The sequence below is a fragment of the Cytobacillus sp. T106 genome, assembly GCF_040492155.1.
Lineage (GTDB): Bacteria > Bacillota > Bacilli > Bacillales > Cytobacillaceae > Bacillus_AB > Bacillus_AB infantis.
Map to the genome: position 1 here is coordinate 1 of NZ_JBEUMK010000025.1, position 45,966 is coordinate 45,966.

The following is a 45,966-nucleotide window of genomic DNA, read 5'->3' on the forward strand; positions in this document are numbered from 1 at the left end:
GACAGACCCCATGGCTCTTTTTTTGGAACAGGGCCGGGGGGACAGACCCCATGGCTCATTTTTTTGGAGCAGGGCCGGGGGGACAGACCCCATGGCTCATTTTTTGGAGCAGAGCCGGAGGGACAGACCCCATGGCTCTTTTTTGGAGCAGGGCCGGAGGGACCCCATGGCTCATTTTTTGGAGCAGGGCCAGGGGGACAGACCCCATGGCTCATTTTTTGGAGCAGGGCCGGGGGGACAGACCCCATGGCTCATTTTTTGGAGCAGGCCCAGGGGGACAGACCGCTTGGCTCATTTTTTAGCCTGGGCCGAGGGCCTGTTCCTGTGGTCTTTTAAATTTGACGCAGTTTGCAAGTGGAAAGTCGCCATTGGCTAGTCACAGGGCAGGTTAGGGATGATAATATAATATCTGTTCTGTTAAACAAGCTGAAACGGTAATTAAATTTGCAAGTGTGCAGATGGCCAAAGGAGGGACGATCATGACTTCTCTTACCCGGATTAAGATGCCAGCAGGATTTTGGACTGGGTTACAGCAATTAGGGATCTCGGCACAAGACGTGGTTCGAAAAGCACGAGTGCCCCTCACTATCTTGAATGAACCAGTTGTTACTGCTGCTCAGTATTTTGCAATCTGGCAGGCATATTCAGACCTGGTTGACGACATTGCGGAAGGAATCATTAAACTTACAACAGTTTTTGAAACGGCGCATTATCCACCGGCGGTTTTAGCGGCTTACCATGCGCGTGATTATCGCGATGCACTAAACCGGATGGTCAGATATAAAGAGCTCTGTCCTCCCGAAAGCTTACTTGTCACTACGGAAGGCGAGTATTGCCATATTGATCTGGAATGGCAGCATACCGGTGAATCTGGTCCTCCATTGCTGGCAGGCATTACATTATCATTTCTTATAGAGTTAGGGAGAAGAGGCACAGGTAAACCTTTGATTGCGAGATTCGTTGAATTTTCGCACCCAATGGGCAATGTAAACGCGCTTGAAGCTTATTTCGGCTGCAGTATCCGAATTGGAGCAGATAGAAACCGCTTAACTCTGCACCAAAAAGACCTGGGCCTCCCTTTTATCTCGTATAACTTAGAATTGCTGGAAGCTTTGACCCCTGTATTGGATCAATCATTGAACGAACAGCAGCGCAGCCGCTCAAACACCGAAGTGGTTAAGTGGATCATTGAACGCAGCTTAGCAGATGGGCGCCCCAACATTCATACAGTCGCGGGCGAACTGGGAATGAGTGATCGCACCTTACAGCGCCGGCTAACGGAAGAAGGTACAGGGTTCAATCATCTGCTCGCAGAAGTTCGGCATAGCCAGGCGCGAAAATATTTATCAAACCCTTCTATAGATATTAAAGAAGTGGCATTCCTGGTTGGCTACGAAGATCAAAATGCATTTTTCCGAGCCTTTCGCCTCTGGGAAGGAGATACTCCTTCAAATTGGCGTAATGAACATATGGAGGCAAACTCAATACATTAACCTTGTCTTTTTATTGCGATATTACGAGCAGGGGGAAAATTTATGGACATGGGTCTAAAAAATAAAACAGCTCTAGTTACAGGTTCCACCCGAGGCATTGGGAGAGCAATTGCTATTGAACTTGCCAAAGAAGGTGTGAATGTACTGATCAATGGACGAAACGGCGAAGAGGTAGAGCGAATTGTGAATGAAATGAAGTTGGATTTCCCGAATACGGCTCCCGGGAATGCAACGGCAGACATAGTGGATCGCAATCAAAGAGAAGCCTTGTTTAGAAAGCACCCCAATATTGATATTTTAGTTAACAATATGGGTATTTACGAAGTCATGGAATATGAGGACGTTGACGACGAGGTTTGGGAGAAGTACTTCCGGACAAATGTTCTTGCCTCAAATGGATTATCTAAATTTTATTTACCGCAAATGCTGAATAATGGCTTTGGCCGTGTTATCTTTATTGCAAGCGAGGAAGCAGTTATGCCTTCAGGACAGATGCCGCAATATTGTATGACAAAATCAATGGTCTTATCATTATCTAAGAGTTTATCTAAATTAACAGCAGGTACGGAAGTCACAGTCAATACGATTATGCCAGGACCGACACTCTCTGAAAATGTGCATCATATAATTGAGGGGATTTACCCGGATGAGGATATGAGCTTTCCGGAAAAAGAGAAAAAATTTATGAATTTAAACTTACCTCAATCCGAGTTACAGCGATTTATCAGACCAATAGAAATAGGACGACTGGCTGCATTTGTTTGCAGTCCCTATGCAAATGCGTTTAAAGGGTCCCCTATCCGTATGGACGGAGGAATGGTGCCAACTATTTATTAGAAGAACCAAGGGGACAGACCCCGTGGCTCTTTTTTGAAATTGGGCCGGGGGGTCTGTCCCCATGGCCTCTAGGAGGCAGATGAATGATAAAATTCGAGATCAATGAAATGACTCAAGCCTTTATCAAGAAATATAAACTCTTTGAAGAAGATACTGTACAGCAGATTCAGCTGCAGCACCGGCTGGACCTGGCTGCGGCCTTTGAGACCAAGGAAGGCATGCGTGTGCTTGAGGTAGGATGCGGGCAAGGAGATACAACGGCGGCTCTTGCAGATGCAGTAGGGAATGACGGATTTGTGGTGGCGATGGATGTAGCCAGTCCGGAATATGGGGCGCCGTTCACTTTGGGGGAAGCTGCAGAAAGAATTAAGAAATCCTCCTTAGGGAGCCGGGTATCTTTTCACTTTGAAGCCGATCTTCAAGACTTTACAGGGGAAGCTCCTTTTGATGTGGCAGTTCTGTCTCATTGCTCCTGGTACTTTAAGCATCCGGAGGACTTGCTCCGCACTTTTACAAGGCTGCGACAGCTGGCAAAAAGGATCTGTTTTGCAGAGTGGGACCTGGATTTTACAAGAATGGACCAGCGTGCCCATTTTTGTGCTGCTTCCATTCTCGCTTTATATTCTAATTTTGTAGACAACGAGGGGAACATCCAGAACTTGTTTCATAAATCTCGTATCCAGGAGCTGCTGAAGGAGGCAGGATTTACAGTTGAGGGACAATTGACTGTAGATGCGTCTTATCTGCAGGATGCCAAATGGGAAAAAGATTATGCGAACAGTATCCGGCCTGAATTCTCAAAAGCACCTGAAATGATCCAGACTTTAGTGAACAGCTATTATGAACTGATGAATCACAGCAATGTTAATGAAAAGTCACTTGATAGTTTTATACTTTGTGCAAGATGAGCCAGGGGGACAGGTCCCTTGGCTCTTTTTGAGGCGGGGACGGGGGAGCTGTCCCTGCGGCCTCTGTAAGCAATCGCTAATTCTGATTGGGTGAAAAAATGTTTATTAAAGAAGCGCAGGAATGTTTCCCGGGTTTCTTTTTTGTATAGGGAAATTAGGTGAACTGCCTCTCTTTGTCCAGTCCACCTCTAAAATTCTGCATATGATAACAACAAGTATTTAGAAGCGGAAATCAGGAATAGGACGATACAGCAGAAGGGGTGGTTTGTACAGTGCGGATATTATCAACTGGCCCTATAGAAAATAATCTTGTGAACGGTATCCGGGCCACGCAGAAACTGACAATCCGATTTGTGAACAGGAATACTGTTAATCCAGCAACAGTAGAAGTCCAGGGATACAGATTAGATGGGGCCAGAAGTATATACGTTCTGGAATTGTTTTCTTTATCGCCAAACCAGGTGATTACTAAGGATTACTATGCCAACCTTAACGCATTTGAATTTATATTCACTGCAAACGGCCCAGGGGAAGAGGACACGGAAATCTCAGTTTGGGGGAAAAATAATGCCGGGGAATTAATTGACATTCACCGCCTTGTTTCTTCAGAGCTTCTGGGATCTGAAACAGGCCAGCAAGGTCCCCAAGGAGCATCGGGGCCGCAAGGAGCTCAAGGCACACAAGGAATTCAAGGACCGCAAGGAGCCCAAGGCACACAAGGAAATCAAGGACCGCAAGGAGATCAGGGACTACAAGGGGTTCAAGGACCACAAGGAGACCAAGGCACACAAGGGGTTCAAGGACCGCAGGGAGAGCAGGGCCAGCAAGGAATTCAAGGACCGCAAGGAGATCAGGGCACACAAGGAGTTCAGGGACCGCAGGGAGATCAAGGTCCACAAGGGGTTCAAGGACCGCAGGGAGAGCAAGGCACACAAGGAGTTCAAGGACTACAAGGAAACCAAGGGCCACAGGGACCTGTAACTTTAATGGATATAAGAAGCCAAATTTTCCGTAATGCAAATATAACTTTACCTGGAGGAGAGCGGGAAATTATTACAATTCCCCTTTTGCCTGCTATAACTCTTACAACAAATACAACTTTAGAACTTACAGGATCTTTTAGAATGGAGTTTATTTCTAACGCTACAGCAAATTATTATACGTATGAAGCTATTCTTGACTTAGGCGGGACTGGTATAGGAGGCATGGGAACAGAAGCCGTTTTTTCTAATGAGGTTTTTAAAAGGGATCTTACCTCAAAAAGTACAATAATAAGCCCTTCAGCCAGTTACTTGCTTCCAAACCTGTCTCCCGGAACATACACTTTTGTTATGGATATTAATACGGCTGGTGAACAGCTCCTCCAGCGAAAGCTTTATGAATTTGTTTTTTATGTCAAAGTATATTCTTGAACCAAGGGGTCTGTCCCCCTGGCCTTTTTCATATCTGCCATCTCCAATAGCGCGAAGCAGGAACACAGTTCCACCAGCTATACAAAGCCATTTTGAAAGAGTGGAGGATTTGATGATGGTGAGCAGATCTGCTTGAACTAATAAAAGTACAGATGCAAAAAAGCAAAGCAGCCCGATAAAAAGTGTGCCTGCCATTCTTGGCTGTAAAACTGGCAATTGACCATCATCCTTAGTTGGAAGCACCAAATTTACTCCCCACTTACCCCCAAATGCCCAAAAAACGTGTAATATACCAATACTGATTAATATAAGAGACGTTATACTTATTATTGCGTTTACCAAAAGACCACCTCTTCTGCATGTTATGATCCTCCGTTACTACCTTGCTGCATCATAATTATACTTATTTATTTCTCAATTCAGCACAAATTTTGCCAAGGAAGAACCAAGGGGACAGGTCCCTTGGCTCTTTTGGGCCGTGGGACCTGTCCCCTTGGCCTTTCTCCCCTTGGCCTTTCAGGCCATAAATAGTTATGATTATGTATGAATAGTTTTGTTTAGTTGGAAAGGAAGAAATATATGAAAAAGCAATTTGTTATTTTGTTTTATGTCCTGCTGCTTTTTGCAGTGATGGCAGGGTGTTCGGGTAATGAAGCTGAGGATGGACAAGAGGGCGGGAGGGAGAAGAAAGAGGAATTGACAGTTTCTGCGGCGGCAAGCCTTCAAGATGCTCTAGATGATATTAAAGCCTCTTTTGAAAAAGAACATCCTAATGTGACAGTCAACTTTAACTTTGGGGGTTCAGGGGCACTCCAGCAGCAAATATCCCAAGGAGCACCGGTTGATCTTTTTTTCTCAGCGGCAGAAGATAAATTCGATAAACTGGTAGAGGATGGGGTAATTGATAGTGCCGACGGATTAAATCTGGTCGGAAATGACCTTGTGCTGATCGTGCCAAAGAATTCTAATAAAAACATTCAATCATTTGAAGACCTCGCCAATGCTGATAAAATCTCAATTGGCACCCCGGAGGCTGTGCCAGCAGGACAATATGCCAAAGATACACTGGAATATTTAAATGTATGGAAATCTATCGAAGGCCAAGTTGTTTATGCGAAGGATGTCAGGCAGGTCCTTACATATGTAGAAACAAACAATGTTGACGCAGGCATCGTCTATAAAACAGATGCCATGGTTTCGCAAAAGGTAAAGATTGCAGCAACTGCGGAAGAGGATGCCCATGCTCCTATCATTTATCCTGTTGGTGTGATTAAGGATAGTGCCCATCGTGAAGAAGCCCATTTATTTTACGATTATCTACAAAATGAAACGTCAATCAAGATTTTTGAAAAGCATGGGTTTAAGGGTTTGAGATGAATTGTGAATAGGTATTTTGTATTCAGCTGCCAGTTCAGGCGGCTTTTTTTATATGACAAACAGGACAATGCAGTTCAAAAATAATTCATAATTCTTATATTTATTTTATACCGTATGGGGGTATAATATATAACAACTGATATTGAGGAGTGAATTGGAATGAAGAAAAAACTAATTAGTGTTCTTAGCCTTGCTGCAGTTATTGGCCTAAGCGGCTGCGGAAATGATTCAAGCACAGAGAATCACAATAATGAAGCTGAAGAGGGGCAGACGGATCATTCAGAGCATTCGGAAATGAACCATTCTAGTTCCGGGGAAGTGCCTGAAGGGCTAAAAGAAGCAGATAATCCCACATATCCAGTCGGAAGCACAGTTATTTTAGAAACCGGCCATATGGATGGAATGGAAGGTGCTGAAGCAGAAGTTTCCGGTGCCTATGACACAACAGTATATGCCGTTTCTTATACGCCAACAACTGGTGGGGAGAAGGTGGAAAATCATAAGTGGATCATCCAAGAGGATATAAAAGATGCTGGAGATTCTCCATATAAAGCGGGAGATGAAGTCACTTTGGACGTGGAGCATATGGAAGGAATGAAGGGTGCTAAAGCTGTAATTGATTCAGCAGAAAGTACGACTGTTTATATGGTTGATTTCACGCCGACAACAGGTGGAGAAAAAGTGGAAAATCACCAGTGGGTTACAGGAGACGAGATTTCAGCGAAATAGAAGCCAAGGGGACAGACCCCTTGGCTTTTTTTGAGATTGGGCCAGGGGGCCAGACCCCTTGGCTCTTTTTTGAGACTGGGCCAGGGGACCAGACCCCTTGGCTCTTTTTTGAGACTGGGCCAGGGGGCCAGACCCCTTGGCTTTCTAAAAGTATTTAATACTTAAATTAAAATTAAATTAAATTAAGTATAAGTTTACTTTACTTTTATATATGAATGATTTATATTTTATTCAAGAGGTGATGGTCATGAAGAAAGATTTTGGTGACTCAATATCAAATAAGGTTTATGAATACCGGGTACTTGCCAGGATGTCTCAGCAAGAATTGGCTGAGCAAGTCGGGGTCTCTAAACAAACCATCTTCGTAATGGAAAAAGGCAATTATGTTCCCACGCTGCTGCTGGCTTTTCGTATTGCTGAATTTTTTAAGGTTGATGTAAACGATATTTTCACTTATGAGAAAGGGAATGATTCTAATGGAAATTAAGTCTATATCAGATATCCCTAACGCTCTTTTTTACCCTTTGAAGACATGGGCAGAACAATCCTCCGGGAATTGGAATATCCTTGTGGGAATCGGTTTTTTACTGCTTATAGGCAGTGCCATGTTTGCTTACATTTTTTACAAGAAGATTGGGCAGGATGATGAACGGACAAATAAGATCTTTTTGAAAAGCAGTTACTTTATGCTGCTGGCCATTATTATATGTGACACCATTTTTCCGAGGGACTATATGTGGAATATATTTTTCTTATTTAAATATGCTTTGGCAATTCTGGCTTGCGGCATTTATTTGGCAGCTCAATATAAAAAGGATTTCACGTAAGGAATTCCAGCTTAGGATGGAGGGTTAAACGATGTTGATAAGTAATCTGACTAAGCAATACGGAAGTTCAACAGTCTTACACGATCTCTCTTTAGAGTTACATCCAGGAGAAATCGTTGGTCTGGTTGGCAGAAATGGCGCTGGAAAAAGTACGCTGATGAGGATTATTGCGCAAACTGTTCAAACCTATAAGGGGTCAGTTGCTGACAATCTTCAGGTAGGATACTTAATAGAAGAACCAAAGCTATTCAGCAATAAAACGGGACTGTTTCACTTAACCTATTTTTCGGGGATTTACGGAAATACTTTTAAGCTATCTGATTATGAGGAGCTTTTGAGAAACCTGCACTTATTCGAGGTGCTGAATAAAAAGGTAAAAGAATACTCGCTTGGAATGCGGCAGAAGCTGGGAATCGTCATAAGCCTGCTTAATAATCCGAGCTATATTGTTTTAGATGAACCTACTAACGGCATGGATGTGGAAACTTCTTTTGAGGTTTTGCAGGAACTGAGAAAAATGGCTGATGAGCGGAATGTCGGTATTTTGATTTCCAGCCACAAGCTTGAGGATATTGAAGCGGTCTGTGACCGGGTTTTATTCATAGAGGATGGCGCAATTGCTGCTGAGCAGAACTTTTTACAGGAAGAGCAGCGTATGATCAGGCTAGTCTTTCATAATCCAGATGATTTAGCCAAATTCACTTCGGAACAGCATTTCGGCAGGGTAATCTATTCGGGCGACAAAGATATTCAGTTTGAAACAGCTGCGGAAAACGCTGAGATTTTTCACATGCTAAATCGCCTGGGCATCCGGCTGACTGATTTTACTGCGGAGAAGAAAACCCTGCGCAGTGTGTATATGAACAAATTCAGAGGTGAAAATCATGACCATCAGTATTAAAAGATATGTGGCTTATAACCTGAAAGAGCTGCTTAAAAATGGCTATCTGGCTGCTGGTTTGCTGGGGGCGTGTGTACCTGCATTGATTATGGGTTTCGTGATTCTTAAGGGGGGCACTCCGTTCAACATCAAACATGTTTCAAATTTTTACTGTATGCTGGGCATGCTCGCGGCAGTCTTAATGCCGCTTTACTTTATCAATAGAGACTACTCGGCCAGAACAATTTCTCTGATTAATAACTCAGTGAAGAATAGAAGAAACTATGTTTTCGCTAATGGTATTATCGCCATTTCGGTAAGTTTCCTTTATGCAGTGATAGGAATAGTGCTGTTTCAAGCGGCAAAAATGATGGGTGTGTCCGGTGACTTAGAACTCTCTTTCCTGGCTGGCTTCTCAGTGAATGTCTTTCTCCTCGTTGTGACCTATTTTTTAATTGGCTATCTGCTATTCTTATATAACTTTCGCAGTGGTGCGGTATATGGAATTTTAACAGCCATACTGTTGTTTTTCCCCAATGCCCTGGCCAGTATCCAAGGAATGACCCATAACGGGTTTCTTTCAAAAATCATTGAGAACTTTCCCGGGTACTTCTATCCTATCATGGTCGGATCAAATCCGCTCTCCCCTCTGCAATATTCAATTGGGTGCCTTACACTGGCCGTTTTGTTTATGGCTGTACTTAAAAAAAGTGAAAGAATCGAAATTTAGAGCCAAGGGGACAGGCCCCTTGGCTCTTTTTTATGAAATTGGGCCAGGGGACCTGTCCCCCTGGCTCCATAGAGTGTAGCCTCTAATTATTAATAATGTAGGTCACATGTATGACGTCTTCCTTGTCTTTACATCCTTCTAACTGATAAATCGTTTGTTTATTTTTGTCTAATTTCTTTATGCTTTCACACACATCTTCTTTTACTAATTGATCCCCAAATTCATCTTCTCTTGTATCCTTTATCGATGTTAATTGACCATTGGAATAGTTTAAGTCATGAATAATCGGATCGCCTTCGTCTGTGTAATTTACTACCCGGACTTCACTGTCCTTATTCAAAGAAACATCTGCTATGAATTTTTCAAGTAAACTAATATTCACAATGCTTCCATGTATATTAACTACATCATGCTTAGAAGGAGAATATTCGCCACAGCCTGAAAGAAAAAATAGCAATAAAAAGCTCATAAATAATTTCCTCATTTAATCACTCCCTAACAGTACGATTCCATCAATTATTGCGTATCAGAGGATTTGTCGTTGAGCGATCCGGCTTTTCTATATAGTTTCTTGAAGGGGCAGCTGACAGAGCCATGCAGCTGTCTTCTTTCATAAGTGGGACAGATTCATAAAAAAGGGAAAATTTGAAACTATTCACCAGATGAACCGTATATTATATAAGGATATTATAAACGCATATTGAATATTCAGATAGGCGGTTTTGTTATGTACGGATATGGTGTTGAACCTGCTGTTGGGGCGAAATTAGCCTTATTTTTAGCTATAGTCCTGTTATTGTTGTTTAGCTTCAATATATTAGTAAGAAAATGGTTTAAAGTAGAGAAGAAGAAATCCTTTTCTTATAACCATGTGAATGATAAACATATGAAGATTGATTGGACAATCAGGCTTACATCAATGGCCAGCATCTTGGTGGGATATGCGATAAACATCACAAGAGACCCATCAGACTGGTATTGGTTTTTACAGCCGTGGTTTTTCCTGCCAGTTTTTATCGTCATTTCTCAAGCAGTCACAGCAGTCATGGAAAAGAAGTATGCCCAGAATCCCAATGCCTATAAAGTAACACTCAGTGAGTTAATATTTATACTTATATTGTTTTTTACACTATACCAGACTGATTTTTGGGGATTAGGGTGAGCCAGGGGGACAGGTACCTTGGCTCTTTTTGGAACTGGGCCAGGGGACCTGTCCCCCTGGCTCCAAGAGGAGGGCGATTTTTATTAGGAAATCAGTTCAGTTCTTTATGCTTGTTTTTATTTTAGGTCTGTTTGGCTGCTCGAAAAATCACATAAATGACAATGATGTCTTAGAAATGCTGAAAATGTATAAAAAGGAACAGTATACAATTGAGGAGCCATCTGATCCACCCGCAAATGATGAAATAGTTCAACGCGTTAAGCCGTATTTAAGTACAGATACAATGGAGAAATTGAGTGCAAATCGTGTCTTTAGCATTGCACCGGAAATTGCGTCCAGCACAAACAAACCCATTAAGGTGAACAATGTTCAGATTAAAGAGTCGGAGAAGAATGAAGATGGTACGGTTGATTATGCTTATACTATAGAAATCCAGCTCGGCGAAGGTTCTAATGCAGAAGTCATTAAAAACAATGGACAATTAACCGTTTCATCTGAAGATGGCTTGAAAATTATTAGGGACTGGGAAGAAAAAGATCATTTTAAAAAATTTTATTAAAGTTTAGCTGCCAAACCAGGCGGCTTTTCTTATTCCGTAAAAAGGGCATTTTTATGAGAAGAAGATGTTAAGAGTGTCGTATTTCACACTAGATGTCTCTGACAGCATTTTTTATGAACATTTATGAACCGCAACCCCATAGTGCCTCGTCATTTATGTTGAAAGCCAAAGAAAGGGGGCTGAGCTGTGGAACCATTTAAAGATGGGGGAAGCGTTGAGTTCGATGAGATCGTTAAAGAATATGTAAATGATATTCGGAAAGTTGTTTACACATATGTTAGAAACCATCACACAATGGAAGATATTACTCAGGAAGTGTTTTGGTCTGCCTATCGGAATTTTGAGCAGTTTCGAGGAGAAAGCTCAGTAAAAACGTGGCTGATTAAAATAGCTGTTAATAAAGCAAAGGATTATTTAAAAAGCTGGCATTTCAGGACAATGCAATTTACCAATCTAATAAAGGAGGATACCGCCAAACGAGATACAGAACAAATGGTGCTTGATCATGATAGGGACATGGAGCTCGCCAGGACCATTATGGATCTTCCAATCAAATATCGTGAAGTCATCCTCCTATACTATTATGAAGATTACGATACAGCCGAAATAAGTATCATCCTTGGCCTAAAGCAGAATACAGTAAAAACCAGATTAATCCGCGGAAGGGACTTGCTTAAAAGGAGGTTTGACTTTTAATGGATCAATACCAAAAGCAGATCAAACAGGCACTGGATAAACATTTCTTTGACCAGCTTACCTTATCAGAAACAGAAGCTGCCCATTTTGCCAGTATTAAAAAGAAACCAGAGGAAAAGCCATCCAAGCGAATAGCATTTATTTTCCCTGCTCTAGCCGTAGGTTTTGTACTGTTGTTCTCCTTTCTCCTGGTTAAGCCTTTTGTAGAAGATATAAATAATGTATCAGCAAATATTCAAGAGCAGGCAACAGAAGAATTTGGTCATTCGGTGTTCATCCCGGAAATAGAAGGCTATTCCATTAACTTTGCAGCAATATCATATCCGCTTAATAAAGAGGCCGTGGATTTGACGATTGATTATGGTACAAACACAGGAAAATGGGATCAACCTTTCGCTAATGAAACGAACCGGGAAAGATGGGAAAAGGAGCAAAGTGCAGACCTTTTGTACGGACCCTATCAAGGAAAAAGGGCATTTAGCCTTCAATACCGCCCTAACCATTTATTCTTTGAAGGGGATAACGTAAAGGAAAGAGAACTCAATGGAATCTCCATGCAGTATGAACATATCCAAAGAGACAATGAACTTGTGATGGTAAGCTTTAAGTTGAATGAAGGAACCTATTTCATAGATTTTCTTATCAACGAGAACTTTACACTGGCCGATTCTGAAAAGGTTTTAGATGATATAACAAAACAAGTCAATAAAATTTCCAGGTGAAAATATTTGGGGATTGCCTGAAAAGCTGCCACCTCCTTTTTCTCGATACCATTTGCAGACCAATACGCTTTAGAACCAAGGGGTCTGTCCCCTTGGCAGAGGAGAGGATGAACAATTTTGCCAACGAATTTATACTTCGTACGTCATGCACATTCCACATATACACCTGACGAATTAGCAAGGCCTTTATCTAGCAGAGGCTTTGCTGATGCAGAAAGGATCAATGGCATTCTTGAGAAAGAAAACATCGATATTGTCATTTCCAGTCCATACAGGAGGGCTGTTCAAACGGTTGAGGGAGTCGCTAAAGTGATAGGTCAAGAGGTAATAATTGAAGATGGTTTTAAAGAACGGAACTTATCTGCAAAACCTGTTGAGGACTTTAATCTAGCTATTACAAAGGTATGGGAGGAACCTTCTTTTTCTTGGGAAGGCGGAGAATCTAATATCGATGCCCAGAAACGGGGGATTGAGGCAACACTAAAGGTATTAGAAACATATGAGGGTAAAAATATTGCAGTAGGAACACATGGCAATATAATGGTACTGATTATGAATTACTTTGATGAAAAATATGGTTTTAGTTTTTGGAAAGATCTTAATATGCCAGATGTCTACAAGTTAACTTTTGATAAAAGGGATCTGAAAGAGGTTAATAGAATTTGGAATCGGTAGAATGTTGCTCAACTACAGCTGCCAGTTTAGGTGGCTAATAAAAGGGTCAGATTTTAGACTAGGAAAAGCTTTTAAGAAGAGAGAAATATACATAAAATCTTTAGTGGGAGTTGGAAAGTTTGGAAAGCCATCAGTTACCCAGAGTAATACTTAGGGAATTATCTCTTGATGATGTTGAGGACCGTTATAAATGGTGTCTGGATAGAGAGGTGACAAAATATCTGAATATGCCAAATAAATATCCGCCGTTTAGCAGGGAAGAGACAAAGACGTGGGTTGAAATGTGTATGAACCGAACGAATGGCTATGAACAAAGAGCGATTATGACGGAAGAAGGAAGGCATATTGGCTGGGTAGATTTGAAGAATATAGATCAATTGAATAAACATGCTGAACTGGGAATAGCCATCGGTGATAAAGATTACTGGCATAAGGGGTTTGGTTTAGCAGCTATGCAAGAAATGCTGAAGGTTGGCTTTAATGAATTAGGCTTAAATAAGATTTGGCTTAGGGTAGAAGTGGATAATGAAAAAGCAATTAAGTCATATAGTCGAGCAGGATATAAAGAAGAAGGTATCCTGAGGCAGGATAGATTGAGAAATGGAGAATTTGTTGACCGTCTGAGGATGAGCATTCTTAAAGATGAATTCTTCGGGTGACAGGTCATTGAGTAAAAAAACCAAGGGGACAGGTCCCTTGGCTCTTTTTAAGCTGGGCCAAGGGACCTGTCCCCTTGGCTTATTATGGGAGGATACCAAATGAACGTAACCTTATTACTTTGTCCTTATGAAGATAAAACGGTACTATCTAATTTGATTCAGTTATATCGTTATGACAGCAGTGAGGTTGATGGCCACGTTTTAAGTCAGCATGGTTTATATTCATATAAATACCTGGATCATCAATGGACAGAAGAGTACCGCCGTCCGTTTATAGTTAAAGTTGATGGGGAAATAGCAGGGTTCGAATTAGTCATTCTTGATGTACCAAGAGAATTTACAAAACTGAGCAACGAGAAAAAAACAAACGTAATAAGCGATTTTTTCATCATGCGAAAGTTTAGAGGCAGAGGCATTGGCAGGCATGTTGCTTTTTCTATATTCGAACAGTTTAAAGGTGTTTGGGAAGTGAGGCAAACCTCTGAAAATAAACCGGCATATGCTTTTTGGAAAAAGGTGATTGCTGAGTTTACTATAGACTCTTCATATCAAGAGGAAATATTGGAGAGTAATCTTTGGAAAGGTCCGGTTATGGTATTTCAGTCTAATTAAAGTGATGGATGTAATAAATCAGTTTGTTTCGATACACGGAGCATCTCAGGATTAAATTCCTGAGATTTTTTTATTTTTTCGAGAGTGAACGTTTCGACGATCGTAATCGTATTAAAAGTAAAAAAACAATTGGGGTGGAGAAGAAAATGAATGAACTGTTAAATGCAATCCCATGGGAAGCGGTTGCGCCCATTCTTGTCTTACAGCTAATACTGATGACTGCCGCATTAGTTTCCTGCGTTAGAGAAGAAAAAACGAACGGACCCAAATGGCTTTGGATTCTTATTATTCTCATGATCAACATTATAGGACCAGTGCTTTATTTTGTGGTTGGAAGGAGAAATGATTAATGGCGTTATTAAAGGCAGATGATCTAGTAAAAAGATTTGGAAATATGAATGCTGTTAAAGGAATCAATTTTTATATTGAAGAAGGCAGATGCGTTTCTTTACTTGGACCAAATGGAGCAGGAAAAACAACGACATTAAAAATGCTATCCGGATTGCTGGAGCCAACTTCAGGAAGCATTGATTTTAAAGGGAAAAAAGCAAAGGATTTAAGGCAGTTCATTGGGTATTTACCTCAATATCCTGCTTTCTTTAATTGGATGAGCGGAAAGGAGTTTCTTGTTTTCGCCGGCCAATTAGCAAAGCTGAGTCGGAAAGAAGCGGAGATAAGAAGTGAAGAATTACTTGAACGGGTGGGTCTGGCGGATGCGAAGAAAAGAAGAATAAGGGGGTATTCAGGCGGAATGAAGCAGCGGCTTGGATTGGCACAGGCACTCATTCACCGTCCAAGCCTGCTTATTTTAGATGAGCCTGTTTCAGCACTCGACCCGCTTGGGAGACGGGAAGTATTGGACATGATGAGGGAGATTAAAGAGGAAACCACCATTCTCTTCTCAACGCATGTCCTTCACGATGCAGAAGAAATAAGTGACGACATTCTTATCATGCATGCAGGGGAAATTGCGGTATCAGGCAGCCTGGGAAGTGTAATGGCAGAGTATCAGCAGCCTATTATTCAAGTTGAATTCGAATCGCCGGCAGCCGATTGGCTTAAGAGCATAGCAGATTACGGCTTTGTATCTGAAGTAAACACCCAGGGCAATAAGGCGAGCATTGTATTAAAAGATATGGTAGAAGCAAAGCAAAAATTGTTAAAAGATATCGTGGACCTCGAACTCCCGATCCGTAAGTTCGAGGTTTCCCAGACGACATTAGAGGATTTATTTATGAAAGTGGTGAAATCATGACACAATGGACTGTTCTTTATCAAAAAGAAATGCTGGAAATGGCACGGAATTATAAAATCTTATGGATTCCCATTGTCTTTATTTTGCTGGGTGTGATGCAGCCGGTCAGTTCATACTATATGCCGGAAATTTTAGATACTTTTGGCGGTCTTCCAGAAGGTACAATCCTGGAAATGCCTGTTCCAACTGGCGGGGAAGTATTAATGGCGGTTCTATCCAATTATGGAATGCTGGGTGTACTTATTCTTGTATTGAGTGCAATGGGTGTCGTATCTGCAGAAAGACAGAGTGGGGCAGCGGGTATGGTGATGATTAAACCAGTTCCTTATTCCTCGTATATATTATCGAAATGGGCCGGGTTACTGACCATCACACTTCTTTCATTGTTTATCGGATATGCAGCTTCCTGGTATTATACGACGATACTCATTGAAACAGTCGCTGTTGGGCAGGTATTTCAAAGTGCAGCGATCTACAGCATATGGTTAATTTTTATTGTTACACTAACGCTGTTTTTTAGCACGGTCATGAAAGGAAATGCCAGTGCCGCTTTTCTTACAATCCTTGTGGCCTTTGGGCTTTCGACGGTTACAAGCTTTCTGGAAAAGTATATGAAATGGAGTCCGGCTGCAATGACTGAGCACACAGGACAGGTCTTGCTGTCAGGGGAACTGGATTCCAGTTTCTTGCCAGCCTTAATAACAACTATTGCTATTATCATCGTCATTCTTATCTCATCCATACAAATCTTTAAGCAAAAAGAGCTTTTGGAATGAGCCAAGGGGACAGGTCCCTTGGCTCGTTTTTAGGCTGTAGGCCATGGGGTCTGTCCCGGGGGCCTGTGGAACGTGTCACTCAAACTATAAATAGCTTGTTTAAATCAGCTGCCAAACAGAAGTATTAATGTTGGTGTTAACTATACAAATTCCTTTTTATTATTTCAATTTTAAAAAAGCAATAAGCAGGAGGTGACTTCTAACTCCTTGCATTCAAGTAAACGAATGCCACAGATGAAGTTTTGAATATAGATATTTTCTACATTTAATTAAAATAAAGAGATCGGGAATTTGGTGGAGGAAATGGAGGCGGGGTAAGAAATGATTAGATTTATAATTAGATGGATTGGTGTGCTTATGACTACAAGTACAGTTCTTTTAATTGGATACGAAATAGTTAACGGATTTTTGGCTTTCAAATATTTCACAATAGGTGGCATTCTCATGTTTTTATTTAGAAATAAAAGTAAAAAAAGCATTTGGGAATAACTTTATTCTTGGGGCGGCATAAAGGCTGAGCTTTATTAAGGTGAATATATCTAAATAAAGTAAAGTTCTTGCAGGTCAAACAGGTGTTCTTGTCGAAGCTAGACATATGAAATTCATTTAATTAGGGGTGGAAACGATGGCAGAGGTTTTGTTGTTACACCATGTTCTGGGCCGAACGAAAGGGATTGAAGCAATTGCCGATCAACTGAGAGATGCGGGGCATACTGTTCACGTGCCAGATTTATTTAAAGGCCGTGTATTTACCTCGCTGGAGGAAGGCTTGGCATTTGTGAAGGAAATTGGATTTGAAGAAGTGACGGCGCGCGGCGTTCGGGCAGCCACCGAGCTTTCACGCGATGTCGTCTATGCCGGTTTTTCACTCGGTGTCCCGGCAGCACAGCAGCTCGCTCAAACTCGTGAGGGTGCGAGAGGGGCACTGTTTTTTCATGCATGCCTCCCGCCCTCAGTGTTCAAATCTGAGTGGCCGGCCGACTTGCCTGTGCAAATTCACGCCATGGACACAGATCCTTTCTTCGTTGAAGACGGTGACATCGACGCGGCCCGTGAGCTTGTGGCTTCGGCTGATCATGCTGAACTTTTTCTGTACGAAGGCAGGGAACATCTATTCACCGACAGCAGCTTACCGTCTTACGATGCTGTCGCGACGAAACTTGTGATCAAGAGGGTTCTCGACTTTCTCGCATAGTTGCTAACAAAAAAAATCACCAGAGCTTGGCTGGGTGCCAAACCAGGCAGCTTTTCTTATTTGACTATAGAGCTGGTTAGTTAAATAACAAATGGATTTTAAACTGAACTATTTAGTTAGTCTAAAAATCAAGGGACTATGAGGAGGGAATAGCTGATGGATTTGAGATATCCAATTGGCAATTTTCAATACGATGGTGAGATTACTAACAGCGTTACAAGGGATTGGATATATGAGATTGAAATTTTACCAAGATTGCTGCGGGATGCTGTAAAGGACTTAGATGATGAACAGCTTGACACACCTTATCGTTCAGGTGGGTGGACAGTTCGACAAGTAATACATCACCTTGCAGATAGTCATATGAATGCCTACGTTCGATTTAAATTGGCTCTTACAGAAAAAACACCTGTCATTAAACCATACGATGAAACGAATTGGGCGGAACTCTCTGATTATAAACTGCCAATTGATATCTCACTATCTTTGCTTGAAGCATTACACAAACGTTGGACTGGCCTTTTACGGAGTCTAATCCCAGCTGATATGGAAAAGACATTTATCCACCCGGATTCTGGTGAAGTTACAGTAGGCAAAAATATAGGAATCTACGCTTGGCACGGACGGCACCATCTTGCACATATTACGTCTTTGTGTAATCGTGAGGGCTGGTAATGGAAAAATAAGCATGGCAGGTACTGATACAGGGGTGTAAGCAGTCTTAATCGAATTGAGGAATCCTAAATAAAGGTAAATAATCGCCAAAGGATTTGTTGAAGAATGATAGTTTTTACGTTGGCTATCAAAAGGAGGATGAATGATGGTTTTATACCAAAGGCCAAGGAAAATAATATTAGATTTGGCAGTTACTTTAGATGGATTTATTGAAGGACCGAAAGGGGAAGTAGACTGGTGCATAATGGATCCTGATATGAACTTCAATAACTTCTTAAATGAAATCGATACTATCTTATATGGAAGAAAAAGTTATGATTTATGGGGTCAGTATATACCCGGTACTGAAGTGTCTGATACTGAAAAAGAAGCTTGGGAATTGATCCACAGTAAAAAGAAATACGTGTTTTCAAGAGCACAAAATAAGTCCGAAAATAACGTTTTATTTATAAATGAAGACATTAAGGAAGAAATAATCAAATTAAAGAACGAGCCTGGAAAAGATATTTGGCTCTATGGCGGGGCAAGTCTAATTACAACCTTTATAAACTTAAAGCTTGTAGATGAATTTAGATTGTCTGTTCATCCTGTTGTTCTAGGAGAAGGAAAACCCCTTTTTACTGACATTAAGCAACGGGTAAATCTAAAACTTGCTGAAACAAAAAAGTTTTCATCTGGAGTAGTTCAACTATGTTATCAGCTTGATGAGTAAGCCAAGGGGACAGGTCCCTTGGCTCTTTTTGAGGAAGTGGGTGTAAATAAGCGAAGAATTTCCTGTCAAGCAGAGCGAAGTTGTCCATTTCCCTTTGTTTTGAGTCAATAGTCAGAAATTCTCCGCTATTTTTCAATCTGTCACTGATTCTTTCATTCAGGTCAGGGAAGGTCCGCTCTTTTATGGCTGGTAGGGGAAGGGGGCTTTTTTTCAAAACCAGCTTCCCATTCCAGGAAGCTTTTCTTATGATTTAGAAAAGTTATTTTATTTTTTTCAAAAGACCGTCACAAACCTGTCTGTTTTTGTCGAAAGGTATACCGAAAAACAGATCAGGAGGAAACAGACTTGAAAAATAAGAAATCATTATTAAGCGGTGTCGCAGCATCAGCACTTCTTCTTTCTTCATTGGGGACAAGCGCTGTGTATGCGGATGAGAGTGCGGTTGAACAAAATGCAGATACGGAAGAAGCAGCGGAAGTTGATGTAAACGATGAAACGTCAGCCGCAGAAGAAAACTCAGCTGATACTGAAGCTGCAGCCGAGGAAGAAGTAACTGAAGAAGAAGCAGATGACAATGGGACAGCAGACAAGGATCAAGAGCTAGAAGAGGCACCGGCTTTAGTTCCTGGGGATTTCTTCTACTTTGTAAAGTTAATGATGGAAAAAGTAAGACTTGCTGTCACAATGGATGATTACAAGGAAGCGCGTCTTTTAGCTGACTTTGCAGCTGAGCGTATTGCCGAAGCAAATACACTGATTGCAGAGGGAAAAACGGATGAGGCTACAGCACTTTTAGAAGAGGCAATCGCTACTCAACAGGAAGCAGCTGAGAGTTTAACAGATTCAGAAGATAGTGCCGGTGATGATACAGAAGCGACAGAAGAGACTGCTGAGGAAACTGAAGCAGCTGAGGGTCAGCCGGCTGAAGACACTGAAGGAACAACAGAAATAACGGAAGGCGAAGAACCTGGAGCAGAAGATGAAGGGACAGAAGATGAAGTTGAAGTAAAGCTTGCTCAAAACATCGATGCATTAGCTGCCGCATTGTCACATGTTAAAAACCCTACAGCTCAGAAGGCATTAATGAAGAATATTCAAAAGTCTTTCTCAAAATTAGACAAAAAACTTGCAATGCTTGAAGCAAAAGCAGAAAAATTTAAGGTTGAGACAACTGATGATGATAAAGCCGCTGAGGAAGAAGCCGCAGCAGATACTGAAACTGCAACAGAAGCAGCCTCAGAAGCAACAAAGGAAAAGACTGTTGAGGAAGCCGTAACAGAAGAAACAGTAATTGATGAACAAGCTGAGACTGAAGCTGCGGAAGAACCTAAAAAAACAGCTGCTGTTGCCCCTGAATTAACTAAGAAAGAGGAAGCAAAGGCTAAAGCAGCTGAAAAGCGTGCTGAAGGCCAGGCAACTGCTGCTGTTAAAAAGCAAGAAGCTCAAGAAAAGAAAACTGATAAGCAACAGCAAGTTCAAGAAAAGAAAGCAGATAAACAACTGCAGGTTCAAGAAAAGAAAGCAGATAAACAGCAGCAGGTTCAAGAAAAGAAAGTTGAAAGGCAGCAAGCAAACGAAAAGAAACAAAATGGCCAAAACACAGGCGCAGAAAATAATAAAGACCGCGGTAAAGGAAAAGAATAATACTTTTCATAAACCTGGTACTTCGAGTACTGGGTTTATTTTTTGCCTGTATGTCTTGGTTGCAGGTCTTAAGATTGATTTATAATTGAATGGCAGCGATTGATATAAGGTACTTACCTGAAATTTTCCCACCGGGTCTTTTAATTAAACAAGACAATGACAGCAACAAAACGCTCGGCCGAAGAGCCCAAGCGTTTTTGTATGTTTTTAGGAAGTTATTTCTTTCGTTTCTTACACTTTTCCTCATTTTAACGGACTGCCTAAGCTAATTACCAGCATTTCATTGGCTATGCCAACCCCTCCAGCCAGCCTTCTTTCTCCAGCCCCTCTCCCAAAGGAAATTCCAGCCTGAAAACAGTCCCCCTATGTTTGACAGAAGAGACATGAATGCTCCCGCCATGCAGCTCGGCGATGGCGCGGGCAATGCTCATGCCGAGGCCGGCGCCTTCTGTTTGTTCGTCTGTGCTTGTGCCGCGGAAATAGCGGTCGAAGAGGTGCCTGACTGTTTCTTCGTCCATTCCTGTACCGTTGTCAGAGATGGAGACAATGGCGGTTCCCCCCTGACTGCTGACTGAGGCGGTAATGCTAGTGCCCTTTGGGTTATGCTTGATGCAGTTATAGATAAGGTTATCGAGCATCCGCTCAAACCAGCGTATATCTGCTTGTATAAAAAGAGCTGTATTTGCACCTTCAAAGTTAAAGGGAACATCCTCAAGGGTGCGATCGTTGACAAATTTCAGCATGATGCCTCGCACAAGTTCATTCAGATCGGCAGGCTTCAGCTGATGGGGGAGCGACTGATTTTTGAGCTGGAAGGCAAGGGAGAAGTCCTCAATGAGGGCGGTCATATAATCTCCTTTTTCCCGGATCATTTTGCCCATGTCCAGAAGCTCTTCTTCTGTCCAGCGGTACTGCCCGCTTTCAAGCAGATGGGCATAGCCCTGGATCGTTGAAAGGGGTGTCCGGAGATCGTGGGAAATGCCGGTCATCCACTCTTCACGCGTTTTGTCCAGCCGGTCCCTTTCCTTGTCTGAGGCAGAAAGCTTTTCAGCCATTTCGTAAAAGGCACCGATCACTTCTTTATAAAGCTTGTATCTCAGGCGCACCTTTCCGTTATTACGGAAGACCTTTTTGCGTTCTTTCTCTGTCAGCACTTCCTCGTAATTTCCGTAGCCCATCCTTTCCAGCCAGCCGGTGAAGAGAAGGAGAGGCTGGCCGTACCGGAAGCCATGCCAGAAGGAAATGCCTATGGTCAAGGCGAGCAGGACAGCTGCGAGGATGACGATGACCCTCATTACCTCGGAGAGAAACGCAAATCCTTCAGGCTCTGCCTCTTGCCTGGGTGTGTGCATAATCCAAGTGAAACCCGATTCCGGATCATTGAAGATCGTTGTATGGGTTTCGAATTTTCCCGGTGATTTTGTCCTGACAAGCACATCGAGCGGCTTGTAGTCTTCCTTCATTATTTCAGACCCGGCGGATTGGACAATTTTCCCTTCCTGGTTTACCACATGGATGGAGCCTTCCAATGGCTCTAATTCCCGTTCAAGCTTCTTCAGGTTTTCATCAGGGAGCCTGCCGCTGCTGGAATACTGTGAAAACCAGCGCTGGAGGCTCTCCAGCTCATTGTTTTCATAGCCGAGCATATAAAAATAAGGGTCTTTAAAAGTGGTGTCGACCTCGGAGTAAACATAGAAGCCTTCATATTGATTCGTTTTTTCAATCTGGAGGATCTCGCTGACAGAGTATGAGTCAGGCAGGAGTTCAGGCGTATTTTCAGACCCGATGACCTTTCCTTCCATATCTACAACCTGCACCCAGAGATTCCGTTCTTCAAGCTGATGCTTCCAGGCATCACTGATGGTGGCCTTGTTCTCCTCAATCAGCGTATCGATCGTAATGCCTTCCAGAGCACCGGCGGGCCAATTTTGCTTCATTTCTTCTCTGTTTAAATGCATCAGCAGCACAAATAGAAGCACCAGAGAAAAAATCGCGACAAACACGATAATGGAAATGAACTGAAGAGAGAAGTGAAGGGCAAGCCTGCGCCTGAGCGACTTCATCCTTTTTTCCCCTTCACCAGCTTGTAGCCCAGCCCGCGCACGGTCACGAGCAGTTCCGGATGGCTCGGGTCTTTTTCGATTCTTTCCCTAATCCTCCGAATATGTACCGTAACGGTATTGTCATCCACAAAGCTGTCAAAGCCCCATACGGCTTCCAGCATCTGCGTTTTTGAGATGACGGTGTTCGGATGCTGGCACAAATACTGCAGAAGGAGAAATACCTGGGCAGGCGTCTGTACGGCCTTGCCCTCAACAATCAGGTCCCCTGCCTCTTCGTCCAGGATAAAACGCCCGAAATCATGCTTTCTGCCAGCCTCTTTTAAAGCAGGGGAAGGAGCCTGATTCCGCCGGAGCCTTGCCTTGATCCTCGCTGCGATTTCAAGCGGGTTGAAGGGCTTGGTAATATAATCGTCCCCGCCGATCGCAAATCCAGTCAGCACATCAAGGTCAGAGACGCGCGCTGTTAAAAATAGAATATAAGCGTCTGAGATCTCCCTGATTTTCGGGCAGATATCAAAGCCGCTCTGTCCGGGAAGCATGACATCAAGCACCACGATATCAATGGGGTGCCGGGAAACACACTCAAGCGCCTCTTCTGCTGTATAAGCTGTATGTATAGAGCTGAATCCTTCTTTTCTCAGAACAGTCTCCATTAATTTAACAATTGATTTCTCATCATCTACTAATAAAATTTCTGCATTTTCCACTTTTGCCCACCTCGGTCACTATCGTAGCACAGAAACCTTACGAGCATATTAACAACTTTTTCAAAAGTTTATCAGAAAGTAAACTTCTGTTTCTTCAAGGGAAATAGAAGCGGACTATACTAAGTGATAGATTTTAAGCTTCCTAATTAGGAAAGCAGATAAAGGAGTATGAAAATGGACGGGGAAAATAGGCGGATTCACGTAATCGATGGAATGAGGGGCTTTAGCCTGCTGGGTATCCTGGCAGCTAATATGCTGATTTTTCAATACGGACTGTTTGGGAAAGATGAGATGGAGGCTTTTTCACCTTCAGGGCTGGATCACTTCCTGCATGAGTTTTTGAAGGTTTTTGTTGAGAGCAGCTTCATGCCGATCTTCACTTTTTTATTCGGCTATTCTTTGATCAAGCTGAAAGAGGGGCTTGAAGATAAAGGTTTGAAATATAGAAGGCATCTGGTGCGGAGGTTTTTCCTGCTCCTTGTGCTGGGCGGATTGCACGGCGGTCTTCTGTGGGAAGGCGATATTCTTTTTTCTTATGGAATCATGGGCTTCTTTCTGCTCTTCTTCCTGAACAGGAAAAAGAAAACCCTGCTAGTATGGGGCATAGTGCTGTTGATTCTTGCTTCCTTCATGGGATATGGCATGCATACAGAGGTCCCAGCCGAAGAAGCAAAGAGGATGGAAGAGTATGTGGCCGATACAAATAAAATATTCGGCACAGGCACATACAGTGAGATTTCTCTTCATCGAAGCAATGCCGATCCTTTCGGCATGCCGGACTCTTTTTACCTGTTCATGATGCTGGCCATGCCATTCATCACAGCGCCATTATTCCTGTTTGGCATGTATGCTGCCAGGCGCCGCGCCTTCCATGAAATCGGCAGGAATAAAAGCAGATATCTGCTGTGGGGAGGTATCCTCGCCGGAGCGGGAATACTGCTGAAAGCTTCGCCGCTCATGGTGCAGGAAACAGGCTGGACGGGTGTTCTGTATATGTTTGGAGGAAATATCTTATCACTGGGCTACATCTTCCTTTTTGCCTGGCTGTACGCGGTGAAAGGAAGATTCGTCCTATTCAGGACCTTTGAAAGTGTTGGACGGCTTTCGCTGAGTAATTATCTATTGCAGTCTGTTATCTGCACCACTGTGTTTTATGGCTATGGCCTGGGAATGTTCGGCAAACTTGGCGTACTGGCAGGCATCCTGCTGACGGTGGCGATCTACAGCATCCAGCTGGCCGGAAGCTATTTCTATCTGAAGCTGCTCCGTACCGGCCCGTTTGAAAAAATCATGCGGATGTGGACCTATTTCTCCTTATCAGGAAGACCTAAGGCGAAGAAAGCCAAGGAAGCAGGCGACCTTCTTGCAGAAGCGCAATGACGGAAAGACCTGGAACTTATGCCTTCCGGGTCTTTTTGCCATGCAGGATTTTCCTGGTTATGGGAGAATAACTCTAAAGGACTGCAATTAACAACAAGCAGAGGAGAGATCATATGGAGCAGGAGCTTTTGAAAATATTCGATGATGAAGGAAATCAGATCGGAACGGCCACCAGGAAGGATGTGCACCGGCAGGGCTTTTGGCATGAAGCTTTCCACTGCTGGTTCATTCAGCGGGAAGAGGACAAGGTTTATATATATGTACAGCTCAGAAGCAAAGAGAAAAAAGATTATCCTGACCTTCTGGATATTACGGCGGCCGGTCATCTGCTGGCCGAAGAAACCGTTGAAGATGGCGTGAGGGAGATCAAGGAGGAAATCGGGATCGATGTCGATATCGAAGAGCTGTCACCGCTGGGCATCATTAGATATTGCATTGAGAAGGAGAACTTCATTGATAAAGAAATGGCAAATGTGTTTCTCTACAAATGCTCCCAGCCGTTCAGCGAGTATGAGCTGCAGCAGGAGGAAGTAGCCGGGATTTACCGGATCGAATGGGACAGCTTCAAGAAGCTTTGGGAAGGCGGGGACGGCAAGGTGCAGATGGAAGGCTTTGAGATTGGCAGTGCCGGCGAGAAAATCTATCTGGAAAAAGAAGCTGACATCGGAGATTTCGTACCGCATGACCGCTCCTACTACCAGGAAGTCATTAAAGGCATTTCGCAGCGGCTTGATTTGATGTAGCAGACCGGTCTGCTCCTCAAAACATAAATTCTCCCTGAGATAGCAGACTATAGCTAGATAGCAGGAGGGGAGGATCAAGATTGAAGGTATTAACGATGAAGCAGCCATGGGCCAGCCTGTTTGCCCTGCGGGAGGCAGAATATGAAACGAGAACATGGAAAACCGCCTACAGAGGTGCTTTAGCCATCCATACCAGCCAGAAAATCGATGTGAAAGCCTGCCGGCGAAAGAATGTGTCGGAGCTTTTGGGCAGGCACGGGTACTCAGAAGAAAATCTTCCTGCCGGGCAGATCATAGCAGTCTGCACCCTGGTGGATTGCTTTAAAGTCATAGATCACTCCGAGTCAGGGGCGGTGCTTGAAAATGGGGTGATTATATCCGGTCAGGAGCTCTATCTGGGCGACTACCGGATTGGCTGCTATGCCTGGCAGGTCAGCGGCATGGAAATCCTGAAAGAGCCAATTCCTGCCAAAGGCCGTCTGGGCTTATGGGAATACCCGCTTTGATGGCGGGTTTTTCTATTTAAGCAGGAAAAGACTGACTAGGCGGCATTTTTATAAAACAAACACAATACCTATTCCTGAAAAACGAGGTGACATCCAAAATGAAGGCAAAGGTCAAACAAACATTTAACAGTCTGGCGGGCATTTATGAGCATCAGGTGGATGATGGGAGTTTGTTTAACAGCGAGTTTGAAAGGCCGGCGATGCTTGAGCAGCTCCCGGACAGCCTGGAGGGTAAGGATATTCTGGACGCAGGATGTGCGGCCGGTTGGTATACGGCTGAACTGGCCAGGAGGGGTGCAAATGTAACGGGTGCAGACCTGAGCCCTGAAATGATCAGCTCTGCGAAGAGGCGCATTGGCAATAAAGCGAGACTTGTCTGCTGTGACCTGGAGGGAGAGCTGCCCTTTGACAGCCATTCTTTCGACTGGATCATCAGCTCTCTTACTCTTCATTATCTGAAGGACTGGAATCAAACCTTTGCAGAATTCCACCGGATTCTAAGGCCGGGCGGAACGATCCTTTTTTCCGTCCACCACCCGTTCATGGATATGAAGCTGCTGGATGAACCGGACTACCTGGCTGCAGAAATGATTGTGGATCGATGGACAAAAGCAGGGCAAACCTTTGATGTCCCTTTTTACCGAAGGCCGCTCCAGGATATCATCAATAAGACAATTGCCCGCTTTTCAATGCAGGAGCTGATTGAGCCCCGCCCGACACAGGTCTTTAAAGAGCGAAGGCCTGAACAGTATGAAAAGCTCATGAAGGCGCCTCATTTTTTAATTGTGCGGGCCGCAAAAGCTTTGTGAAACCCACCGGTCTTTAAGTCATATAGTCAGCACTAAAGCATTCTTCCTATGCATGAAAAATACTCCCAGAAGGGATACTTGGGCTATAGCGGCATCCTTTTTCAATAGGTGGTTTTCTGCTGCCATATTGAGGTAAAGGCTAATGGCAGGGCATCTGCCAAATGCTTGCCGCTGCAAGGTCAGAAAGGGGAATTTTTCAGTGCATCATTTTGACGAGGTATTTATACAAATTTTATTCTTGCTTGCTATTTCAGTAACAGTCATCGCTATTGCCAAACTGGCAAAACAGCCTTATTCCATCGCCCTTGTACTGGTGGGGCTGATTCTGGGGCTTACCCATATACCGCTTCTTGAAGAAGCTGAGCAGTTTATTACACAATCGCATATTTTTCAGGCGATCATCATTTCTTTATTTCTTCCCATCCTGCTGGGCGATGCTTCCATTAAAATGCCATTTTCCCATGTGAAACAGGTAAGGAGGCCGATCCTGGCGCTTGCCTTTGGGGGGACCTTTCTGTCATTCCTTATTATAGGCTTGGGCTCCTATTATCTGCTGGATCTTCCGCTGGTGCTTTCCTTCACGTTTGCTTCCCTTATGAGCGCAACAGACCCAATCAGTGTCATATCAATATTCAAAACATTGGGCGTGCCAAAAAAACTGGTCACAATTATAGAAGGGGAATCCCTCCTCAATGATGGTGTGGCCGTTGTATTGTTCCAGATATCCTCCATCTACCTGCTTACGTACATAGAAATGGGCTGGACCGGGATTGCGAGCGGTGTTTGGCTGTTCATCAAATTCAGTGTAGGAGGAGCCCTGCTTGGAGCCTTGCTGGGCTATATTTTTTCACAGATCATCCGCATTTATGATGACTACCCGCTCGAAATTGCGTTCTCGATCCTGCTGTTCTTCGGCAGCTATTTTATCGCAGAGCATCTGGAGGTATCAGGTGTTATCGCGGTAGTGGTCGGAGGGGTCATTTTCGGGAATTATGGCGCAAGGATCGGCATGTCCGAGACAACGAAGACCAATATCAGCTCTTTCTGGGATGTGATCACCCTGATCGCCAATTCTCTGATTTTCCTGATGATCGGCCTGGAAATCAAAAACATCAGCTTTATCAATAATTGGTGGACGATTGTCCTGGCCATTGTCATTGTGCTGGCAGGCCGAACCATTGCCCTTTACAGCAGCCTTGCATTTGTCAAAGACTTTTCCGGCCAATACAAAATCCTGCTGAACTGGGGAGGCTTAAAGGGAAGTCTGTCAATTGCCCTGGCTTTGAGCCTTCCGCCTTCTTTTGCAGGCAGGGATACAGTCCTGCTCCTTGCTTTCAGCGTGGTTCTGTTCTCTCTGATCGTCCAGGGGCTCACAATCAAGCCGATTATTCAGAAGCTCGGGATAAAACCTGTCCCTGATGATGATAAAATATGAACTGAAATCCATTCAGCATGCTGGATGGATTTTTGGCTGGGGAAGGAGAGACCGGGTGATCTTTAAAAGGGCTTGAAGTTATGCGATTTATCTTTCTTTTATAAGGAAAGGAAATTAAAATTGCCTCTGCCATCCTTCATGCTTTACACTGTAAAAAGTGCATGGGGGAATATATATCCCAGCAGGGCAAAATTCCGGAAGAAAACAAAGGCGGGATCGCTCCTGCTTTGTTTGACCGGGACCTCAGCCAAGTGATTTGTGCATGGAGGGAGAGCCAGTGGAGGAATTCAAGAACGATACATATGAAATCATGGAGGTTTGCCTTCTTGCCGGAAAAATCATGCTCCAAAGCGGTGCTGAAACATACCGGGTTGAGGATACGATGATGCGGATCGCTGCTTCCTTCGGGGTTGACCAGTCACACAGCTATGTCACGCCGACTGGCATCATTTTTTCCATTGAAGGCCATGAACCGACCAAAACGAAACTGATCAGGATTTCCGAACGGGGAACTGATCTTGATAAAGTCACCATCGTCAACAGCATTTCCCGCAATATCAGCAGCGGGGAGCTGACAGTGAAGGAGGCTCTGCAGTCATTGCGGGAAGTAGAGGCTGCCCCAATGGCGTATTCGCTGCTTCTTCAGATACTGGCGGCTGCCATTTCCAGCGGCTGTTTCCTGATCATGTTCAAGGGGAGCTGGGAGGACTTTCTGCCCGCGGTAGTATGCGGCGGACTTGGTTTCATTTCTTTTATCTATTTTCATAAATGGGTGCCGATCAAGTTCTTTGCTGAATTTGTGGCGGCATTTGTCATTGGCCTTGCATCTTATGCGTTTGTTTTTTCAGGGGCCGGCAATGAGCTGGATAAAATCATCATCGGATCGGTGATGCCGCTTGTGCCCGGCCTATTGATTACAAATGCGGTCAGGGATTTGATCGCTGGGCATTTGGTATCAGGACTGTCAAAAGGCGCTGAAGCATTTCTGACTGCCTTTGCCATCGGATCAGGCATCGCGGTGGTACTATCTTTCATCTCATTTTAAGGAGGCATTGCATGGAAACGATTGAACAGCTTGCAACAAGCTTTGTAGCATCGGCAGCATTCGGGATTCTATTCAATGCTCCGAAAAAGTCTTTGATCAAGTGCGGCACGGTCGGAACAATCGGCTGGCTCGTCTACTTCTGGATGGAATCATCAGGTGTGGATGCGGTTGGTGCCACCATTAGCGCTGCTTTTTTCGTGGCATTCACAAGCCAGTTTTTTGCAAGGGCCTATAAGACGCCGATCATCATTTTCAGCGTAGCCGGGATCATTCCGCTTGTACCGGGAGGGCTTGCGTATGATGCAATGAGGAATTTTGTTGAGAACGACTATAACACAGCCATCAGCCTTGCTGCGCGGGCCTTCATGATCTCCGGGGCAATCGCCATCGGGCTTGTATTCTCAGAGGTCATCAACCAGATTATCAAGAATGCGAGAAGGGTTCAGAGCTGAAGGATTTCCAGTAGATAAAACAAGGGAAGGCATGTATCTGCATGCCTTTTTGCATACAGTAAAAAGAATTAGCAGATAAATAATTTCAAAATTCCGTAAAAAGTCGTATGATAGTGTATATATTTAGTTAAACGAAAGATTAAGATTCTGAACTTTTTCCTCGAAAGGCGGGTAAAGGAAAAGCAATTCAGCAGGAATCAGACTTGGAGGACGATTTATGGGAAAGGTGTTTGGATTTTTAAAAATATACAGGGTTGCCGTCATTGTCGCTCTTTCATTGATGCTGACGGAGCTTGCGGTTGAGCTGCTTCAGCCGCTTTTGATGGCCAAAATCATTGATGAAGGAATCATGAAGAAGGATATGGATGAGGTCCTGATTTGGGGAGGGGTCATGGTTGGCATCTCGCTGATTGCCTTCGCGGCCGGCATCATCAATTCCTTTTATGCTGCGCATGTCAGCCAGAGCTTCGGCTTTGATATCAGGAAGAGTGTATTCAGGAAAGTGCAATCCTTCTCGTTCGCCAACTTTGCTATGTTTCCGGGCTCCTCTCTTATCACGAGGATGACCAATGATGTCACATTGCTCCAGAATATCGTCTTCATGAGCCTGCGCATCATGATGCGTGCCCCGCTCCTGGTTATTGGAGGCCTGATCATGGCGTTTGTTGTCAATGTGAAGCTCGCTTTGATTCTGAGTGCGGTTGTTCCATTTTTATTTATTTTCCTCATTTTTATTATGAATAAAGGCGGAGCCTTGTTTAAAAAAGTTCAGGAAAAACTGGATGACGTCAATAATGTCATGCAGGAAAATCTGGCTGGCATCAGGCTCATTAAAGCGTTTTTGCGCAGGAATCATGAAAGCGAAAGGTTCACAGAGGTAACAGGGGACCTGAAGGATCAGACTGTTTTTGCTCTGCGGCTGATGGAAGTGACGATGCCGATGCTTCTTTTGATCATGAATATAAGCATTATCGGTGTCCTCTGGTTTGGAAGCATCCAGGTGGATGACGGAAGCGCCAAAGTCGGGGAAGTGGTTGCTGTCATCAACTATGCCACAAGAATTACGGGTGCTCTTTCAATGCTTTCTTTTATCATCATGGCCTTTTCAAGGGCGAAAGCCTCGGCCGGCAGGATTGCCGATGTCCTGAATACAGAAGTGGATCTGAAGGATTCTGAGCAGGCCCTGGCTGGATTTGAAATTGAGGGAGGAGAAATCGAGTTTGATTCTGTGAGCTTCCGTTATCCAGGCACAGACACAGTGGTGCTTAACGGTGTATCCTTCAAAATAAAGGCCGGCGAGACGGCAGCCATCCTCGGTGCAACAGGTGCCGGCAAATCATCTCTGTTTCAGCTGATTCCCCGGCTGTATGACGTGACTGGCGGAACCGTCCGGATTGACGGCCAGGATATCGGCCGGGTCAAACTGGATGATTTGCGCAAGCAGATCGGCTTCGTCCCGCAGGAGGCGCTGCTCTTTACAGGAAGCGTCCAGGAAAATATCCGCTGGGGAAAAGAAGATGCGACCCCTGCAGAGGTGGAGGAAGCGGCAAAGAAGGCCCAGATTCATTCTTCCATTGAAAGGCTCTCCGCTAAATATGACACGAAGATCGGGCAAAAGGGCGTCAACCTTTCAGGAGGGCAGAAGCAGCGCCTTTCCATCGCCCGGGCCCTTGTCCGCAAGCCGAAGATACTTCTGCTGGATGACAGCACAAGTGCTTTGGATTTGAAAACAGAGGCAAAGCTGCTGCAGGCATTGCGGACGTATACCGCGACTACGCTGATCATTACGCAAAAAATCAGTACTGCGATAGAATCGGACCATATACTGCTGCTTGAAGACGGCAGGCTGATTGCCGAGGGAGACCACGAAACACTTCTGAGGGAATCGGAGCTGTATCAAAAGATCTTCAGGTCACAGTTCGGGGAGGAGGCGCTGGAGCATGTTCAGGGAGCTGACTGATCCATTCCGCTACAAGAAGATTGCTGTCTTGGAGAAAGAGAATCTCAAAAAGACAGCCGATGATGCAAAGAAACCAAAAGTAAAATCGAAGAACTGGGCAGGGACTCTCCGCAGGATCTGGAACTATCTCGCCGAGGAAAAAGGGCTCCTCTTCCTCGTCCTGCTCATGGTCATTCTCAGCAGTGTACTGGGGCTGCTAGGTCCGTTCCTCCTTGGGAGAGGGATTGACCAGTATATCGTAGAAAGAAGCAACAGCGGCTTTGCTGCCCTGCTAGCCGGGCTTGCTGCTATATATATTGTCTATTCTGCGTCCCTTTGGTTCCAGAACTATTGGATGATCGGGATTGCCCAGAACACAGTCTTTAAAATGAGGACCCAGCTTTTCCGCCACCTTCATAAACTGCCGATTCCGTTCTTTGATAAAAGGCAGCATGGAGAGCTGATGAGCCGGGTGACAAATGATATCGAAAATGTCAGCTCCACGCTGAACAGCTCGGTCATACAGGTTTTTTCCAGTGTGCTCACCCTTGTTGGGACCGTAGGGGTCATGCTGTGGCTGAGTCCGCTGCTTACCCTGATCACCATGATCATTGTTCCGGTCATGTTTTATGGGATGAAGTGGATAACCAACCGGACGGGCCGGCTTTTCAAGGAGCAGCAGCGCAACTTGGGAGAGCTGAATGGCTTTGTCCAGGAGACGATTTCCGGCCAGCGGATCGTCAAGACTTTTTCCCAGGAAGACAGAGTGATTGAAGAATTCATCGGCAAAGGCGAAAAGCTGCGGGCCGCAGGCTTCTGGGCCCAGACGTATTCAGGCTTCATCCCCAAGCTGATGAACATGCTGAATAATATGAGCTTTGCCATCATTGCAGGAGTGGGCGGCATTTTTGTCCTAAAAGGGATGATATCGATCGGCGTCATCGTCATTTTTGCCGAGTATGCCCGCCAGTTCACCCGCCCCCTGAATGACCTGGCCAACCAGTTCAATACCCTCTTGTCGGCTATCGCCGGTGCTGAACGGGTGTTTGAAATCATGGACCAGAAAGAAGAATTCGAGGATGAAGAGGATGCAGAAGAAATCAGCTTTATCAAAGGGGAAGTCGTGTTCAAGGATGTTTCTTTTTCTTATGAAAAGGGTGAAAATACAGTAACAGGCATCAATTTCAAGGCAAATACCGGGCAGACTGTGGCCCTTGTCGGCCCGACCGGCGCCGGAAAATCTACGATCATCAACCTGATCTCCCGGTTCTATAATTATGACAGCGGCAGCATCACGATCGATGGCCGTGAACTGAAAAAAATCAAGCGTGAAAGCCTAAGGCAGCATATGGCATTCGTACTCCAGGACTCGTTGCTTTTTCAGGGAACTGTCAGGGAAAATATCCGCTACGGAAAGCTGGATGCGACAGATGACGAAGTGGAAAAAGCTGCAAAAATGGCGAATGCACATTCGTTCATCATGAAGCTGCCGCAGCAGTATGATACCATCCTGAAGGGGGACGCCAGCGGAATCAGCCAGGGGCAGCGCCAGCTTTTATCCATTGCCAGAGCTTTCCTTGCCGATCCTTCGATATTGATTTTGGATGAAGCAACAAGCAGCATCGATACAATTACAGAAATGAAAATCCAGGAAGCCCTCCAGACCTTGATGGAAGGAAGAACAAGCTTTGTGGTGGCCCACAGGCTGAACACCATCCAGCAGGCCGACCAGATTCTTGTCCTTGATGAGGGCAGCATCATCGAGAAAGGCTCCCATGAAGAACTTCTTGAACAGGAAGGATTCTACCATGGGCTTTACCACAGCCAGCTGAAGGAAGAGGCCATATAGGAAAAAGGTGCACGGCCATTTGGGCTGTGCACCTTTTTTGTATTTCGGGGCAGGAGAGTTCTGTTCCTTCATTAATGTCTGTTGAAGGCAGAGCAAAAAAAGATTGTACTCCATTACCATTTCACATATAATTCTTAATAGGAAAAAGATTCAGAATAAAAGGGGGAATTTGTTTGGAAGGTTTTGTTAGCCAATTAAACGGCATTCTTTGGAGTACACCGGTCATTTATATCTGTCTTGCCGTCGGACTCCTGTTTTCCGTGTTAACCCGTTTTCTGCAGGTCAGGCACATTAAAGACATGGTGCTACTCATGTTCAAAGGCAAAAGTTCCGATGCGGGCGTTTCTTCTTTCCAGGCCTTATCTATTGCTCTTTCCGGCCGCGTGGGAACTGGTAACATCGCTGGTACCGCTACAGCAATCGCTATGGGCGGACCTGGTGCCGTCTTTTGGATGTGGGCAATTGCATTCATCGGTGCAGGAAGCGCCTTTGTGGAATCGACTCTTGCACAAATCTACAAAGTAAAACAGGATGGCTTATACCGCGGGGGCCCTGCTTATTATATTGAAAAGGGCATCGGCATCAAATGGTTTGCAGTTTTATTTGCGGTGGCTGCCCTGCTGGCTATGTCAGTGCTAATGCCTGGCATCCAGTCAAATTCCATTGCTCTGGGCATAGAAAATGCATTTGGTGTTAATGTATATATCACTGGAGGCATCATTGTCGTCCTTCTTGGCCTGATTATCTTTGGCGGGGTAAAAAGGATTGCAACGGTTGCTCAATATGCTGTTCCATTTATGGCGGTAGGGTATATCCTGGTGGCCTTAATTATCATTGCCATGAATATCGGCGAGCTTCCAGGCGTATTCTCCCTCATCTTCAGGAGTGCGTTTGCCGCAGATTCCATGTTTGGCGGAATTGTCGGCAGTGCGATCGCCTGGGGTGTGAAAAGGGGAATCTATTCGAACGAAGCCGGCCAGGGTACAGGTGCGCATGCTGCTGCGGCTGCAGAGGTATCACACCCGGCAAAGCAGGGGCTTGTCCAGGCCTTCTCTGTTTATATCGATACGCTTTTCGTATGTTCAGCAACAGCCTTTATGATTCTTTTCACCGGCATGTACAATACAGTCGGTGAGGACGGCACGACAATGATTGTAAACGGCCTTCCGGGAGTGGAAGCAGGCCCGGCATTCACCCAGGCTGCAGTTGACTCTGCACTTCCTGGCTTCGGTGCAGGATTTGTGGCAGTATCTCTATTCTTCTTTGCCTTTACAACGATCATGGCTTACTACTATATCGCCGAAACCAATATGGCTTATCTGATGCGCAATAAGGACGGCAGACTTTTGACTTTTATTCTGAAAATCGTATTGCTGGGGGCGACTTTTTACGGGGCCGTCAATGCAGCAGATCTTGCCTGGGCGCTTGGGGATGTCGGGCTCGGCCTGATGGTATGGCTCAATCTCATTGCCATCCTGATCCTTGCCAAACCGGCACTCATTGCCCTCAAGGATTACGAAGCACAGAAGAAGCAGGGTCTTGATCCGGTCTTCAACTCGAAGAAGCTTGGCATCAAAAATGCTGAGTATTGGGAAGAGGAATATGTGCAGCAGGATGAAAGAGTTTCATAATTGGAAAAAGGATGCCCTGGATGGTGAGTAGTCCCGTCTTATGGAGAAACATTTGAAATAGCACACTAATGAACAGGCCAAATCTCATATGATTTGGTCTGTTGTTTTTCCTTGTATATTGATGTTTTTGAATAGTAACACTTGAATCCACATACGGAATTACAGCTTCATAGTGACAATTGCTATTGGATTGTGCTCATTACGGTTTCGGAAAAACAAGGATATGGAATTTTCAAGAAGTAGAAGAAGTTATGCTTTTAGGAGGATGATTATAGTTGGAATGCATAAAGGATATTGGAGGAATTGAATTTTTTGTTAAGGACAATGGAAACGGTTCAATAATACTCTTTGAATCAGGGTACGGGAATGATTCAAATGTTTGGAATTCAATATATGAACAAGTAAGTTTATTTTCACGTGCAATAGCTTACGACAGAGCGGGATTGGGTAAGAGTTCACAGACAAAAGCAAGAAGAACCATTGATAATCAAGCAAGAGAACTTACAGAATTGATAGCAAGTATGTCATTAAAAGAACCAATTTATATAGTGGCTCACTCATTTGGGTCTCATATTGCAAGATTATTTGCTTATCTTCATCCGAGCATGGTGAGAGGTTTAATACTAATAGACCCCTCCCACGAAGAACAAGAAGATAAAATGAAAGATTTCTTGCCAGGTAGAGAGATAATGGAAACTTGGTATGAAATAGAGGGTTCTTACGATGATTGTTTACTTAGTGATGAAATAATGAAAAAAGTAAGGTTTGAAGGAGATAATTACTCTTTTCCTATATACATATTTACTGCGGGTATTCAGCCAATAAAAGAAGTATTTCCAATATGGAAACAACTTCATGAAGATATTCTTACTACTACTAATGGAGGTAAATATCATCAAGTGATTGAAGACTCACCACATTACATACACTTAGAACAGCCTGAAATTATTATAAATGTTATTAAGGATATTGTTCAAAACAAAATACTTCTTAAACTATAATGAGCACTAATTCAAAAAGGATTAGGGGGAGGTTAATTGAATAAGATTGAGCAAAAATGATATAGAATTAGGCTTATTTTCGTTCTTAAAACAGGTTTATAATAATCAAAGTGAACTTACAATTGGGTTTTTAGAAGAGCACTATTCATATTTAAGGATGGTGCTCTTTAATTTTGTTTTTAAATATTATAACGAACATAATGAAGATAGATTAAATTTAATTTCCTGGAAATCATTAATTTTATTTTTAAAAAGCTAAGGAAACGTTGATATATCAGCAATGACAAGATTCTTGTCACTAGAAAATTAAGATGTGAAAAAGCTTATCTAGTCATTTAAAGGAAACTAACATATTCTTACTTTAGAAAGGGGACAAATTATGGATTTATCGGTAAAAATCAAAAAGCTAAGAGCAGAAAATAATTTAACACAAGAACAATTAGCTGAAAAATTGCAAGTATCACGATCAACTATATCAAGTTGGGAAACTGGGAGAAGTTACCCTGACTTAGAAATGGTTATCGGAATTTGCGACTGTTTTAATGTTTCTTTAGATTTCCTACTAAGAGAGGATGAGAAAATGGTGAAGAAATTAAATTTTGGAATCAAGCAAAAAAGACTGTTGATAGGGTTAGTAGTTATTTTTACAGTATTGTTAACTAATACAGTAGTAAGCTCTACATCGTTTCAAGCTAGTCCAAAGAGTTTGGAGATTAGTAACGTAAGTGTAATTCGGGATTTAAGTTACAACGGAGAAAATCCAGACAGAGATTGGAATACAACAATTAATTTAGATTTGAAATCAAAAAATGTGTTCTTTAAACCTGTATCGGGGGATTTATTAGTATTCAATAATAATGGAAATTTAGCATTACAAACAAATTGGTCGTTTAGCCTTTTTAACATTTTTGATACACAGAGAACTGTTCAAGTTGATCAGTCTGTTTTAATTAATGAAAATGTATCAAATGATGATATCACTTTGAAAGTTAACGGAGACAAAAAATTAATACCATTTCATATATCTGATATTAATACCTAAAGCATTCTTCCTCTGAAATGATACTGGAATAAAATGTTTTTCTGCATATTCAACTGTAGGGTGCCTTGATCCAGGAAGGATTGGAGCACCTTTTTATTGAATTCCTTATTAAACAAACGGGGCGTTAGTTTTTAATAAGCAATCACAAAAGTAATGAGCATTTTACTTTAAAATAAGATTAAATGGGGGGGCTATATGCGAAAAATTTATCTAGATAGAACAGCATTCTCTGGAGCCATAGGTGTTAATTTAGAAGATACTGAGATTATATCAGCAGGAACATCCATTTATTCAATGGATGTTCATGATAGAAATGAGGAGTATCAAAGATACGCTAACGATTATGCTATTCAATTTATCTTTGACGATGAAATTCCGCATTTAGAGTTTTTTACGGTTCCACATGTAGATATTATGGCAAAAGATAGTAAAGGAGGATTTATCGGAACTGTTTATCAGCAGTGTGATTCGGAAAGTGACACACCAATTTGTTATATCAATAGGGAATTAGAGTGTTTTATAATTTCTGAAAACGTAGAAGATTTTCTGAGTAATATAGGAACATGGCAAGACAACATGAAACCCTATGATAAAATTACCGTTTATCGTTCGAAAGCAGAAGCAGAAACTGAACTAGAATTTATCGATTTGTCTGATATTCTTCCATTGTTATAATTTCTTCTTGAACTAACAGGTGCTTATGTTATAGATCAGCTGCCAAACCAGGCAGCTTTTCTTATATAACAACGGGGCAGGTTAGCTCAAGAAGGAATTTAGGGTACTTTGCATAAATATATTAATAAAGATAACTAATTGGAGGAGGTCTGTTTGAAAAAATTAATCGTTTTATTTCTGGGTTTGTTGCTAATCGGATGCTCAAATACAAAACAAACAATCAAAGAAGATAACTGGGAAGAAAGTGCAACATTAGTTAGAGAAGTTGTTGTTACAGACGATGGACAAAAAGGGGAATTTGTTTTTCGTATCGGAGATAACGGTAAACTAGGATTTGGAGAGTATGGGTCTTTTATTGCAGGTCAGGCACAAAAATATATGTGGCATTTTTGGGGAGATGAGAAAGTTCTAACTAAACCATTTAAAGTAATGGGAATCAGCAAAGAAACAGGTGAGGAAATAACAGTCTTCCAATTACCAGCCAGTAATAATCTTGTACCTAATACTGGAGCAGATCATCATCTTCCATCGTCAATGATGCTGCCAAGCCAAGGATTATGGAGATTAGAAGCCTATTTCGATGATAAATTGTTTGGGAATGTTGTTGTTAATGTTGAAGAACAATAAGTTTAACGAAAGGGTGGGTTAATCCAGGAAGGATTAACCGCCTTTTTTGTTGAAGTCCTTATTGAGCTAACGGGGCAGGTTTGTTGAATAAGAAAAAATGTTTTTTTTATAATTCAATATGGAAAAATTTATTAAAGTTGGAACTTTACTTCGAAATAAGATGTCTAATAAAAAGTAATGCAAAAAAATTGAGATGATGCAGATTGTATTATTACATGACAAAAATAAAAATAAATGGGGGTATAGGTATGTGGTTAATATTAGGGGTTTTTGCAATAGTATTAACTGTTATAAATCTTTCTTTGTATGCAGCAGGAAAGGATTATAAGCTTGCTATGGCGATGGCATTATCATTTACAGCATTAACAATTTGCGCAGATTACAGTTATTTAACTCGGTGGGTAAATGCGGAAGATTGGGCGGCTTTATCGGATGTAATACCTGGTATGGCAAGGGCATTTTGGTTTCTGACAATTGTTTCTATCTTGCTAAATATAGCACCTATATTCTTAGAACGAAAACGTAAGAAATAATGACTTATTATGTAAGTCTTTATGTATGACTAACGGGTAAAAAAGAACGCTTGGAATATCCATAATCCAAGCGTTTTTCTATGCTCTTGCATTGTTATTTATAGTGCTGAACAAAGTGCATCTTAGTGTATATTTTACCTTTTCTAACAGTGGAGTAACTATTTACCTTTTTGTTCATCCCTTTTCTAGTCTATAGCTGTAAGGGAAGCTTCCGGTTTGCCGCGTAGGCTTTTTCTTTGCCGCTGTGCCTGAAGGCGGGTAAACAGATAGCAGCCAAGGATGACGATCATGCCTCCGAGAAACTGGATTGCTTCAAGCTTTTCTCCGAGCAGCAGAAAAGCCAGGATCGCAGTGAAAACAGGGTTGAAATTCAGGAACACTCCTGCGGTGACAGCCCCGATTTTCTGGACCCCTTTATTCCAGAGCACCATGCATACAACGGTTGAAATGAGCCCGGTATAAAGCATGGATCCTGCAAAGGACAGATCAGGATTTTTGATTTGGAGATCAGAATAGCTGAATGGAAGCAGGATGGCCAATCCGAAGACCCCTGAATAAAAGGTCGACATGATCGGAGTAGTATATTTGCCGGCCCACTTGCCGAGGACTGAATAGATTCCCCAAATGCACACCGCTGCCATCATCCATAAATCCCCTTTATTAAACGTCAAAGACAGCAGCATTTCCAGATGGCCTTTGGTAAGGACAAGCAGGACGCCGAAGAGTGAAAACATCATGGTCAGAATCTGCGGCAGGTTAATCCTGTCTTTTAGAAAGAGTGCTGAAAAAACGGCGATTGAAATAGCGTTAAGCGTTGAAATCAGTCCGACATTTGTGGCCGTTGTTTCTTCCAGCGCCCAAAATTGAAAGATATTGAACAGCACTACACCTGTGATGCCCATCAGAATCAGCGGGACAAGCGATTTTGCAGGAGGCAGAAGCTTTTTTTCCTTCCGCAGCACGATAGGCAACAGGAAGATCACAGCAATGATCCATCTAAATGCGGTCAAGGCCACAGGGGAAGCATGCTCCACAAGCGACTTGCCTACAACAAAATTCCCGCCCCACAGCAGGGAGGTGAGAAGCATCAGGCATACATATAAAGCTGGCATAGGAGCAGCTCCTTCGATAGTTATTGAATTAATTTTAACATTTTCTCTTTGTGTTTTAATGATTATTTCGTACAATAGAGTAAATTTGAAATTTTATTAAGAGCAATTGTGTTTTTTGTGAATGAAATTAAATTAAGGATAGACTTAAACGGAGTTGGCGGAATAATCATAAGGAGGCTGTAAGATGGAATCGATTGTGAACAAGGTGCTGGATGACGTGGACTTAAAAATCCTTGATCTGCTCCAGAAGGATAGCCAAATAAGCAACGCTGAGCTTGCCAGGAGGGTCAGCCTGTCTGCCCCCGCCATTCATGGGAGGGTCAAGCGGCTCGAAAATGAAGGCTATATTGAGAAGCAGGTGGCAATTTTAAGCCAGGAAAAACTGGGCTTTGATCTGCTCTGCTTTATTTTCATCAGCACTAACATCCATCAGGCGGAAAAGCTGGAAGCACTGGAGGGCACGCTGGTGGATATGGCTGAGGTGCTGGAATGCCACTGCCTGACAGGAGAATATGATTATATCTTAAAAGTGGCCATCAAAGACCGGAAAGGGCTGGAACGGTTCATCCGAAAGCTGAATCAGCTCGGGATCACGAAGATACAGACAAGCCTCTCCTTGAGGGAAGTCAAATATTCAACGGTACTGCCGATTCTGCCTGACGGAGAAAAAACAGTCTGATTCAGATTTCGGGTTCTCCCTGCTGATCGTGTATGCTAAAATAAAAGAGAACAATTGAATAATAGAATTATCACTAGGGGAGCCTGCAAGAGGCTGAGATCAAGCATTTGAGACCCTTTGAACCTGATCTAGTTCATACTAGCGTAGGGAAGTGTGCCGAACGGTTATAAAAAGTACATATTTTTTTAGCCATAGATCATTAATCAGCCACTTTCCTGCGCAATGGGGAGTGGTTTTTTTGCGTCGTTTACAAGGTTGGCCCAGCAGGGATAAACTGCAGCTCCACGCCATTTCTGCAGGACAGCCGGCGGAGGAATTTATCAGGATAGCTTCAAGCATCTCGCGGAATGTGGACTATATTCATATCAGGGAGCATCACCTGACAGCGGCTGACATCTACGAGATGGGGAGAATTCTGCTGGAAAAGGGAGTCCCGGGGGAGCAGATCATCATTAATAACAGAGTGGATGCAGCGGCCGCATTGGGAGTGAAGGGAGTCCAGCTCGGCTATCACAGTCTTCCGGTACGGGAAGTGCGGATAACATTCCCTGGCCTGCTCATCGGAAAATCCGTCCACTCAATTGAAGAAGCTGTTCAGGCAGAAGAGGATGGCGCAGATTATGTCATGTATGGCCACTGTTTTCCGACCAGTTCCAAGCCAGGTATGGAGCCAAGGGGCCTCTCCAGCCTTGAGGAAATGACAGGAAGGCTTTCTATTCCGGTGATAGCGCTCGGGGGAATTTCTCCTGACAATATGGAACAGGTGATAAGGGCCGGAGCTTCAGGTGCTGCTGTACTCTCGGGAATTTTTAAAGCCGTCAGTCCGGAGGAGGCAGCCGGCGCATATAGGGTTGCACTGAACCGGGGAGGAGGCAGATATGAAGAAAGTTTATGATGTGATCATTGCCGGGGGCGGCATTATAGGGTGCTCTATCGCCTATCAGCAGGCGAAGCTTGGCAAGCAGGTGCTCATTCTGGAAAAAAGGGAGCTGTGTTCTGAAGCTTCTTCTGCCGCAGCCGGAATGCTCGGTGCCCAGGCAGAAATAGATGAGAATCTATCAATGCTGAAGCTGGCCCTGAAAAGCAGGGCCATGTTCCCTGACATCATCCAGGAGCTTGAGGATCTGACAGGAATCAGCATCGGCCTTGTTAATGAAGGAATGATAAAAATTGCTTGGGATGATGTAGAGGCAGAGGTCCTTAAGAAGCAGGTCAGATTCCATAAAGAATGGGACGGACAGGTAAGATGGATGGCTCAGGCAGAAATCTGCGAAAGGGAACCTCATCTCTCCCGGGGGCTCGCAGGCGGCATGCTGATTCCGAATGACGGCCAGCTGAATGCACCGAACCTGGCGCGTGCATTTGCGGTGGGGGCAATGGCCCGAGGTGCAGTTGTGCTGGAAGGGACGGAGATCGAAGACTTCATATTTGATAAAGAATCCGTCGAGGGTGTGATGACCAGCAAAGGAAGTTTTTATGGAGAAACCGTGATTGCTGCCGCAGGTGCCTGGACGGGAGAGCTGCTGAAAAAGGCAGATCTTGAGCTTCCTATTTTTCCTGTGAAAGGGGAGTGCCTCTCGGTCATTCCTGAAGGGCCTTTGATACGGTCGACGATCTTTTCCGATTCTGGCGGGTATCTTGTGCCCAAGAAGGATGGCCGCCTGATCATAGGTGCAACAAGCTATGAAAATGAGTTCAATCCTTCCGTTTCGTTTGGCGGAGTCAGGATGCTGGCCGAACGGGCCTATAAGCTGCTGCCCCAGCTCGCATCGGCACGGTGGGAAAAGGCATGGGCAGGAATCCGGCCGCAGACAGGTGACGGCCTTCCCTATATCGGCTGGCACCCGGCCTATAAGGGCCTGTTCATTGCAGCCGGCCATTACCGGAACGGCATCCTGCTCAGCCCAATCACGGGAAAAATGGTTTCTGATTCTATTGAAGGAACCGCAGCCGCAGAGGATAAGGAGCTTTACAGAGAATTTGAGATTGAGAGAGGTTTGAAAAAAGTGCAGGAGGGGTGGATTCGTTGAAGCTTCATGTGAATAGCAGTGATATCCTGGTGCCTGGCACCGTCAAGTCGGTAGGGGATTTACTGGAACATTTGAAACTGAATCAAAAGGCGGCGATTGTAGAATTGAACGCCGCTATTTTGGAAAAAAGCCAGCATGCTGAAACAGAGCTTGCAGAAGGTGATCGCATAGAAATCGTACATTTTGTAGGAGGCGGATGAAATGCTGAAAATCGGAACATATGAATTTAACTCAAGGCTATTGCTCGGAACAGGGAAGTATCCGGATTATGAAACGCAGAAAATGGCGGTCAAAGCATCACATACAGAGGTGCTGACTTTTTCAGTACGCCGCATGGATATTTTTGACCCGGAACAGCCGAATCTGCTGGAGGAGCTGGATGTGGAAAACTACAGGCTGCTCCCCAATACGGCGGGTGCAAAGACAGCAGAGGAAGCAGTCCGTACGGCAAAACTGGCAAGGGCTTCAGGCCTTTGCGACATGATCAAAGTCGAGGTGATCGGCGATATGAAAACACTGCTGCCGGATCCGATTGAAACCTTGAAGGCGTCCGAGGAGCTCTTAAAGGAAGGCTTCATTGTCCTTCCGTATATTTCGGATGATGTGATGCTGGCGAAAAGGCTGCAGGAAATGGGCGTGCATGCCATCATGCCGGGAGCATCGCCAATCGGCTCAGGCCAGGGAATCATCAATCCCCTCAATCTCAGCTTTATCATTGAACAAGCTGAAGTCCCTGTCATAGTCGATGCCGGGATCGGCTCCCCTGCAGACGCGGCCCTGGCGATGGAGCTCGGAGCGGACGGGGTCCTGCTGAACACGGCTGTTTCGGCCGCCAAGGATCCGGTCAAGATGGCCGAAGCAATGAAGCTTGCCGTGGAGGCGGGGAGGCTTGGCTATGAAGCCGGACGCATGCCAAAGAAAAAGTATGCTTCTGCAAGCAGTCCGATGGAAGGATTGAGCACTGTTTGAACGGCAGATACTCCAGGCAGGAGCTCTTTGCCCCGATCGGCGCCGAGGGGCAAGAGAACTTAAGCCGGAAGCATGTTCTGATCATCGGTGCCGGGGCACTCGGGAGCGGCAATGCCGAAGTGCTTGTGAGGGCTGGAGTTGGTAAAATTACCATCATTGACCGCGATTATGTAGAGTGGAGCAATCTGCAGAGGCAGCAGCTTTATACAGAGGAGGATGCGGCGGGGAGGGTCCCGAAGGCAATAGCTGCAGGCCGCCGTCTTCAGTCGGTCAATTCATCGGTTCAGATTGAGAGTATCGTAGGTGATGCCGGGCCTGAAGAGCTTGAGGCTCTCGCTGGCAGCATCGATCTGATCATGGACAGCACCGATAATTTTGACACGAGGATGGTCATCAATGACATTGCGGCCAAGCACTCAGTCCCATGGATCTACGGAGCCTGTGTAGGAAGCTATGGCATCAGCACAGCCTTCCTGCCCGGCGGCGAGACACCGTGCCTCAGCTGCCTGCTCGAGCAGGTGCCGGTCGGCGGGGCGACCTGTGATACAGCGGGGATCATTGCTCCCGCAGTCGGGATGACCGTCGCCTATCAGACGGCCGAAGCACTGAAAATATTGGTTGGAGATTTTAAGTCGGTGAGGCGGAAGCTAGTTACCTTTGATTTGTGGGAAAACCAGTTCTCAGCGGTGTCTACAAGCACCTTGAAAAAAGAAGACTGCCCTTCCTGCGGGGTGAATGCTGTGTATCCATATCTTGCTTATGAAAATAGGATGAAGACAGCGGTTTTGTGCGGGAGGAATACCGTACAAATCCGTCCGGGTGCTGGAATGGTGATTAGCCTGGATGCTGCAGCAGAGCAGCTTCGGCTTGCAGGCGGGATAGTAGAAAGAAATCCATTCCTGCTTTCTTTTGAAAAAGACGGTCAGCGGCTTGTTCTTTTTAAAGACGGACGGGCGCTGGTTCACGGAACGAAGGATATCCAGGAGGCGAAGCGGGTTTATCATCGGTATTTGGGGTAGTTTGGGGGCTGATTTGGCTGCTTTTTCTATGAGGATGGGGTTAGCTGGGGTAGTTCAGGGGAGGATATTTGCGAGTTCTGGATTTTATTTGCGGGAATTTGAATATATTTGCGAGTTTCGGAGTTTATTTGCGACTTTTAAATTATATTTGCGACTCCTCCCAAGCGCAGGTTTATGCGGCAAACCGGTTATTAGCAACTTTTGGATTTTATTAGCAACTTTTTGAGTTTATTAGCAAGTTTTCAATTTTACTAGCAACTTTCGCAATATACTAGCAACTTTCCCATTTTATTAGCAACTCGCCCCTCAAACAGCAAATCAAAAGGAGCCCTGCCGTCGCAGAGCTCCTTTCTTTTCGTAAGTTAACCGGATTCCTGCACCAGTCTCTTCTGAAGTCGCGAGTTTCAGCAGGTACAGCGCTGGAAGTTTGTAAGCTTACATCAGGTTTTCGAGTTCAAGACCAAGGTCAAGATCTAAACCTAATGAAGAGAAGTCTTCCTCTTCATATTCGCTGGACATGCCTGCAAGGTGAAGGCCAAGCTTTGCCCATAAAATAGCTTCTTCTTCATCGCTTAAAGAGGCAAGTCCCAAATCAGTCATTGCATCCAGGCGGGAAGCAGAATAATCTTCGTCATCATTATTCATAGCAGAAGCTGAAAGTCCAAGCCTGCTCCAAAGACCTGAATAATCTTCATCGTCTTGTGAAAATAAACCAAGATTGTTCATCAGATCAAAACGGGCAGAAGACTCATCATTTTCGTCATTGTTCATAGCAGAAGCATTCAAGCCTGTTTTGTTCCAAAATGAAGTTTTTTCCTCATCGTCTTCAGAAACAAAACCTAAATCATTTAAAAAATTCAAGCTGGCAGAAGATTCTTCATCATCCTTGTTCATCGCAAAAGCGTTCAACCCAGTGTTATTCCAAAAAGAAGTCATTTCGTCTTCGTCTTCAGAAACAAAACCAAGCTTGTTCATTGCATTAAGATTAGCAAAAGATTCTTCGTCATCCTTGTTCATTGCAAAAGCGTTCAAACCAGTGTTATTCCAAAAAGAAGTCATTTCATCTTCGTCTTCAGAAAAAAAACCAAGCTTGTTCATTGCATCAAGATTGGCAGAAGATTCTTCGTCATCCTTGTTCATCGCAAAAGCATTCAAACCAGTGTTATTCCAAAAAGAAGTCATTTC

General features: G+C 43.9%; 51 protein-coding genes and 1 riboswitch. Of the genes, 45 read left to right on the forward strand and 6 right to left on the reverse strand.

What is annotated here, in order from left to right; genetic code table 11:
* Positions 1-479: 479 nt before the first annotated feature.
* From ABU165_RS24020 to ABU165_RS24035, 4 genes are all read left to right on the forward strand, one after another.
* Positions 480-1,493, forward strand: coding sequence for a helix-turn-helix transcriptional regulator (locus tag ABU165_RS24020; protein WP_318060544.1), 1,014 nt, complete (start codon positions 480-482; stop codon positions 1,491-1,493).
* A gap of 42 nt (positions 1,494-1,535) precedes the next feature.
* The gene (locus tag ABU165_RS24025) at positions 1,536-2,330 is read left to right on the forward strand and encodes an SDR family NAD(P)-dependent oxidoreductase (protein ID WP_318060543.1); all 795 of its coding nucleotides are present in this window, start codon (positions 1,536-1,538) and stop codon (positions 2,328-2,330) included.
* Positions 2,331-2,413: 83 nt separating this feature from the next.
* On the forward strand, positions 2,414-3,238 hold the full coding sequence (locus tag ABU165_RS24030) for a class I SAM-dependent methyltransferase (RefSeq protein WP_318060542.1): 825 nt from the start codon (positions 2,414-2,416) through the stop codon (positions 3,236-3,238).
* 582 nt (positions 3,239-3,820) lie between these two features.
* Complete coding sequence (locus ABU165_RS24035) at positions 3,821-4,219, forward strand: hypothetical protein (RefSeq protein WP_318060541.1); 399 nt, start codon at positions 3,821-3,823, stop codon at positions 4,217-4,219.
* 299 nt (positions 4,220-4,518) lie between these two features.
* Here the strand turns inward: ABU165_RS24035 and ABU165_RS24040 are convergent, their stop codons facing one another.
* Positions 4,519-4,992 (reverse strand): DUF3995 domain-containing protein, encoded by a 474-nt coding sequence (locus ABU165_RS24040; protein WP_318060540.1) that lies wholly within the window; start codon positions 4,990-4,992, stop codon positions 4,519-4,521.
* A 237-nt stretch (positions 4,993-5,229) separates the two neighbouring features.
* Between ABU165_RS24040 and modA the strand changes: the two genes are divergently transcribed.
* The 6 genes from modA to ABU165_RS24070 all read left to right on the forward strand — a co-directional run bounded on the left by modA (position 5,230) and on the right by ABU165_RS24070 (position 9,193).
* Entirely contained in the window at positions 5,230-6,027 is a 798-nt protein-coding gene (gene modA, locus ABU165_RS24045) for a molybdate ABC transporter substrate-binding protein (RefSeq protein WP_318060539.1), read from the forward strand.
* Between the two features lie 159 nt (positions 6,028-6,186).
* On the forward strand, positions 6,187-6,756 hold the full coding sequence (locus ABU165_RS24050) for a YdhK family protein (RefSeq protein WP_148950571.1): 570 nt from the start codon (positions 6,187-6,189) through the stop codon (positions 6,754-6,756).
* Positions 6,757-7,003: 247 nt separating this feature from the next.
* A complete protein-coding gene (locus ABU165_RS24055; RefSeq protein WP_022543327.1) occupies positions 7,004-7,243 on the forward strand; it encodes a helix-turn-helix transcriptional regulator in 240 nt (79 codons plus the stop codon).
* Complete coding sequence (locus ABU165_RS24060) at positions 7,233-7,583, forward strand: DUF2178 domain-containing protein (protein WP_318060538.1); 351 nt, start codon at positions 7,233-7,235, stop codon at positions 7,581-7,583. Before ABU165_RS24055 ends, ABU165_RS24060 begins: the two co-directional genes overlap by 11 nt.
* A gap of 31 nt (positions 7,584-7,614) precedes the next feature.
* A complete protein-coding gene (locus tag ABU165_RS24065; RefSeq protein WP_318060537.1) occupies positions 7,615-8,484 on the forward strand; it encodes an ABC transporter ATP-binding protein in 870 nt (289 codons plus the stop codon).
* Entirely contained in the window at positions 8,468-9,193 is a 726-nt protein-coding gene (locus tag ABU165_RS24070) for an ABC transporter permease (protein ID WP_009792305.1), read from the forward strand. The genes ABU165_RS24065 and ABU165_RS24070 overlap by 17 nt, the downstream gene beginning before the upstream one ends.
* 82 nt (positions 9,194-9,275) lie before the next feature.
* Here ABU165_RS24070 and ABU165_RS24075 read toward each other — a convergent pair whose 3' ends face one another.
* Positions 9,276-9,677, reverse strand: coding sequence for a DUF4362 domain-containing protein (locus ABU165_RS24075; RefSeq protein ID WP_009792304.1), 402 nt, complete (start codon positions 9,675-9,677; stop codon positions 9,276-9,278).
* A 243-nt stretch (positions 9,678-9,920) separates the two neighbouring features.
* Here ABU165_RS24075 and ABU165_RS24080 point away from each other — a divergent pair, with 243 nt between their 5' ends.
* From ABU165_RS24080 to ABU165_RS24145, 14 genes are all read left to right on the forward strand, one after another.
* Complete coding sequence (locus ABU165_RS24080; RefSeq protein WP_022543329.1) at positions 9,921-10,355, forward strand: DUF4181 domain-containing protein; 435 nt, start codon at positions 9,921-9,923, stop codon at positions 10,353-10,355.
* A 175-nt stretch (positions 10,356-10,530) separates the two neighbouring features.
* A complete protein-coding gene (locus ABU165_RS24085; RefSeq protein WP_157638544.1) occupies positions 10,531-10,914 on the forward strand; it encodes a hypothetical protein in 384 nt (127 codons plus the stop codon).
* Between the two features lie 186 nt (positions 10,915-11,100).
* Positions 11,101-11,610: a sigma-70 family RNA polymerase sigma factor gene (locus ABU165_RS24090; protein ID WP_009792300.1), complete on the forward strand. Its 510-nt coding sequence runs from the start codon at positions 11,101-11,103 to the stop codon at positions 11,608-11,610.
* Positions 11,610-12,332 carry a hypothetical protein gene (locus ABU165_RS24095; RefSeq protein ID WP_318060536.1) on the forward strand — a complete coding sequence of 241 codons (723 nt, stop codon included), beginning with the start codon at positions 11,610-11,612 and terminating at the stop codon, positions 12,330-12,332. The genes ABU165_RS24090 and ABU165_RS24095 overlap by 1 nt, the downstream gene beginning before the upstream one ends.
* A 117-nt stretch (positions 12,333-12,449) precedes the next feature.
* The gene (locus tag ABU165_RS24100) at positions 12,450-13,007 is read left to right on the forward strand and encodes a histidine phosphatase family protein (protein ID WP_318060535.1); all 558 of its coding nucleotides are present in this window, start codon (positions 12,450-12,452) and stop codon (positions 13,005-13,007) included.
* 110 nt (positions 13,008-13,117) lie between these two features.
* Positions 13,118-13,666 (forward strand): GNAT family N-acetyltransferase, encoded by a 549-nt coding sequence (locus ABU165_RS24105; protein ID WP_129613605.1) that lies wholly within the window; start codon positions 13,118-13,120, stop codon positions 13,664-13,666.
* Positions 13,667-13,765: 99 nt separating this feature from the next.
* Positions 13,766-14,278, forward strand: a complete 513-nt coding sequence (locus ABU165_RS24110; protein WP_318060534.1) for a GNAT family N-acetyltransferase — start codon at positions 13,766-13,768, stop codon at positions 14,276-14,278.
* 146 nt (positions 14,279-14,424) lie between these two features.
* Entirely contained in the window at positions 14,425-14,628 is a 204-nt protein-coding gene (locus tag ABU165_RS24115; RefSeq protein WP_318060533.1) for a PLDc N-terminal domain-containing protein, read from the forward strand.
* Positions 14,628-15,533, forward strand: a complete 906-nt coding sequence (locus ABU165_RS24120; protein ID WP_094768111.1) for an ABC transporter ATP-binding protein — start codon at positions 14,628-14,630, stop codon at positions 15,531-15,533. Before ABU165_RS24115 ends, ABU165_RS24120 begins: the two co-directional genes overlap by 1 nt.
* Positions 15,530-16,309 (forward strand): ABC transporter permease, encoded by a 780-nt coding sequence (locus tag ABU165_RS24125; RefSeq protein ID WP_318060532.1) that lies wholly within the window; start codon positions 15,530-15,532, stop codon positions 16,307-16,309. The genes ABU165_RS24120 and ABU165_RS24125 overlap by 4 nt, the downstream gene beginning before the upstream one ends.
* A gap of 625 nt (positions 16,310-16,934) precedes the next feature.
* Entirely contained in the window at positions 16,935-17,504 is a 570-nt protein-coding gene (locus tag ABU165_RS24130; RefSeq protein ID WP_009792291.1) for a dienelactone hydrolase family protein, read from the forward strand.
* Between the two features lie 153 nt (positions 17,505-17,657).
* Complete coding sequence (locus tag ABU165_RS24135) at positions 17,658-18,179, forward strand: YfiT family bacillithiol transferase (RefSeq protein WP_187445495.1); 522 nt, start codon at positions 17,658-17,660, stop codon at positions 18,177-18,179.
* A gap of 145 nt (positions 18,180-18,324) precedes the next feature.
* A complete protein-coding gene (locus ABU165_RS24140) occupies positions 18,325-18,891 on the forward strand; it encodes a dihydrofolate reductase family protein (RefSeq protein ID WP_318060547.1) in 567 nt (188 codons plus the stop codon).
* A 345-nt stretch (positions 18,892-19,236) separates the two neighbouring features.
* Positions 19,237-20,535: a DUF5667 domain-containing protein gene (locus tag ABU165_RS24145; RefSeq protein ID WP_318060531.1), complete on the forward strand. Its 1,299-nt coding sequence runs from the start codon at positions 19,237-19,239 to the stop codon at positions 20,533-20,535.
* Positions 20,536-20,822: 287 nt separating this feature from the next.
* Here the strand turns inward: ABU165_RS24145 and ABU165_RS24150 are convergent, their stop codons facing one another.
* On the reverse strand, positions 20,823-22,598 hold the full coding sequence (locus tag ABU165_RS24150; RefSeq protein WP_318060530.1) for a sensor histidine kinase: 1,776 nt from the start codon (positions 22,596-22,598) through the stop codon (positions 20,823-20,825).
* Entirely contained in the window at positions 22,595-23,305 is a 711-nt protein-coding gene (locus ABU165_RS24155; protein ID WP_009792285.1) for a response regulator transcription factor, read from the reverse strand. Before ABU165_RS24155 ends, ABU165_RS24150 begins: the two co-directional genes overlap by 4 nt.
* A gap of 174 nt (positions 23,306-23,479) precedes the next feature.
* Between ABU165_RS24155 and ABU165_RS24160 the strand changes: the two genes are divergently transcribed.
* The 15 genes from ABU165_RS24160 (at position 23,480) to ABU165_RS24230 (ending at position 38,972) form a co-directional block, all read left to right on the forward strand.
* Positions 23,480-24,685, forward strand: coding sequence for a DUF418 domain-containing protein (locus tag ABU165_RS24160; protein ID WP_318060529.1), 1,206 nt, complete (start codon positions 23,480-23,482; stop codon positions 24,683-24,685).
* Positions 24,686-24,798: 113 nt separating this feature from the next.
* Positions 24,799-25,428, forward strand: coding sequence for an NUDIX hydrolase (locus tag ABU165_RS24165; RefSeq protein ID WP_318060528.1), 630 nt, complete (start codon positions 24,799-24,801; stop codon positions 25,426-25,428).
* Between the two features lie 80 nt (positions 25,429-25,508).
* A complete protein-coding gene (locus ABU165_RS24170; protein ID WP_022543336.1) occupies positions 25,509-25,934 on the forward strand; it encodes an ASCH domain-containing protein in 426 nt (141 codons plus the stop codon).
* 98 nt (positions 25,935-26,032) lie between these two features.
* A complete protein-coding gene (locus ABU165_RS24175; protein ID WP_094768120.1) occupies positions 26,033-26,743 on the forward strand; it encodes a class I SAM-dependent methyltransferase in 711 nt (236 codons plus the stop codon).
* Between the two features lie 199 nt (positions 26,744-26,942).
* Entirely contained in the window at positions 26,943-28,178 is a 1,236-nt protein-coding gene (locus tag ABU165_RS24180; protein WP_094768178.1) for a cation:proton antiporter, read from the forward strand.
* Positions 28,179-28,440: 262 nt separating this feature from the next.
* Positions 28,441-29,223, forward strand: a complete 783-nt coding sequence (locus tag ABU165_RS24185) for a threonine/serine exporter family protein (RefSeq protein WP_094768122.1) — start codon at positions 28,441-28,443, stop codon at positions 29,221-29,223.
* A gap of 11 nt (positions 29,224-29,234) precedes the next feature.
* Positions 29,235-29,675: a threonine/serine exporter family protein gene (locus ABU165_RS24190; RefSeq protein ID WP_009792276.1), complete on the forward strand. Its 441-nt coding sequence runs from the start codon at positions 29,235-29,237 to the stop codon at positions 29,673-29,675.
* Positions 29,676-29,892: 217 nt separating this feature from the next.
* The gene (locus ABU165_RS24195) at positions 29,893-31,635 is read left to right on the forward strand and encodes an ABC transporter ATP-binding protein (RefSeq protein ID WP_311225049.1); all 1,743 of its coding nucleotides are present in this window, start codon (positions 29,893-29,895) and stop codon (positions 31,633-31,635) included.
* The gene (locus ABU165_RS24200) at positions 31,616-33,463 is read left to right on the forward strand and encodes an ABC transporter ATP-binding protein (RefSeq protein ID WP_318060527.1); all 1,848 of its coding nucleotides are present in this window, start codon (positions 31,616-31,618) and stop codon (positions 33,461-33,463) included. Before ABU165_RS24195 ends, ABU165_RS24200 begins: the two co-directional genes overlap by 20 nt.
* Before the next feature lie 173 nt (positions 33,464-33,636).
* On the forward strand, positions 33,637-35,094 hold the full coding sequence (locus ABU165_RS24205) for an alanine/glycine:cation symporter family protein (protein WP_318060526.1): 1,458 nt from the start codon (positions 33,637-33,639) through the stop codon (positions 35,092-35,094).
* A gap of 275 nt (positions 35,095-35,369) precedes the next feature.
* The gene (locus ABU165_RS24210; RefSeq protein WP_318060525.1) at positions 35,370-36,095 is read left to right on the forward strand and encodes an alpha/beta fold hydrolase; all 726 of its coding nucleotides are present in this window, start codon (positions 35,370-35,372) and stop codon (positions 36,093-36,095) included.
* Positions 36,096-36,474: 379 nt separating this feature from the next.
* Positions 36,475-37,137, forward strand: coding sequence for a helix-turn-helix transcriptional regulator (locus ABU165_RS24215; RefSeq protein ID WP_318060524.1), 663 nt, complete (start codon positions 36,475-36,477; stop codon positions 37,135-37,137).
* A gap of 195 nt (positions 37,138-37,332) precedes the next feature.
* Positions 37,333-37,812, forward strand: coding sequence for a hypothetical protein (locus tag ABU165_RS24220; RefSeq protein ID WP_318060523.1), 480 nt, complete (start codon positions 37,333-37,335; stop codon positions 37,810-37,812).
* Positions 37,813-37,965: 153 nt separating this feature from the next.
* On the forward strand, positions 37,966-38,439 hold the full coding sequence (locus ABU165_RS24225) for a hypothetical protein (RefSeq protein WP_318060522.1): 474 nt from the start codon (positions 37,966-37,968) through the stop codon (positions 38,437-38,439).
* A 248-nt stretch (positions 38,440-38,687) separates the two neighbouring features.
* Complete coding sequence (locus tag ABU165_RS24230) at positions 38,688-38,972, forward strand: hypothetical protein (protein ID WP_094768126.1); 285 nt, start codon at positions 38,688-38,690, stop codon at positions 38,970-38,972.
* Between the two features lie 185 nt (positions 38,973-39,157).
* On the opposite strand, the gene ABU165_RS24235 is transcribed toward ABU165_RS24230, so the two are convergent.
* Entirely contained in the window at positions 39,158-40,084 is a 927-nt protein-coding gene (locus ABU165_RS24235) for a DMT family transporter (RefSeq protein WP_248138735.1), read from the reverse strand.
* A gap of 184 nt (positions 40,085-40,268) precedes the next feature.
* On the opposite strand from ABU165_RS24235, the gene ABU165_RS24240 reads away from it, so the two are divergent.
* The 6 genes from ABU165_RS24240 to ABU165_RS24265 all read left to right on the forward strand — a co-directional run bounded on the left by ABU165_RS24240 (position 40,269) and on the right by ABU165_RS24265 (position 44,781).
* Positions 40,269-40,763 (forward strand): Lrp/AsnC family transcriptional regulator, encoded by a 495-nt coding sequence (locus tag ABU165_RS24240; protein ID WP_129613592.1) that lies wholly within the window; start codon positions 40,269-40,271, stop codon positions 40,761-40,763.
* Between the two features lie 65 nt (positions 40,764-40,828).
* Positions 40,829-40,930: riboswitch (TPP riboswitch) on the forward strand.
* A 62-nt stretch (positions 40,931-40,992) separates the two neighbouring features.
* Positions 40,993-41,658 (forward strand): thiamine phosphate synthase, encoded by a 666-nt coding sequence (locus tag ABU165_RS24245; RefSeq protein ID WP_101551826.1) that lies wholly within the window; start codon positions 40,993-40,995, stop codon positions 41,656-41,658.
* Positions 41,642-42,793 carry a glycine oxidase ThiO gene (gene thiO, locus ABU165_RS24250; RefSeq protein ID WP_318060521.1) on the forward strand — a complete coding sequence of 384 codons (1,152 nt, stop codon included), beginning with the start codon at positions 41,642-41,644 and terminating at the stop codon, positions 42,791-42,793. The genes ABU165_RS24245 and thiO overlap by 17 nt, the downstream gene beginning before the upstream one ends.
* A complete protein-coding gene (thiS, locus tag ABU165_RS24255; protein WP_009792264.1) occupies positions 42,790-42,993 on the forward strand; it encodes a sulfur carrier protein ThiS in 204 nt (67 codons plus the stop codon). Before thiO ends, thiS begins: the two co-directional genes overlap by 4 nt.
* 1 nt (position 42,994) lies before the next feature.
* A complete protein-coding gene (locus ABU165_RS24260) occupies positions 42,995-43,762 on the forward strand; it encodes a thiazole synthase (protein ID WP_009792263.1) in 768 nt (255 codons plus the stop codon).
* Positions 43,759-44,781 carry a thiazole biosynthesis adenylyltransferase ThiF gene (locus ABU165_RS24265; RefSeq protein ID WP_318060520.1) on the forward strand — a complete coding sequence of 341 codons (1,023 nt, stop codon included), beginning with the start codon at positions 43,759-43,761 and terminating at the stop codon, positions 44,779-44,781. Before ABU165_RS24260 ends, ABU165_RS24265 begins: the two co-directional genes overlap by 4 nt.
* 435 nt (positions 44,782-45,216) lie before the next feature.
* Here the strand turns inward: ABU165_RS24265 and ABU165_RS24270 are convergent.
* The coding region (locus ABU165_RS24270; RefSeq protein WP_353762697.1) for a hypothetical protein at positions 45,217-45,966 on the reverse strand (750 nt) is incomplete at its 5' end.

What these genes read in the sequence shown, in the direction of transcription:
- ABU165_RS24020 (WP_318060544.1), top strand. Translation starts at nt 480, where the DNA reads ATGACTTCTCTTACCCGGATTAAGATGCCAGCAGGATTTTGGACTGGG.
- ABU165_RS24025 (WP_318060543.1), top strand. Translation starts at nt 1,536, where the DNA reads ATGGACATGGGTCTAAAAAATAAAACAGCTCTAGTTACAGGTTCCACC.
- ABU165_RS24030 (WP_318060542.1), top strand. Translation starts at nt 2,414, where the DNA reads ATGATAAAATTCGAGATCAATGAAATGACTCAAGCCTTTATCAAGAAA.
- modA (WP_318060539.1), top strand. Translation starts at nt 5,230, where the DNA reads ATGAAAAAGCAATTTGTTATTTTGTTTTATGTCCTGCTGCTTTTTGCA.
- ABU165_RS24050 (WP_148950571.1), top strand. Translation starts at nt 6,187, where the DNA reads ATGAAGAAAAAACTAATTAGTGTTCTTAGCCTTGCTGCAGTTATTGGC.
- ABU165_RS24055 (WP_022543327.1), top strand. Translation starts at nt 7,004, where the DNA reads ATGAAGAAAGATTTTGGTGACTCAATATCAAATAAGGTTTATGAATAC.
- ABU165_RS24060 (WP_318060538.1), top strand. Translation starts at nt 7,233, where the DNA reads ATGGAAATTAAGTCTATATCAGATATCCCTAACGCTCTTTTTTACCCT.
- ABU165_RS24065 (WP_318060537.1), top strand. Translation starts at nt 7,615, where the DNA reads ATGTTGATAAGTAATCTGACTAAGCAATACGGAAGTTCAACAGTCTTA.
- ABU165_RS24070 (WP_009792305.1), top strand. Translation starts at nt 8,468, where the DNA reads ATGACCATCAGTATTAAAAGATATGTGGCTTATAACCTGAAAGAGCTG.
- ABU165_RS24075 (WP_009792304.1), bottom strand. Translation starts at nt 9,677, where the DNA reads ATGAGGAAATTATTTATGAGCTTTTTATTGCTATTTTTTCTTTCAGGC.
- ABU165_RS24080 (WP_022543329.1), top strand. Translation starts at nt 9,921, where the DNA reads ATGTACGGATATGGTGTTGAACCTGCTGTTGGGGCGAAATTAGCCTTA.
- ABU165_RS24085 (WP_157638544.1), top strand. Translation starts at nt 10,531, where the DNA reads ATGCTGAAAATGTATAAAAAGGAACAGTATACAATTGAGGAGCCATCT.
- ABU165_RS24095 (WP_318060536.1), top strand. Translation starts at nt 11,610, where the DNA reads ATGGATCAATACCAAAAGCAGATCAAACAGGCACTGGATAAACATTTC.
- ABU165_RS24110 (WP_318060534.1), top strand. Translation starts at nt 13,766, where the DNA reads ATGAACGTAACCTTATTACTTTGTCCTTATGAAGATAAAACGGTACTA.
- ABU165_RS24115 (WP_318060533.1), top strand. Translation starts at nt 14,425, where the DNA reads ATGAATGAACTGTTAAATGCAATCCCATGGGAAGCGGTTGCGCCCATT.
- ABU165_RS24120 (WP_094768111.1), top strand. Translation starts at nt 14,628, where the DNA reads ATGGCGTTATTAAAGGCAGATGATCTAGTAAAAAGATTTGGAAATATG.
- ABU165_RS24125 (WP_318060532.1), top strand. Translation starts at nt 15,530, where the DNA reads ATGACACAATGGACTGTTCTTTATCAAAAAGAAATGCTGGAAATGGCA.
- ABU165_RS24130 (WP_009792291.1), top strand. Translation starts at nt 16,935, where the DNA reads ATGGCAGAGGTTTTGTTGTTACACCATGTTCTGGGCCGAACGAAAGGG.
- ABU165_RS24140 (WP_318060547.1), top strand. Translation starts at nt 18,325, where the DNA reads ATGGTTTTATACCAAAGGCCAAGGAAAATAATATTAGATTTGGCAGTT.
- ABU165_RS24150 (WP_318060530.1), bottom strand. Translation starts at nt 22,598, where the DNA reads ATGAAGTCGCTCAGGCGCAGGCTTGCCCTTCACTTCTCTCTTCAGTTC.
- ABU165_RS24160 (WP_318060529.1), top strand. Translation starts at nt 23,480, where the DNA reads ATGGACGGGGAAAATAGGCGGATTCACGTAATCGATGGAATGAGGGGC.
- ABU165_RS24165 (WP_318060528.1), top strand. Translation starts at nt 24,799, where the DNA reads ATGGAGCAGGAGCTTTTGAAAATATTCGATGATGAAGGAAATCAGATC.
- ABU165_RS24175 (WP_094768120.1), top strand. Translation starts at nt 26,033, where the DNA reads ATGAAGGCAAAGGTCAAACAAACATTTAACAGTCTGGCGGGCATTTAT.
- ABU165_RS24185 (WP_094768122.1), top strand. Translation starts at nt 28,441, where the DNA reads ATGGAGGGAGAGCCAGTGGAGGAATTCAAGAACGATACATATGAAATC.
- ABU165_RS24190 (WP_009792276.1), top strand. Translation starts at nt 29,235, where the DNA reads ATGGAAACGATTGAACAGCTTGCAACAAGCTTTGTAGCATCGGCAGCA.
- ABU165_RS24195 (WP_311225049.1), top strand. Translation starts at nt 29,893, where the DNA reads ATGGGAAAGGTGTTTGGATTTTTAAAAATATACAGGGTTGCCGTCATT.
- ABU165_RS24200 (WP_318060527.1), top strand. Translation starts at nt 31,616, where the DNA reads ATGTTCAGGGAGCTGACTGATCCATTCCGCTACAAGAAGATTGCTGTC.
- ABU165_RS24215 (WP_318060524.1), top strand. Translation starts at nt 36,475, where the DNA reads ATGGATTTATCGGTAAAAATCAAAAAGCTAAGAGCAGAAAATAATTTA.
- ABU165_RS24220 (WP_318060523.1), top strand. Translation starts at nt 37,333, where the DNA reads ATGCGAAAAATTTATCTAGATAGAACAGCATTCTCTGGAGCCATAGGT.
- ABU165_RS24230 (WP_094768126.1), top strand. Translation starts at nt 38,688, where the DNA reads ATGTGGTTAATATTAGGGGTTTTTGCAATAGTATTAACTGTTATAAAT.
- ABU165_RS24235 (WP_248138735.1), bottom strand. Translation starts at nt 40,084, where the DNA reads ATGCCAGCTTTATATGTATGCCTGATGCTTCTCACCTCCCTGCTGTGG.
- ABU165_RS24240 (WP_129613592.1), top strand. Translation starts at nt 40,269, where the DNA reads ATGGAATCGATTGTGAACAAGGTGCTGGATGACGTGGACTTAAAAATC.
- thiO (WP_318060521.1), top strand. Translation starts at nt 41,642, where the DNA reads ATGAAGAAAGTTTATGATGTGATCATTGCCGGGGGCGGCATTATAGGG.
- ABU165_RS24260 (WP_009792263.1), top strand. Translation starts at nt 42,995, where the DNA reads ATGCTGAAAATCGGAACATATGAATTTAACTCAAGGCTATTGCTCGGA.